This window comes from Pseudomonas sp. RIT411, from assembly GCF_003057735.2.
In the GTDB taxonomy this organism is placed as follows: domain Bacteria; phylum Pseudomonadota; class Gammaproteobacteria; order Pseudomonadales; family Pseudomonadaceae; genus Chryseomonas; species Chryseomonas oryzihabitans.
On record NZ_QBIZ02000031.1, the window covers coordinates 1 to 40581 of the forward strand.

The 40581-nt window shown below is 67.9% G+C and carries 30 protein-coding genes and 1 pseudogene; 14 read left to right on the plus strand and 17 right to left on the minus strand.

What is annotated here, in order from left to right; genetic code table 11:
• Window positions 1-76: 76 nt before the first annotated feature.
• The 6 genes and pseudogenes from rlmF to DBY63_RS25070 all read left to right on the plus strand — a co-directional run.
• Window positions 77-931 (plus strand): annotated as a pseudogene (gene rlmF, locus DBY63_RS24120) (23S rRNA (adenine(1618)-N(6))-methyltransferase RlmF); the annotation flags it as partial.
• Between the two features lie 480 nt (window positions 932-1411).
• A complete protein-coding gene (mqo, locus tag DBY63_RS24125) occupies window positions 1412-3049 on the plus strand; it encodes a malate dehydrogenase (quinone) (protein ID WP_007163050.1) in 1638 nt (545 codons plus the stop codon).
• Between the two features lie 269 nt (window positions 3050-3318).
• Window positions 3319-5958 (plus strand): glucosidase, encoded by a 2640-nt coding sequence (locus tag DBY63_RS24130; protein WP_074584969.1) that lies wholly within the window; start codon window positions 3319-3321, stop codon window positions 5956-5958.
• 120 nt (window positions 5959-6078) lie between these two features.
• A complete protein-coding gene (locus DBY63_RS24135; RefSeq protein WP_042138532.1) occupies window positions 6079-7494 on the plus strand; it encodes a diguanylate cyclase in 1416 nt (471 codons plus the stop codon).
• A gap of 710 nt (window positions 7495-8204) precedes the next feature.
• Entirely contained in the window at window positions 8205-10016 is a 1812-nt protein-coding gene (locus tag DBY63_RS24140; protein WP_027601313.1) for an ABC transporter ATP-binding protein, read from the plus strand.
• Between the two features lie 65 nt (window positions 10017-10081).
• Window positions 10082-10234 (plus strand): hypothetical protein, encoded by a 153-nt coding sequence (locus DBY63_RS25070; protein WP_007162537.1) that lies wholly within the window; start codon window positions 10082-10084, stop codon window positions 10232-10234.
• Window positions 10235-10567: 333 nt separating this feature from the next.
• Here DBY63_RS25070 and treA read toward each other — a convergent pair whose 3' ends face one another.
• The 3 genes from treA to DBY63_RS24155 all read right to left on the minus strand — a co-directional run bounded on the left by treA (window position 10568) and on the right by DBY63_RS24155 (window position 17775).
• Window positions 10568-12211: an alpha,alpha-trehalase TreA gene (gene treA / locus DBY63_RS24145; protein WP_108583007.1), complete on the minus strand. Its 1644-nt coding sequence runs from the start codon at window positions 12209-12211 to the stop codon at window positions 10568-10570.
• A 99-nt stretch (window positions 12212-12310) separates the two neighbouring features.
• Window positions 12311-14224 carry an ATP-binding protein gene (locus DBY63_RS24150; RefSeq protein WP_027601314.1) on the minus strand — a complete coding sequence of 638 codons (1914 nt, stop codon included), beginning with the start codon at window positions 14222-14224 and terminating at the stop codon, window positions 12311-12313.
• Between the two features lie 125 nt (window positions 14225-14349).
• Window positions 14350-17775, minus strand: coding sequence for an AAA family ATPase (locus DBY63_RS24155; protein WP_108583008.1), 3426 nt, complete (start codon window positions 17773-17775; stop codon window positions 14350-14352).
• 172 nt (window positions 17776-17947) lie between these two features.
• Here DBY63_RS24155 and DBY63_RS24935 point away from each other — a divergent pair, with 172 nt between their 5' ends.
• A complete protein-coding gene (locus DBY63_RS24935) occupies window positions 17948-18085 on the plus strand; it encodes a hypothetical protein (RefSeq protein WP_155951402.1) in 138 nt (45 codons plus the stop codon).
• Between the two features lie 43 nt (window positions 18086-18128).
• Here the strand turns inward: DBY63_RS24935 and DBY63_RS24160 are convergent, their stop codons facing one another.
• The 9 genes from DBY63_RS24160 to DBY63_RS24200 all read right to left on the minus strand — a co-directional run bounded on the left by DBY63_RS24160 (window position 18129) and on the right by DBY63_RS24200 (window position 28285).
• Entirely contained in the window at window positions 18129-19304 is a 1176-nt protein-coding gene (locus tag DBY63_RS24160; protein WP_027599041.1) for a zinc-dependent alcohol dehydrogenase, read from the minus strand.
• Window positions 19304-20143 (minus strand): SRPBCC family protein, encoded by an 840-nt coding sequence (locus DBY63_RS24165; protein WP_108583009.1) that lies wholly within the window; start codon window positions 20141-20143, stop codon window positions 19304-19306. Before DBY63_RS24165 ends, DBY63_RS24160 begins: the two co-directional genes overlap by 1 nt.
• 100 nt (window positions 20144-20243) lie before the next feature.
• The gene (gene sbcD / locus DBY63_RS24170) at window positions 20244-21449 is read right to left on the minus strand and encodes an exonuclease subunit SbcD (RefSeq protein WP_108583018.1); all 1206 of its coding nucleotides are present in this window, start codon (window positions 21447-21449) and stop codon (window positions 20244-20246) included.
• A gap of 194 nt (window positions 21450-21643) precedes the next feature.
• Window positions 21644-22726, minus strand: coding sequence for a sn-glycerol-3-phosphate import ATP-binding protein UgpC (locus DBY63_RS24175; RefSeq protein WP_108583010.1), 1083 nt, complete (start codon window positions 22724-22726; stop codon window positions 21644-21646).
• A gap of 2 nt (window positions 22727-22728) precedes the next feature.
• Complete coding sequence (gene ugpE, locus DBY63_RS24180) at window positions 22729-23574, minus strand: sn-glycerol-3-phosphate ABC transporter permease UgpE (RefSeq protein WP_007162547.1); 846 nt, start codon at window positions 23572-23574, stop codon at window positions 22729-22731.
• Window positions 23571-24458 (minus strand): sn-glycerol-3-phosphate ABC transporter permease UgpA, encoded by an 888-nt coding sequence (ugpA, locus tag DBY63_RS24185; RefSeq protein WP_108583011.1) that lies wholly within the window; start codon window positions 24456-24458, stop codon window positions 23571-23573. The genes ugpE and ugpA overlap by 4 nt, the downstream gene beginning before the upstream one ends.
• Window positions 24459-24533: 75 nt before the next feature.
• Window positions 24534-25850, minus strand: a complete 1317-nt coding sequence (ugpB, locus tag DBY63_RS24190; RefSeq protein ID WP_108583012.1) for a sn-glycerol-3-phosphate ABC transporter substrate-binding protein UgpB — start codon at window positions 25848-25850, stop codon at window positions 24534-24536.
• A 217-nt stretch (window positions 25851-26067) separates the two neighbouring features.
• Entirely contained in the window at window positions 26068-27258 is a 1191-nt protein-coding gene (locus tag DBY63_RS24195) for an MFS transporter (RefSeq protein WP_077171763.1), read from the minus strand.
• Window positions 27259-27424: 166 nt separating this feature from the next.
• Complete coding sequence (locus DBY63_RS24200) at window positions 27425-28285, minus strand: LysR family transcriptional regulator (protein ID WP_007162551.1); 861 nt, start codon at window positions 28283-28285, stop codon at window positions 27425-27427.
• Between the two features lie 97 nt (window positions 28286-28382).
• Here DBY63_RS24200 and DBY63_RS24205 point away from each other — a divergent pair, with 97 nt between their 5' ends.
• Complete coding sequence (locus DBY63_RS24205) at window positions 28383-29282, plus strand: DMT family transporter (RefSeq protein WP_007162552.1); 900 nt, start codon at window positions 28383-28385, stop codon at window positions 29280-29282.
• Between the two features lie 69 nt (window positions 29283-29351).
• Here the strand turns inward: DBY63_RS24205 and DBY63_RS25075 are convergent, their stop codons facing one another.
• A complete protein-coding gene (locus DBY63_RS25075) occupies window positions 29352-29507 on the minus strand; it encodes a hypothetical protein (RefSeq protein WP_177411496.1) in 156 nt (51 codons plus the stop codon).
• Between the two features lie 173 nt (window positions 29508-29680).
• On the minus strand, window positions 29681-30694 hold the full coding sequence (locus DBY63_RS24210; RefSeq protein WP_027601325.1) for a GlxA family transcriptional regulator: 1014 nt from the start codon (window positions 30692-30694) through the stop codon (window positions 29681-29683).
• 248 nt (window positions 30695-30942) lie between these two features.
• On the opposite strand from DBY63_RS24210, the gene DBY63_RS24215 reads away from it, so the two are divergent.
• The 4 genes from DBY63_RS24215 to DBY63_RS24230 all read left to right on the plus strand — a co-directional run bounded on the left by DBY63_RS24215 (window position 30943) and on the right by DBY63_RS24230 (window position 35206).
• A complete protein-coding gene (locus DBY63_RS24215) occupies window positions 30943-32397 on the plus strand; it encodes an amino acid permease (protein ID WP_108583013.1) in 1455 nt (484 codons plus the stop codon).
• 88 nt (window positions 32398-32485) lie between these two features.
• Window positions 32486-33361, plus strand: coding sequence for a GntR family transcriptional regulator (locus DBY63_RS24220; protein ID WP_108583014.1), 876 nt, complete (start codon window positions 32486-32488; stop codon window positions 33359-33361).
• Between the two features lie 78 nt (window positions 33362-33439).
• Window positions 33440-34447, plus strand: a complete 1008-nt coding sequence (yejK, locus tag DBY63_RS24225) for a nucleoid-associated protein YejK (protein ID WP_027601327.1) — start codon at window positions 33440-33442, stop codon at window positions 34445-34447.
• A gap of 321 nt (window positions 34448-34768) precedes the next feature.
• Window positions 34769-35206, plus strand: a complete 438-nt coding sequence (locus DBY63_RS24230; protein WP_007162558.1) for a hypothetical protein — start codon at window positions 34769-34771, stop codon at window positions 35204-35206.
• Between the two features lie 117 nt (window positions 35207-35323).
• On the opposite strand, the gene DBY63_RS24235 is transcribed toward DBY63_RS24230, so the two are convergent.
• A complete protein-coding gene (locus DBY63_RS24235) occupies window positions 35324-36148 on the minus strand; it encodes a hypothetical protein (RefSeq protein WP_256594532.1) in 825 nt (274 codons plus the stop codon).
• A gap of 199 nt (window positions 36149-36347) precedes the next feature.
• Complete coding sequence (locus DBY63_RS24240; protein WP_108583016.1) at window positions 36348-36863, minus strand: dihydrofolate reductase; 516 nt, start codon at window positions 36861-36863, stop codon at window positions 36348-36350.
• A gap of 81 nt (window positions 36864-36944) precedes the next feature.
• Between DBY63_RS24240 and DBY63_RS24245 the strand changes: the two genes are divergently transcribed.
• Together DBY63_RS24245 and DBY63_RS24250 are read left to right on the plus strand one after the other, a co-directional pair.
• Window positions 36945-38333, plus strand: a complete 1389-nt coding sequence (locus tag DBY63_RS24245) for a DUF2868 domain-containing protein (RefSeq protein WP_007162561.1) — start codon at window positions 36945-36947, stop codon at window positions 38331-38333.
• Complete coding sequence (locus tag DBY63_RS24250) at window positions 38330-39706, plus strand: GTPase/DUF3482 domain-containing protein (RefSeq protein ID WP_007162562.1); 1377 nt, start codon at window positions 38330-38332, stop codon at window positions 39704-39706. The genes DBY63_RS24245 and DBY63_RS24250 overlap by 4 nt, the downstream gene beginning before the upstream one ends.
• On the opposite strand, the gene DBY63_RS24255 is transcribed toward DBY63_RS24250, so the two are convergent.
• On the minus strand, window positions 39703-40581 hold an 879-nt coding region (locus DBY63_RS24255), incomplete at its 5' end, for a proline iminopeptidase-family hydrolase (protein WP_112298126.1). The two genes, DBY63_RS24250 and DBY63_RS24255, sit on opposite strands and share 4 nt — an antisense overlap.

Sequence of the window (40581 nt, forward strand, 5' to 3'; positions counted from 1 at the left end):
AACCAGCCGCGGGCTCGCGCCGCGTCCTCCGCGTCCCACTCCCCCCCCCCACCCCCCCCACCCCCCCCCGGCCAGCTACGACTTTCCCGCCCTGATGCGCGCGAACCCAGCGCTCAGGCCCTTCGTGGCACCGACGCCGCGGGGCAATCTGTCCATCGATTTCACCGACCCCCAGGCGGTCCGGGCGCTCAACCGGGCCCTGCTGGCGTTGCATCACGGCGTGCGCGACTGGGACATTCCCGCCGATTTTCTCTGCCCACCGATTCCCGGTCGGGCGGATTACCTGCACCACCTGGCCGACCTGCTGGCCGAGGGCAATGGCGGCCGGATTCCCCGGGGCGAGTCGACGCGCTTGCTGGACGTGGGTACGGGCGCCAATGGCGTCTATCCGCTGATCGGCTTCAAGGAGTATGGCTGGCACTTCGTTGGCAGCGACATCGCTCCGGCGGCGCTGGATGCCTTCGGACGCACCCTGGCGGCCAATCCGGATTGCGCCGCCGCCATCGAGTTGCGTCTGCAGCCGGAGCCTCAGGCGATCTTTGCCGGCATCCTGCAACCCGGCGAGCGCTATGCCGCCACCCTGTGCAATCCGCCCTTCCACGCCAGCCCCGACGATGCCGTCCGCGGCAGCCAGCGCAAGTGGAAGAATCTGGGCAAGACCACCGGCAAGCAGGTACCCCTGCTCAATTTCGGCGGCCAGGCGGCCGAACTCTGGTGTCCCGGCGGCGAGGCGGCCTTCATCGACCGGATGATCCGCGAGAGCCGTGCCTGCGCACGCCAAGTCGGCTGGTTCACCTGCCTGGTATCCAAGGCCAGCAACCTGCCGCCGTTGCAGGCGGCGTTGCGCCGCGAGCAGGCCGGCGAGGTCCGCGTCGTCGCCATGGCCCAGGGCCAGAAGCAGAGCCGCTTTCTCGCCTGGCGCTTCGCCTGACCGACCGCCCCGCGCTTGAACGACGACCCTTCGGCGGCTTTCTGACCGGTTTCGTCGGTGCTGCCGGCTGCCTGCGCGGCCGCGCCTGGAGCCGCTCCGGTGCGCTCGACGACCCATCTGACGGGACTTTGACCGGCGTCACACGAGATTAGACCAAAGGCTAATAGGCAAAGCCAATGAATTGCAGGCTAGGCAGCCCTACCCCTTCCCATTAAAATGTCCGGCAACAAAAACGCCACGCGCATGCAGCCGCGCCCGAGACCTCGTCTCCGGCCAGCCGCTGCCAAGGCCGTGCATCGCGTTTTTGCTCCGACTCCTCCGGTGACTCATGAGAGAGGGGCGGTGGAGGGACAAGAACCTGCCCTTGCGTGTTTCCGGCTGCATTCTGCCTCGCCCACTGCACATCCACCCATGTGCCATGGTGCCGCACCGCACCGAAACTCGATAAGCAGACCCAGCTTCTATCGAACGAGAGACCACATGCTGAAGAAAATGACTGGCGCGCTGCTCGGCGTCGCCATCGCCTCCGCCCTGGGCACCGCACAGGCCGAAGACACCAAGAAGGTCGACGTCCTGCTGATCGGCGGCGGCATCATGAGCTCCACCCTGGGCATCTGGCTGAACGAGCTGGAGCCGAACTGGACCATGGAAATGGTCGAGCGCCTGGACAAGGTCGCCGACGAGAGCTCCAACGGCTGGAACAACGCCGGTACCGGCCACTCCGCCCTGGCCGAGCTGAACTACACCCCGGAAGACAAGGACGGCAAGGTCACCATTTCCAAGGCCATCGAGATCAACGAAGCCTTCCAGATCTCCCGTCAATTCTGGTCCTGGCAGGTCAAGAACGGCGTCCTCAAGGACCCGAAGAGCTTCATCAACAGCACCCCGCACATGAGCTTCGTCTGGGGTGACGAGAACATCGCCTTCCTGAAGAAGCGCTACGAGGCGCTCAAGGCCAGCCCGCTGTTCTCCGGCATGCAGTACTCCGAGGATCCCGCGCAGATCAAGCAGTGGGTTCCGCTGATGATGGAAGGCCGCGATCCCAAGCAGAAGATCGCCGCCACCTGGAGTCCGCTGGGCACCGACGTCAACTTCGGCGAGATCACCCGCCAGTTCGCCGCCAACCTGCAGTCCAAGCCGAACTTCAAGCTGAATCTGTCCAGCGAAGTCGAGAACATCACCCGCAATGCCGATGGCAGCTGGCGCGTGGAGTACAAGAACCTCAAGGACGGCAAGAAGACCGAGACCGACGCCAAGTTCGTCTTCATCGGTGCCGGCGGCGGTGCCCTGCACCTGCTGCAGAAGTCGGGCATCCCCGAAGCCAACGACTACGCCGGCTTCCCGGTGGGCGGCTCCTTCCTGGTCACCGACAATCCCGAGATCGCCCAGCAGCACCTGGCCAAGGCCTACGGCAAGGCTTCGGTGGGCGCACCGCCGATGTCGGTTCCGCACCTGGACACCCGCATGCTCGATGGCAAGCGCGTGATCCTGTTCGGGCCCTTCGCCACCTTCTCCACCAAGTTCCTCAAGCAGGGTTCCTACCTGGACCTGCTGACCAGCACCAACACCCACAACGCCTGGCCGATGGTCCGCGTGGGCGTGGCCGAGTACCCGCTGGTGGAATACCTCGCCGGTCAGCTGATGCTGTCGGATGACGACCGCATGGCCGCCCTGCGCGAGTACTTCCCCAACGCCAAGAAGGAAGACTGGCGCCTGTGGCAGGCCGGTCAGCGCGTGCAGATCATCAAGCGCGACGCCGACAAGGGTGGCGTGCTGAAGCTGGGCACCGAGATCGTCGCCGCCAAGGACGGCAGCATCGCCGGCCTGCTGGGCGCCTCCCCGGGTGCCTCGACCGCCGCCCCCATCATGCTGAGCGTGCTGGAGAAGGTGTTCAAGGACAAGGTCGCGACCCCGGAGTGGCAAGCCAAGCTGCACCAGATCGTGCCCAGCTACGGCACCAAGCTGAACAGCGACCCCGCGCGCGTGCAGCAGGAGTGGAACTACACCGCCGAAGTCCTGCAACTGGCCACCCCGCCGGTCGCCACCGGCACCGAGAACGCCAAGGCCACCGCCAGCGCTCCACGTGTCGAAAAGGCCGCCAACGACATGGCACTGTAAGTCGCTGCCAGGCCCGCTGCGTACGCAGCGGGCTCACCGCGAAGACCAAAGGCCCCACCCGGATCCGGCGTGGGGCTTTTTTTCGCCCGCGTCCGGCCCGGGCTAGAGCCCTTGCCGCGGCCGGAGCCCTGTGACGAAAACCGCAACGGCGTGAATTTTTTCCTGCCAGACAGGCACTAAAACTGCAGCGATACGCCGAGGCCGCTCTTTGCACGCCACAATGGTGATCTATCCTCGAGCCTTAACCGTTACCTGAATCTGGAGACACGATGACGGCACATCCCGCCCCGGGCATCCTGCATACCCGAGAAGGCCAGCGCCTGGCTGATACCGACGCCGCCGCCTGGCGACAGTGGGGACCCTACCTGAGCGAGCGCCAGTGGGCCACGGTCCGTGAAGACTACAGCGCCGACGGCGACGCCTGGCGCTACTTTCCCCACGACCATGCGCGCAGCCGCGCCTATCGCTGGGGCGAAGACGGCCTGGCCGGTTTCTGCGACAAGGCCCAGCAATGGTGCCTGGGCATCGCCCTCTGGAACGAGCGCGACCCCTTCCTCAAGGAACGGCTGTTCGGCCTGACCAACGCCGAGGGCAACCATGGCGAGGACGTCAAGGAGCTGTACTTCTACCTGGACGGGGTGCCGAGCCACGCCTACCAGAAGATGCTCTACAAGTACCCCCACGCCGCCTTTCCCTATGCCCAGCTCACCGAGGAAAACGCCCGGCGCGGGCTGAACGATCGCGAATTCGAGATCCTCGACACCGGCGTCTTCGCCGAGGACCGCTATTTCGACGTCACCGTCGAATACGCCAAGCACACCCCCGACGACATCCTCATGCGGGTCACCGTGGAAAATCGCGGGACCGAGCGCGCCAGCCTGCGGGTGCTGCCGCAGATCTGGTCGCGCAACACCTGGGCCTGGACCGGTACCCCGCCGCGCTCCATGCTCAGCCTGGAAGGCGACCAGGTTCGCGCCAGCTATTTCGACCGGCCCGACCTGGTGGTCAGCGCCTGGGGCCCACGCGAGGCCGAGTGGCTGTTCTGCAACAACGAAACCAACCTGCCCCGCCTGACCGGTGAAGCTGCCGAGGGCCCCTTCAAGGACGGCATCAACGACTACGTGGTGCGCGGCGCCCGCGAGGCGATCCGCCGCGACTTCGGCAGCAAGGCGGCCGCCCATTTCGCCGTGGAACTGGAGGGTGGCGCCAAGACCGTGGTCTACCTGCGTCTGGCGCCCACCAATGCGCTGTCGGTGGATGCCGATGCGATCTTTGCCGAGCGCATCGCCGAAGCCGATGCCTTCTATGCCGCCCTGCAGGAAAAGATCGCCGATCCCGATGCCCGCCTGGTGCAGCGCCAGGCCCTGGCCGGCCTGCTCTGGTCCAAGCAGCTCTACTATTTCGAGGTCAATCGCTGGCTCGATGGCGATCCGGCCCAGCCGACGCCGCCGGCGCAGCGCCAGCGCATCCGCAACGGCCACTGGCGGCACCTGCTCAATTTCGACATCGTCTCCATGCCGGACAAATGGGAGTACCCCTGGTACGCCTCCTGGGACCTGGCCTTCCAGGCGGTGGCCTATGCCCTGATCGATCCCGGCTTCGCCAAGCAGCAGTTGCTGCTGCTGGTGAAGGACAGATTCATGCACCCCAATGGCCAGCTGCCGGCCTACGAGTGGAATTTCGAGGACGCCAATCCGCCGGTGCATGCCTGGGCCACCTGGCACGTCTACCTGCAGGAAAAGTCCCTGACCGGGGTGGGCGACCGGGTCTTTCTCGAGCGTGTCTTCCACAAGCTCCTGCTGAATTTCTCCTGGTGGATCAACCGCAAGGACACCGAGGGTCGCAACATCTTCCAGGGCGGCTTTCTCGGCCTGGACAACATCGCCCTCTTCGATCGCTCGGCACCGCTGCCGGAGGGCTATCACCTGGACCAGGCCGACGGCACCGCCTGGATGGCCGCCTATGCCCTGGACCTGATGCGCATCGCCCTGGAGCTGGCCAAGGAAAATCCGGTGTACGTCGATCTGGGGGTCAAGTTCTTCGAGCACTTCCTGCACATCGCCGGCGCCATCAACCACAGCGACGACCGCGAAGACGGCCTCTGGGACGAACAGGACGAATTCTTCTATGACGTCCTGCACAAGGCGGATGGCAGCGCCGAGCCGCTGCGCCTGAGGTCCATCGTCGGCCTCATCCCGCTGTTCGCGGTGCAGGTGCTGGAACAGCGCGAGCACGAGGGCCTTCCCGGCCTCGGCGGACGGCTGCGCGGCTTCCTGCGCCAGCGTCCGGATCTCGCCCGGCTGGTCTCGCGCTGGACCGAGCCCGGCCAGGGCAACCGATTCCTGCTCTCGCTGCTGCGCGGCCATCGCACCAAGCTGCTGCTCAAGCGCATGCTGGATGACAACGAATTCCTTTCCGAATACGGCATCCGCTCGCTGTCCAAGGCCCACGAACAGCAACCCTTCGAGATGCGCCAGGCCGACGGCAACCTGCTCAGCGCCCGCTACCAGCCGGCGGAATCGGATTCGCGCCTGTACGGCGGCAATTCCAACTGGCGCGGACCGCTGTGGATGCCGATCAACTACATGCTCATCGAGTCGCTGCACGAATTCCACCGCTACTACGCCGACAGCTTCTCGGTGGAATATCCCAGCGGTTCGGGCTACCTGGCCAATCTGGAAGAGGTCGCCGACGGCCTCAGCCAGCGCCTGACCCGGCTGTTCCTCAAGGACGCCGATGGCAAGCGCCCGAGCATGGTCGACTATCCGCAATTGCAGAACGATCCACGCAGTCGCGACCTGGTGCTGTTCCACGAGTATTTCCACGGTGAAAACGGCCGCGGACTCGGGGCTTCCCACCAGACCGGCTGGAGCGCCCTGGTGGCACTGCTGCTGCAACCCCGGCGCTAGCCGAGCACGCCGGGGTGCCGGTACCGACCGGCACCCCGGCGGACTGTGGCAAGGCTGCAGTTTTCCTCGGCCACCCCGGGTACTATGCTCTAGCCAGACATCCCGCCTTCGCGAGCCCGCATGACTGCCCCCGATGACGCCCAGCGTCTCCACGCCCTGAGCGAGTTGCAGATTCTCGATAGCGGCGTCGAAGCCGCCTACCAGGACATCGTCGTCCTGGCCTGCCAGCTGACCCGGGCGCCGGTGGCCTTCATCACCCTCGCCGATCGACACCGTCTCTGGTTCAAGGCCTGTCAGGGCCTGACGCTAGCCGAGGTGCCGGTCGACGCCTCCCTCTGCCACCTGGCGATCCGTACCCCGCGTGAACCCTTCCTGGTGGAAGACCTGCAAGGCGACCCACGCGTCGCCCATCTCCGGTCCGCTCCCGGGCTGGAAGGGATGCGTGCCTACCTGGGCATCCCCCTGCTCGACCGGCACGGGGTCGCCCTGGGCACCCTCTGCGTGATGGACGACCGGGTTCGGCGTTTCGAGACGGCTCAGGTCGACAACCTGCAACGGCTGGCCCGACAGGTCATCATCCTGCTGCAACAGCGCGAGACCCTGCGCCAGCTGGAAGAGCTGGACATCAACTTTTCCGCCTTCATGAACAACGGGCCCTTCATCGCCTACATCAAGGACCGCGACTGGCGCTACCGCTATGTCAACGAGCCGTTTCTGCAGCAGCTGGAATTGACCCGCGACGAGGTCATCGGCCAGGACGACTTCACCATCTGGCCAGAGGCGGCGCCCCGTTTTCGCCAGGTCGACGAGCAGGTGATGAACGAACTCAAGCCGAGCCGCCTCGTCGAGCGCATGACCGCCCTCGATGGCCGCCGCCTCTTCTGGCAGTCCTACAAGTTTCCCCTGGTCACCCGCCAGGGCATCGCCCTGGCGGGCCTGTCGGTGGACGTCACCGAGCACATCGAGCAACAGCACATGCTGGAGGCCTCGCAGCGCCAGTTGCTGGGCATGATGCAGGCCGCCGAGCAGCGCAGCGTCACCGATGCCCTGACCGGCCTGTTCAATCGACGCGCCTTCGACCTGCGCCTGGCGGAGCACCTGCTGCGCGCCGAGGAGCAGCGCACGCCGCTGTCCATGCTGTTGATCGACGTGGATCACTTCAAGGCCTACAACGACGCCTATGGTCACCAGGCGGGTGATAGCGCCTTGCAGGCCGTCGGCCAGCTGCTGCTGCAGAGCTGTCGCGACAACGACGCCTGCTTTCGCTACGGCGGCGAGGAATTCGCCATCCTGCTGCCGGGTGCCGATCTCACCGCGGCCCACCTGGTGGCCGAGCGCTGCCGCGCCGCCGTCGCCAACCACGCCTGGTCACGACGTCCCATCACCCTGAGCGTCGGCCTGGCCACCCACAGGGCCGGGATGGATGCCTACACCCTCACCGAAGGCGCCGACCGGGCGCTCTATGCAGCCAAGGGCGCCGGCCGCAACCGCATCGCCGCGGAACCCGGACCCGAAGCCCCTGCCAATCCGGAATGACGCCCAAAACAAAAAACCCGCCGAAGCGGGTTCTTTGTTGCGACCATCCCAACATCCTGTCAGGCGCCATCCTGGCCTGGTCTTCGTCCGTGACCTCAGAGCTGCGCATCCTGCGCGGCTGATGGGTGTAGATTACGCAGCCCCCGCAGGTGGCAACATGGCCAGGTGACACCACTGCGTGTAAGCCTTTTGCCATACCCCGCCCGGTCCGCCCGCCAATCCTGAATCACGCCCAACAAAAAACCCGCCGAAGCGGGTTCTTTGTTGCGACCATCCCAACGTCCTGTCAGGCGCCATCCTGGCCTGGTCTTCGTCCGTGACCTCAGGGCTGCGCATCCTGCGCGGCTGATGGGTGTAGATTACGCAGCACCCGCAGGTGGCAACATGGCCAGGTGACACCAGTGCGTGTAAGCCTTTTGCCATACCCCGCCCGGTCCGCCCGCCAACCCTGAATCGCGCCCAACAAAAAACCCGCCGAAGCGGGTTCTTTGTTGCGACCATCCCAACATCCTGGCAGGCGCCATCCTGGCCTGGTCTTCGTCCGTGACCTCAGGGCTGCGCATCCTGCGCGGCTGATGGGTGTAGATTACGCAGCCCCCGCAGGTGGCGACATGGCCAGGTGACACCAGTCGATGTAAGCCTTTTGCCATAGCCTGGGGAACATGGCGACCGCCGCCTCGACTAATGCTGACCCCCGCCGAAGATCCGCCATGGCCCTCTCGACCTCCTTCGCTATCGTGCAACAGCAGATGCGCCGCGCTGCCGGCCTGGTCTGGAGTACCTCTCCCGCGCTGATGATCGGCCTGATCCTGGCGACCCTCGTCGCCGGCCTGCTGCCGGCGCTGGCCGCCTGGCTGGGGCAGCGCATCGTCGATGCCGTGGTGGCGGCCATGCGGCTGCATGCCGACCAGGGCCAGGCACCGCTGTGGCCGGTACTGAAGTTCGTGCTGGCCGAAGCCGGGGTACTGGCGGCCCTGGCGGGCGCCCAGCGGCTGCTGTCGGTGCAGCAATCGCTGCTGCGGGTACGCCTTGGGCAGACCGTGAATCTGCTGATCCTGGAAAAGGCCCAGACCCTGTCGCTGGCACAATTCGAGGACGCCGACTTCTACGACAAGCTGGTGCGGGCCCGGCGCGAGGCCTCCATCCGGCCCCTGGCGCTGGTGACCAAGTCCCTGACCCTGTTGCAGAACCTCATTTCCCTGATCAGCTTCGCCGTGTTGCTGGTGCATTTCTCGCCCTGGGCGCTGCTGTTGCTGGTGGTGGGCGCCCTACCGGTGTTCCTGGCTGAGGCGCGCTTTTCCGGCGATGCCTTTCGCCTGTTCAGCCGGCGTGCGCCCGAGACCCGCCGCCAGACCTATCTGGAGACGCTGCTTTCCCACGAGGCCTACATCAAGGAGGTCAAGCTGTTCGGCCTGGCGCCGCTGCTGCTGGAGCGCTATCGCACCACCTTCGCCAAGCTCTACGCCGAGGACCGCCGCCTGACGCTGAGACGTGACGGCTGGGGTTTCGTCTTTGGCCTGCTGGGCACCCTCGCCTTCTATGCCGCCTATGCCTGGGTGGTGCTCGATACCGTGCGCGGCCGCCTGAGCCTGGGCCAGATGACCCTCTATCTCACCCTGTTCCGCCAGGGCCAGGCCGCGGTCAGCGCCAGCCTGACCGCCCTGGGCGGCCTCTACGAGGACAGCCTCTACCTGAGCAATCTCTATGACTACCTGGGCCAGCCGACCAGCGCCGAAGGCGGCAGCCTCACCGCCGGCAGCCAGCCTGGCGACGGCCTGAGATTCGAAGGGGTCGGCTTCACCTATCCGGGTGCGGCCGCGCCAACGCTCAAGGACATCGGCTTTCACCTGGCGCCGGGCCAGAGCCTAGCGCTGGTGGGGGCCAACGGTTCGGGCAAGACCACCCTGATCAAGTTGCTGACCCGCCTGCACAGCCCGACGCAAGGCCGTATCCTGCTCGATGGCAGCGATCTGCAGGAGTGGCAGCCGGCGGCCCTGCACAGGCGCATCGGCGTCATCTTCCAGGACTTCATCCGCTACCAGCTCACCGCCGGTGAAAACCTGGGCGTCGGCGACACCCAGGCCTTCAATGACGAGGCGCGCTGGCGCAAGGCGGCCGAGCAGGGGCTGGCCGACGAGGTCATCGCCGGTCTGCGCGAGGGCTACGAGACTCAGCTCGGACGCTGGTTCATGGGCGGCCAGGAACTGTCCGGCGGGCAGTGGCAGAAGATCGCCCTGTCGCGCGCCTACATGCGCGAGGACGCCGACATCCTGGTGCTGGACGAACCCACCGCCGCGCTGGACGCCGCGGCCGAGGCGGTGATCTTCGAGCGCTTTCGCGCCCAGGCGCAGCAACGCATGACCCTGCTGATCTCCCATCGCTTCTCCAGCGTGCGCAACGCCGACCAGATCCTGGTGCTGGAAGATGGGGAGATCCGCGAGCGGGGCGATCACGAGGGGTTGCTGGCCAGCGGTGGTCGCTATGCCCAGCTGTTCGATCTGCAGGCCAGAGGCTATCGCTGATCGCCGGTGGCGAACTTCGCGCCAGGGGCTCTGCCCAACGTTTGACAACCACTCGCGGAGGCCGCATGAACGATCAGATCAAGGAAAACCCCGACGACCTGGACATCGATCCGGACATCGCGCCCGATCCCGAGGAGCCCGTGGGCGAAGATCCGGATGACAAGCCGGTAGAGGAGCGCCTGCCGCAGAAGAATCCGCGCAATCCGGAGTACAGCTGATGAACGCCATCCTGCCGCTGCCCGAGGATGAAGACCCGGAAGGGCTGCATCCGGCGGAGTTGCCGGCCGACGAGGACGATGCGCCGCCGGTGGATCCGCTGTGAAATCTAGCGTCAGTATTCGGATGGATCTGGCGTAGGGTTTGCCCTCACCCCGGCCCTCTCCCGGAGGGAGAGGGGAAAGAGCCGACCGTAGGTTGGGTTGAGCGCAGCGAAGCCCAATGGGTGAGTCATCACTTCCAGATTGTTGGGCTTCGACGATGGAGCTGTCTCAGCCCAACCTACGGATTTCACGCCATGAAAAAGGTCCGCCGTAGCGGACCTTTTTTTGGCCCTATTTCGCGCCGGGTTGCGGTTTGTAGAGTTCGAGCAGCTTGAGCGTGACGCCATTGGTCCAGCCGAAGCCGTCCTGCAACTCGTATTCACCGCCGCCACCGCCCTGGCCGCCGGTGAGGTCGTATTTCTCCACCAGCTTCTGCTCCCGGGCGTAGAGGTTCTGCACCTGGGTCAGGAAGCGGGTGCCGATGTCGGCAGCCAGCTTGTCCTGCTGGTAGCGGCGCAGGCCGTCCACGGCCACCCACTGCAGCGGTGCCCAGCCATTGGGTTCGTCCCACTGCTGGCCGGTCTTGACCGTGGTGGTGGCGATGCCGCCCGGACGCAGCAGCTGGTTGGCCACGGTCGCCGCGGTCTGGTCGGCACTGCTCTGGCTGGCGGCGCCCACGAACAGCGGGAACAGGGTGGCGGCGGAGAGCTTGTCGGTGCGGCGCTTGGCCTGCCAGTCGAAGTCGGTGTAGTAACCGGCGGGATTCCACAGGTAGCGGTCGATGGCCTGCTGACGGGTCTTGGCCTTCTGGCTGTAGGCCTGGACGCAACTGGCCTCGCCGGTCTTATCGCAGGCCTTGGCGATGGTCTGCTCCAGGTGATAGAGCAGGCTGTTGAGGTCTACCGGCGCGATGGCGGTGGTGCGGATGGTCGCCAGGGTCTTGCCGTCGCCCAGCCAGCGCGAGGAGAAGTCCCAACCGCTCTCGGCGCCGGCGCGCAGGTCACGATAGACCTCGCCGGCCGGTCGGCCCTTGGCCTGGGCGGCGGTGGCCAGGTCTTCCATGTAGGACTCCTGACGCGGGGTGTCGCGGGCATCCCAGTAGCGATTGAGCAGGGTGCCATCGGCGAGTCTGACCACATGGGCATTGGCCTGGCCCGGTTGCAGGCCTTCGGCGCCGGCCATCCAGTAGGCGTATTCCTTCTGCAGCTGCGGCAGGTAGCGACGATAGGCGGAGTCGCCTTCCAGGCTGGCCTGCAGGTCGACCATGTAGGCGAAGAACGGCGGTTGCGAGCGACTCAGGTAGTAGCTGCGGTTGCCGTTGGGGATGTGACCGTAGACGTCGATCTCATGGGCGAAGTTGTCCACCATGTCGCGGACCAGGTCGGTGCGCCCGTCCTTGGCCAGCCCCAGCATGGTGAAGTAGGAATCCCAGTAGTAGACCTCACGGAAGCGGCCACCCGGCACCACATAGGGCTTGGGCAGCGGCAGCAGGCTGCTGTAGGCCGGCACCTCTTCGTAATGGCGGGTCAGCACCGGCCAGAGGTCCTTGACGTGGGTGGGCAGGTCGGCCCCCGCCTTGGGCGGGGCGGCCTTGATCGGATCGGATTCTTCGAAGTTGGCGCTGACGAAGGCCTTGAGGTCGAAGCCCGGCTTGTCGCGCTGGGCCAGGTAGTCCTGGCGGATGTCGGCTGGATTGCGCTTGGGCAGGGCATCGACGAAGTGCTTCTGGTCGCTGAACAGCTTGCCCTGCTGTACCGCGGTGAACAGCTCGGGATAGGCCTGGTCCGGCGGCACGGCGCGGGCGTTGCTGGCATCGCGCCAACTCCAGGTCGGGGTTTCCGGCTTGCTGCCCTCATGGGCGCAGGCGGCGAGAAAGGCGATGGACAGGGACAGGACGAGCATCCGCGCGGGTGGCGCAGGTGGCAGGCGTTTCATGAAGCGCTCCTTTTCTTGTCGACACGACAGCAGCCGCAACGGAGGTTGCGACTCGAAAGGATCGACCCTGGCGCGCCGCGACAGTTCGCCGCGACCGGCTCAGCCGCCCGGACGCAGACGCCTCACGCAGCGCGCCAGCTCTTCCAGGCCGAAGGGTTTGCCGATAAGTTCGACGCCCTCTTCCGCCAGCTCCGGCAGGGACGCCGGATCCGCCTGGCCGGACAGATAGAGCACCGGCAGTCCGGGCGTGGTGGCTCGCGCCTGCTCGGCCAGTTGCCGGCCGTCCAGCCCGGCGAGACCGAGACTGGTCACCAGCAGGTCGATGCGCAGGGTGCCGGAGGCGATGAGCGCGACAGCGGTGGCGCTGTCGGCCACCGCCAACGGCGTGTAGCCCAGTTCCGCCAACACCTCGCCGATGATGACGCGGACTTCGCGCTCTTCTTCGACGATCAGCGCGCAGTCGCCGGAGACTTCCGGCAGCACCGGGCCCTCGGCGTCGTTGGGTGCGCTTTCCGGCGCCGGCCGGGCCAGCAGCCGCGGCAGATAGAGGCTGATGCAGGTGCCCTCGCCCACCACCGAGTGGATCTCCACCTGGCCACCGGACTGGCGGACGAAACCGTAGATCATCGACAGCCCGAGTCCGGTGCCGCGCCCGCTGGGTTTGGTGGTGAAGAAGGGTTCGCAGGCGCGCTTGAGGGTATCGGCGTCCATGCCGGTGCCGGTATCGCAGACCTGGATGCGGACGAAATCGCCGTCCACCGTCTCGATCGGCAGACCGATGCTCAGGGGTCCGCTGACATTGTCCACCCGGATGCTCAGGTTGCCGCCCTCGGGCATGGCGTCGCGGGCGTTGATGGCCAGGTTGAGGATGGCGTTTTCCAGCTGGTGCGGATCGCAGTGCAGCAGCCAGAGGTCGGTGTCGAGCTGGACGTCCTTGCGGATCTTCTTGCCCAGGCTGTGGCGCAGCAATTCGTGCATGCCCTGCACCAGCTGGCCGGCATCCACCGGGCGGGGTTCGAGCACCTGGCGGCGGGCGAAGGCCAGCAGCCGCTGGGTCAGGGCCGCGGCGTTCTCCGCCGAGCGGGTGGCGGTGTCCAGGTAGCGTTCCAGCTCCTGGATACGGCCCTGTTGCACCCGGCGGCGCATCAGGTCGAGGGAGCCGACGATGCCGGTCAGCAGGTTGTTGAAGTCGTGGGCGATGCCGCCGGTGAGTTGGCCGATGGCTTCCATCTTCTGCGCCTGGCGCAACTCTTCTTCCAGGGCCACCAGTTCCTGGCTGCGCACCTCGATGCGCTCTTCGAGGTTGCGATTGAGTTCGTCCAGCGCCTCGCGGGTATGGACGGCTTCGCTGACGTCGCGGGAAATGGAGAGGAATTTCAGCGGGCTGCCGTCATCGCCGAGGATCGGCGTGACCACCACGTCCCACCAGCGCCGGGTGCCCTTGGCGGTGGGCGCGAGTCCGGTGAAGCGGCCGATGCCACCCTGCCGCGCCGCCTCGATGGCGGCGGTCACCTCATGGCGCTGCTCCTCGGGCCAGAGTTCGGCCCAGAGGCGGCCCTGGAAGGGAATGAAGTCGTCGATCTCCATGACCATGAGACCGCCCGGATTCATGTACTCCAGGCGCCCTTCCAGATCGATCAGCTTGATGCAGTCGACGCTGCAGACCATGACGCTGCGCTTGAAGGCCTCGCCCTGCCAGAGTTCGGCTTCATGGCGACGCTGCGCGGTGACGTCCAGCAGTACGCCGCCGGCCTCGCGCCGCTGGAACTGCAGGCAGCGCAGCTGGCCATCGGCGCCCTGGCGCCAGGCCTCCCAGACCTGCCCCGGGGCGGGCAGCAGGCCCTCGGGTGGCGCGCTGCGGCTCTGCAGATCGCTCAGCAACTCGGCGGGCGCGAGCCCCCGGGCCAGTACCTCGGCGTCCCGTTCCAGCATGGCCGCGCAGGCAGCATCCGCGCGCCATCTGGCGCGGCTGGGATCGTATTCGAACAGGCCGACGGCAAGGAACTGGGACATGGTGGTTAGTGGCCGGTAGGAGAAGGAGATGTCATAACGCCAGCAGACGAGGCGAACCCGTCTACGTTAACAGTTTCGACGTTTCGCTTCGCGCTGGGCTTCGACCACTGCACCGGAAAAATTACTCACTCGGTAGCGTTTTTCTCCACCGCATAGCGCCGCTCCAGGCCGCTATGGCCAAGGCCGACGCCCTTGCGCACCTTGAGCTGCACCGGGATGCGCTCCTTGAGGGCCTCCACGTGGCTGATGATGCCGATGGTCTTGCCACTTGCATTGAGCTGGTCGAGGGCATCCAGGGCGACCTCCAGGGTCTCGCCATCCAGGGTGCCGAAGCCTTCGTCGAGAAACAGCGAATCGATGCCGGTGCGCTGGCTGACCAGATCCGACAGGGCCAGCGCCAGGGCCAGGCTCACCAGGAAGCTCTCGCCGCCGGAAAGGGTGCGGATGTCGCGCAGGGCATCGGCCTGCCAGGTGTCGAGGATCTGCAACTCCAGTTCGGCGGCCTGACGCCGGAAGAGTCGATAGCGACCGTGCAGGCGCATCAGCTGACCATTGGCCAGGTGCACCAGGTGATCCAGGGTCAGGCCCTGGGCGAACTTGCGGAACTTGGCGCCATCCGCCGAGCCGATCAGGCCGTTGAGATGCTGCCAGAGATCGTGATCGCGCTCCTGGGCGGCGATCTCGCCGAGCAGCGCCTGCAGGCCGTCCCGCCGCCGTTCGTCTTCGCGCAGGGCGGCATTGACCTCGCCCTGGCGCTGACCCAGGGCGCGCAATTCGGCGCCGGCGGCGGCCAGTTCGGCATCCAGCTCGGCGGCGCTGCGCTCGGTGAGCGGCTCTGCAGCCAGGGCGGCGTACCGCTCCCGCGCGGCCCCTGCCAGGGCGCGGGCTTCGGTCAGGGCGGTCTCGAGGCGGGTGCGCTCCGCGGTCAGGACGGAGTGCTCGTCGTCGTCCAGTTGCGCGGCGCGCCAGGCCGCGGCATCGGCGAAGGCACTGGCGGCCAGGGCGGCCTGCCAGCGCTCGCCGGCTTCGCGGGCCAGTTGCACCTCACCCGCCAGCCGCTCGTGCAGCGCCTGGTGCGTGCCCTGCAGCGCCGCACCCTGCTCGCGGCAGTCTTCCCAGGTCGCGGTCGCCTCGGCGAGCACGGCCGTAGCGGCCTCCGGCGCTACCGGGGCGGGGGTGACCTCGCCGGCGCGCTGGCGCCAGGTCGCGACCAGCGGGGCCAGGATGGCCAGGCGCTGGGCGAGCTCCTTGTGCAGCTGCTGCAAGGCCTGAGCGCGCTGGCTGTCGGCCTGCCAGAGCCGCCACTCCTGGTCGCGCTGGGCCAGCCATTCGCCGGCACGACCGGGGACCTCATGGCCCCAGCCAGCCAGTTCCTCGCCCAGCTGCAGCTCGGCCCTGGCCTGTTGTACCTGGGCCTGACGCAGCTCCTCGGCACCTTCGGCCAGCGCCAGGCGCGCCCGCTCCCAGGCGGCCTCGGCCAGCGCCAGGCGCTGTTCGGCATCGGCCTGCTGACGCGCCAGGCGCTGGGCTTCGTTGCGCCCCTCCTCGCCCTGCTGACGCAGGCCATCGAGGGTGGCGAGCACCTGCTGGATGCGCGCCAGTTCCTGATCCTGCCGGCGGCGCAATTCGGCGATGGCACCGGGCGCCTCGGGATCGGCGCCCAGGGCCGTGCAACGCTGGCGCCAGAGCTCGCCCAACTGGTCCAGCTGCTGACTGGCCTCGGTCTGCTGCTCGTTGGCCTGATCGAGTTGCGCCTTGAGCGCCGCCAGGGCTTCGCTGAGGTCCTTGCCTTCCTGGGTCAGGCGCTCCAGCTCGGCCTTGGCGTCCTGCAGGGCGGTCTGGGTGGCGGAGACGTCCAAGGCGGCATAGTCGGCCACCGCGGGGTGTTCGCGGGAGCCGCACAGCGGACAGGGTTCGTCGGGCTGCAACTCGGCGCGCTGGGCTTCCAGGCTGCGGATGACCCTTTCCTGTTCGAGCAGCTTTTCGCGCTCGCGCACCTGCTGGGCGACTTCACGATAGCGTCCACGCAGGGCCTCCAGGCGCACCTGATGCTCGCCATGCTGGCGCTGGCGCTCACCCTGGCTGCGCGCCAGGCGCTCCAGCTGGGCCTGCAGCTGACGCCGACGCTCGACCAGTTGGTCCAGCTGGTCCACCTCGTTGACCCGTCCCAGCGCCGCCTGCCAGAGGGCGCGCCAGGCCTTTTCGTCGCGGCCGTCCAGTGCGGCCTGCCAGCGTTCGTTCTGGGCCTGCTCCGCCGACTGGGCCTGGGCGGCCTGCGCCTGCGCACGGGTCAGCGCCCCCTGCTGGGCCTCGCGTTCCTCGGCCAGCAGCTGCAGCTGACGGGTCTGTTCCTCCTGGCGGCGCGTCAGGCGCGCCAGGGCCTCGGCTCTTTCGTCGCGCAGGGCCAGCTGGCTGCGCCAGTCGCCCAGGCGCTCGCCGAGTTCGGCATGGCGGGTCCGCTCGGCCAGACTCTGCTCCAGGCGCTGTTGCTCATCCAGCGCCTGCGCCTGCTCCGCCTCGGCCTGGCGCAGCTGTTCGCCACTGGCGCCCAGGGCCTGGGCCAGGGCGGCGTCGCGGCGGCTGGCCAGGGTCTGGATCCGCTGGTCGAGCTGGGCCAGTTCGTCCCGGCTGCGCTGTTCACGCGCCGCGGCCTCACGCCAGGCCTGTTCGATGGGCAGCAGCCGCGCCGCCGGCTCGGCCGCGGCCAGCCGTTGGCGCTGCGGCTCGGCGGCGTCCCAGGCCTGCTGCGCCGCAGCCAGCCGGGTGGCGGCCTGCTGCTCGCCCGCCGTCGCCTGCTCCAGGGCGCTCAGCCACTGGCGCTGGACCTGCAAGGTCTTGAGGTCCGCGCCCAGGCGTTCTTCGCGCTGCGCCAGGCCGGTGCCTTCGGCGGCCAGTGCCTGGCGGCTTTCGTCATCCAGCACCTCGACCCCGGCGACGCGTTGGCGCAGGCCCTCCAGCACGCCCTTGGCCTCGCGCGCGCGTTCGAACACCCGCTGGGAGATCTGCCCGTACACCGCGGTCCCGGTCAGCTCTTCCAGCAATTCGGCGCGCTGGCTGGCGCTGGCTTCCAGGAAGGCGGCGAAGCCCCCCTGGGCCAAGAGCATGGAACGGGTGAAGCGCTCGAAGTCGAGGCCGGTGAGTTCTTCGGTGAGTCTGAGCTTGTCGCCGGTCTTTTCGGCGAGGATGCTGCCGTCGAGCCTGGCCAGTTCCACCTTGGGCGGCTGCAGGGCGCCATCGGCGCGGTCGCGGGCGCGTCTCTGGCTCCAGAAGGCTCGATAGCGCTCGCCACGCACGGCGAATTCCACCTCGGCGAGGCAGTCGCCGGTGTGACGGGTCATGAGTTCGTTGCTCTCTCCGCCCACCTTGCTCATGCGCGGCGTGCGGTGATAGAGCGCCAGGCAGATGGCGTCCAGCAAGGTGGTCTTGCCCGCCCCGGTCGGCCCGGTGATGGCGAACAGGCCGCTACTGGCGAAGGGTTCGGCGGTGAAGTCGATCTTCCACTCACCCTTGAGGGAATTGAGGTTCTTCAGGCGCAGGGTGAGGATCTTCATCGGGCTTTTCCAGGACGACTCGGCGAACCGCCGATTCTGGCATTGTTGGGCGCGCTCGCCCATGCCAACCGACCACTCGACCTGTGGTCGTGCCCACCGCTGAACTTGCCCCCGCCTCCGCTCTCAACTGCAAGGTATCGCTCTGCAACCACGTATCCCGGGAGGATTCGTCGTGCGCTCGCCCCTGTCTCCCTTAGATTTTCTCGGCATGCCCCTGCTGGTCGGCCTGGGCACCCTGGCGCTGGTCAGCTGCAGTGGCGGCCACAAGGTCGCCGCGCTGTGGCAGCCGCTGGCGACCTGGCTGGTCTAGGTGCTGGAAAGCCCGGTGAGCCCTTAGATCACCGGGCGACCCCTCACGGCATGAATACCGCCCTCATGCAGTTCTTGTCCTTGGACTTGAACAGCTCGTAGCCATAGGGCGACTCTTCCAGGCTCATCGGATGGGTGAGCAGATAGGACGGATCCAGTTCGCCCTTCTGGATGTGTTCGAACAGCCGCTCCACATAGCGCTGGCCCGGCTGCTGGCCCGATCTCAGGGTCAGGGCCTTGTTGACGATGGCGCCCATGGGGAATTTGTCGATCACCCCGCCGTAGACCCCGATCACCGAGACCGTGCCACCCTTGCGACAGGCGCGGATGGCCTGGCGCAGCGCCGAACCGCGCTCGGTGTGCAGGCGCAGCAGCTGCTTGGTCTTGTCGTAGGCGTAGTCGACCTGGGTGCCATGGGCCTCCATGCCGACGCAGTCGATGCAGCGATCCGGACCTCGGCCACCGGTTAGCTCCAGCAGCGCCTCATGGATGTTGGTGGTCTCGTAGTCGAGGACGATGGCGCCGGCTTTCTCGGCCGCCAGTTGCAGGCGATCGCTGAAGCGGTCGATGGCGATGACCCGTTCGGCGCCCAGCAGGTAGGCGCTGCGAATGGCCATCTGCCCGACCCCGCCACAGCCCCAGACCGCCACGGTGTCGCCGGGCTGGATGTCGGCGATGTCGGCGGCGTAGTAGCCGGTGGGCACGGCATCGGAAACGAACACCGCCTGGGCGTCGCTGACCCCGTCGGGCACCTTGAACAGATTGACGTCGGCATAGGGCACCCGCACATAGGTGGCATGGCTGCCGGCATAGCCACCGAAGGCGTGGCTGTAGCCGAAGATGCCGGTGCAGGGCTGCCCATAGGCCAATTCGGTCAGCTCGGGCTTGGGATTGCTGTTGTCGCAGCAGTTGTAGTCTTCGCGCTGGCAGTGCTCGCAGTCACCGCAGCCGAGGATGGAGACCGTCACCACCCGGTCGCCGATGGCCAGGCCCTGATTGCGCAGGCCGCTGCCCAGTTCGACGATCTCGGCGAGGAATTCGTGGCCGATGATGTCGCCCGGCTTCATCGCCGGGACGTAGCCGCCCAGCAGATGCAGGTCCGAGCCGCATACCGAGGACATGATGACGCGCACGATGGCGTCACGCGGGTTGAGGATCTCCGGATCCGGGACGGTTTCCACCTGCAGACGGTTGGGGGCTTGCCAGGTCAGGGCGCGCATCATTCGGTCCTCGCTTGGGTGCCCAGGCCGGCGTCGAGGTCGGCCTGGGGTTCGTCGGCCGGACGGCTCACCGGCGGATGGGGGGGCGCCAAGGGTCGACCGCTGCGGGTGACCTCGGGGGTGGCGATCTCGCCGGTCTCCAGTTGCTGCTTGAGGCGCCGCAGACCCAGGTTGACCGCCTTGCCGGTGAAGCGGCTGATGCCTTCGGTGACCGCATGGCCGAGCAGGCCGGCCGGGGCTTCGCAGGCCAGTACCGCCTGAACCAGGGTGCCGCGGCCCTGGGGCGCGTCGCTGAAGGTCAGACTGGCCTTGTGCGCCATGACCGTGCCGGGCACGGTGCTCCACAGCAGGAATTCGTTTTCGCGGCGCTCGCTCTGCTCCAGGGTCCAGCTCAGGGTGCGCCCCAGGGGGCCGGAGGCATGCCAGTGGCTGTCGCCATCGGCGCCCAGTTCGATGCGGTCGACGAAGGGCAGCAGCTCGCGCAGGTGCTGCAGGTCGGTGCAATAGGCGAACACCTCTTCACGCGGCTTGGCGATGGTGACGCTGCGCTGGATGGCGGTGGGATTGCGCCAGCCCCAGCGCTCGGCCAGGGCCTGCTCGAAGGGCGAAGGCTGCAAGGCGGCCTTGAGTTCGCACCGCTGCCGGACCCCGCGGCTGAGCGCCATGGCCCCCAGAGCCAGCTTCACGCAGCCGGTCAGGCCACCGCGGCGCAGACCGCCAAGGATCAGCAGGCCGCCGCCCAGCAGGGACACCAGGCGTTCGGTGCCCTGGACGTTGGGCACCTGGTTGTCGGAGCGCTCGTGGCGCGTGGCAGCGAGGGGTTGCGATAGGTCGTGCATGGGGTCTCCTCCGGTATGGGCTACATAGAGAGGGTGACCCCGGGCAAACGGGCCTTGTTCCGGACGAAAAAGCTGGTCCGATAGAAGCGTTTCGCTGCGATCAGGCCGGCAACTCGCCGAGAACCTCGCGGTAAAGGCCTTCCAGACGACTGCGCAGCTCGTCATCCAGGGTCTCGGCGGCCAGGCGCTGGCTGAAGACGTCCAGCGGACTGAGCTCCTCCAGGGTCTCGCGCGGATTGCCCTGCAGGGTAGGCGCTACCAGGCTGCGCGCACGCCTTACCCGCAACACTTCCAGGGGCAGGTCGGCCACCAGTGCCGAGATGCGCGGCTGCAGATCGGCCAGGTAGTCGTCTCCGGCCACCACCACCTCGGCCCACACCGGGCACGCGGGACTGCCATCGGCGGCCGCCTCGATCAGAGCCGCGCCCAGGGTGTCGAGGCAGCCCTGCACCACGGCCAGGGGCTGGAAACAGGGCACCGCCAGGGGCGTGACCCGCTCCAGGGCACTGCCGAACTCCACCAGCAGGACTTCCTTGTCCCGCTGCTCGTCGAAACTCAGGCACAGCGGCGAGCCGCTGTAGCGCACCTGCTCCAGGCCACCGACCCGCTGGGGTCGGTGGATATGGCCGAGGGCGATGTAGTCCGCCGGCGGAAAGGCGCTGGTGGGAAAGGCGTCGAGACTGCCGACATAGATCTCCCGCACCGACTCGCTGGCGCTGGCGCCCACAGTGGTCAGGTGGCCGGTGGCGATGATCGGCAGCGTCGCGCCCAATTCCGCGCGGCGCGCCTCGGCCAGGGCGTAGAGCTCGGCGTAGTGGCCCTGGATGGCCTGCTGCAGCGCCTGGCGCTTGTCATCGGCGCTCTGCCCGGCCTGGCTCTGCAGCACGTCACGCGGCCGCACGAAGGGAATGCCGCAGAGCAGCGCGCCGAGCTCGCCGTCGCGGCGACGCAATTCCAGCAGCTGATCGGCCGGCGTCGCGCTGACGCAGGGGATCACCCGGGTGTCCAGGCAGGCGAGCAATTCGCGGGACTCGGCCAGCACCGCGGCGGAATCATGGTTGCCGCCGAGCACCACCAGGCTGGCGCCGGTAGCGCGCAGGGCGACGATGAAGCCGTTGTACAGCTCGCGGGCGTAGCTCGGCGGCGTGGCGGTGTCGAAGATGTCTCCCGCCACCAGCACCACGTCCACCTCCTGCTCCGCCACCTGGTCGACCAGCCAGGCGAGAAAGGCGCGATGCTCGGCCTCGCGGGTGCGCCCGAGGAAATGCTGCCCCAGGTGCCAGTCGGAGGTGTGCAGCAGGCGCAGGCCGCTGGCGGGCGAAGCCTTGCGGGCGCGCCTGGGCTTGGGTTTTTCCTCGGGGGCGGCGGGCAGATCGAACAGCGGGAGGTTTTCCATGGGTATCGGCGGTCAGCGCGGCAAAGAGCGCAGTATCCTCTCCGGGGCGCCGGAGGGAAACCGCCCCACGCCCTGACCGGACCGGCGTGCCCAGTGCCTGAAGCCTAGTACCGCGGCTCTAGACGCTGACCGGAGGCGGCATCGAACAGGTGCAGGTGCTCCTGCGGCGCGCGCAGCTGCAGGACGTGGCCCGGCGCCGGCCGCTGCTGATGCGGCAGGCGCACCACCAGCCCCTGCTCGCCCCAGCGCCCATGGGCCAGGTTGTCGGCACCGAGGATCTCCAGGGTGCGGACCACCAGCGGCAGCCCCTGCTCGGGGCCGCTGCAGGGTTGCAGGTGCTCGGGCCGGATGCCCAGGCAGACCGGGCGTCCGGCCAGGTGGCGATAGCCCGGCCCGAGGGGCAGCCGCAGACCGCCCGGCACGTCGCAGTGACTGCCCGCGGCGTCGACCTGGCCGTCCAGCAGATTCATTGCCGGACTGCCGATGAAGCTGGCGACGAAGCGCGTCGCCGGGCGTTCGTAGACCTCCACCGGGGTGCCGAGCTGTTCGACCACCCCTGCCTGCATCACCACCACCCGCTGGGCCAGGGTCATGGCCTCCACCTGGTCGTGGGTCACATAGAGGCTGGTGGTCTCGAGTCGCTGGTGCAGCTGCTGCAACTCCAGGCGCATCTGCACCCGCAGCTTGGCGTCCAGGTTGGAGAGCGGCTCGTCGAACAAAAACACCGCCGGATCGCGCACCAGGGCGCGGCCCATGGCCACCCGTTGGCGCTGGCCGCCAGACAGCTCTCGCGGCCGCCGTTCGAGCAGACCGTCCATTTCCAGGATGCGCGCCGCCTCCTTGACCCGGGTGGCGATCTCGGCGCGGCCGAGACCGGCGATCTTGAGGCCCCAGGCCAGATTCTCGGCCACGCTCATGTGCGGATAGAGGGCATAGTTCTGGAACACCATGGCGATGCCGCGCGCCTTGGGTTCCAGCGCGGTGACGTCCCGCCCGCCGATGTGGATGCTACCGGCGCTGACCCGCTCCAGCCCGGCCACCAGCCGCAGCAGGGTGGACTTGCCACAGCCCGAAGGGCCCACCAGCACGATGAATTCGCCATCCGCCACCTGAAGATCAAGCGGCTGGATGACCTGGGTCTTGCCGTTCCAGCTCTTGGAGACGGCTCTGAGTTCGAGGTTTGCCATGGTTATTTTTCGCTATCCACCAGACCGCGCACGAAGGCGCGTTGCATGACCAGCACCACCGCCACCGGTGGGATCAGGGTGAGCAGCATGGCCGCCATCACCTGGTTCCACTGCGGCGCCCGCTCGCCGAGCGAGAGCATGCCGCGAATGCCGGCCACGGCGGTGCCGAGATCGGGGTTGCTGACGATCAGCAGCGGCCAGAGGTACTGGTTCCAGCCGTAGATGAAGGTGATGACGAACAGCGCCGCCAGGTTGGTCCGCGACAGCGGCAGGACGATGTCGCGAAAGAAGCGCATCGGCGAGGCGCCATCGATGCGCGCCGCTTCCAGCAACTCGTCGGGCAGCGTCAGGAAGAACTGGCGGAACAGGAAGGTGGCGGTCGCCGAGGCCATCAGCGGCAGGGTCAGGCCGGCGTAGCTGTCCATCATTCCCAAATGGCCGATGGTGTCCACGGTGGGAAAGATGCGCACCTCCACCGGCAGCATCAGGGTGATGAAGATCAGCCAGAAGGCCAGGGTGCGCAGTGGAAAGCGAAACCAGACGATGGCGAAGGCCGAGAGGATGGACACCGACAGCTTGCCCAGGGTGATGCCCAGCGCCATCAGGAAGCTGTTGAGCAGCAGCCGCCAGAAGGGCGCGGTGCTGTTGCCCACGCCCTGGGTCCAGATCAGGCTGAGGTTGTCCCAGAGATGGCGCCCCGGGATCAGGCTCATGGGCGTGGCGAACACCGCCCGGTCATCGAGGGTGGCGGCCACGAAGGCCACATAGAGTGGAAAGAGGATGACGCCGATGCCCAGCACCAGCATCAGGTGGCACAGCAGCGTCAGTCCGCGGCGATTCTCGATCATTGATAGCGTACCCGGCGTTCGACATAGCGGAACTGCACCACCGTGAGCACGATGACCAGCAGCATCAGCACCACCGACTGGGCAGCAGAGGCGGAGAGGTCGAGCCCGGTGTAGCCCTCGCGGTAGATCTTGTAGATCAGCGTGGTGGTGGCCTGCACCGGACCGCCGCCGGTGGCGGCGTCGATCACCGGAAAGGTGTCGAAGAAGGCGTAGACCAGGTTGACCACCAGCAGGAAGAAGCTGACCGGCGCGATCAGCGGCAGCGACAGCTGCAGGAAGCGGCGCAGCGGCCCGGCGCCGTCGATGGCGGCTGCCTCCAGCAGCGAGCGCGGGATGGCTTGCAGCGCCGCGAAGAAGAACAGGAAGTTGTAGCTGATCTGCTTCCACACCGAGGCGAGCACCACCAGGAACATCGCCTGGCCGGCGTTCTGGGCGTGGTTCCAGTGATAGCCGTAGCGCTCCAGCAGCAGGGTGAGCAGACCGAGACCGGGGTTGAACAGAAAGATCCACAGCACCGCGGCGATGGCCGGCGCCACCGCATAGGGCAGCAGCAGCAGGGTCTGGTAGACCCGACTGCCGCGCACCACCAGGTCGACCAGCGCCGCCAGCACCAGGGACACCAGCAGGCCGCAGCCGGTCACCAGGGCGCTGAAGGTCAGGGTGGTCCAGAAGGAGGCCAGATACAGCGGGTCCTGGAATAGCTGACGGAAGTTGTCGAGGCCGACGAACTGGCTGGACAGGCCGAAGGGATCGACGCTCTGCAGCGAACACCAGAGCGTCTTGCCGGCGGGCCAGAGAAAGAACACGGCGGTGATCGCCAGCTGGGGTGCCAGCAGCGCATAGGGCAGCCAGCCGGTGGGAAAGACCTGACGGGATGTGGACATGGGCGCACGCATCGTCGCGAAAAGAGGAGCGGCGCCGGCAGTCATCGGCCGGCGCCGCCAGGGCGGATCCCAGGCTTACTGGGTGGATTTCTCGAAGCGGCGCAACAGCACGTTGCCGCGCTGCACAGCGGCATCCAGCGCCTGCTGCGGGGCCTGCTTGCCGGTCCAGACGCTTTCCAGCTCTTCGTCGATCACCGCGCGGATCTGCGGCATGTTGCCCAGGCGCAGGCCCTTGGTGAAGGCCAGCGGCGGCTTGTTCAGCATCTGCCGGGTGGCGATGTCGGCCCCCGGATTCTTGGTATAGAAGCCCTGCTCGCGGGTCAGGTCGTAGGCCGCCTTGGTGATCGGCAGGTAGCCGGTCAGCTGATGCCATTCGGCGGCGATCGCCGGCTGCGCCAGGAAGGCGAGGAATTCGGCCACGCCGCGCTTCACCGCCGCATCCTGGCCCTTGAACACCCAGAGGCTGGCGCCGCCGATGATGGCGTTCTGGGGAGCGCTCTTGAGGTCGCCGTCATAGGGCATCATGGCCACACCGAAGTCGAATTTGGCGTAGTGGCGGATGTTGGCCAGCGAGCCGGACGAGGTGGTCAGCATGGCGCAGTCGCCGTTGTAGAACTTCTCCGTGGGTTCGTCCTTGCGGCCGACGTAGGTGAAGTCGCCGCGCTTGCCCATCGCCTGCAACAGGGCGATGTGCCTGACCTGCGGCGCCTGGTTGAACTCCAGCACGGCATCGCTGCCCAGGTAGCCGTTGTCCTGGCTGGCGAAGGGCAGGCCGTTCCAGGCGCTGAAGTTTTCCAGCTGGACCCAGCTCTGCCAGCCGCTGGTATAGCCGCACTTCAGGCCAGCGGCGCGCAGCTTGGCGCTGTCGTCGGCGAGCTCCTTCCAAGTCTTGGGTGGCGCTTCCGGATCGAGGCCGGCCTGCTTGAAGGCCGCCTTGTTGTAGTAGAGCACCGGGGTGGAGCTGTTGAACGGCATGGACAGCAGTTGACCGGTCTTGGCGTCGCTGTAGTAGCTGGCGACGGTGGGTACGAAGCCCGCTTCATCCAGCTTCACACCCGCATCCTTGAACACCTGGTAGACCGGCTCGATGGCGTTGGACGCCATCATGGTCGCGGTGCCCACTTCGTAGACCTGCAGGATGGCCGGCGGCTTGCCGGTCCGGAAGGCGGCGATGCCGGCCGCCAGATTCTGCTCGTAGTTGCCCTTGTACACCGGCTGCACCTGGAATTCCGGGTGCGCCTGGTTGAAGCGCTGGGCCAGGGAGTCGACCTCCTTGCCAAGCTCCGCATCCATCGAATGCCAGAAGGGAATGGGCGTCGCCGCCCACACCGGGCCACCACTCAGCAGCCCGAGTACCACACCCAACGTCATACCACGAAGCGAAGCCTGCATGTCCGTACCGCCCTTGTCGAATGTCCAGGAATCGAAAGCGCGAAAACGCGCCTCCCGTGTTCGGAAGGCAACATGCCAGGGAAAGATGACAGTCAGGCTACAGTGAAGGCGGTACACGCAATCCCGCCGAAAGGTGCGCCGTAGAGCCATTCAGCGACGGAACCCGGGCGCGCGCGGTGGCAGCCCGACGCGACCAGGTCGCCCCAACTGCCAGGTACTAGCAACGACCCGCTGGCGATGACGCCAGCGCCAGTCGCTGCACCAGGCTGGGCACCAGGCTCAGCACGCCCAGCAGCGCCATGCCCAGACCGACCCACAGGGGTGCACGCAGGCCCTGACCGGCATCGATGGCCGCGCCGCCGGCCCAGGCGCCCACCGCCAGGCCCGCGGTGATCACCGAGGTGTGCAGGGTGTTGACCAACGGACCCGGGGTGGCCGCGGCCATGACCCGGGCGACCATGGCCGGGTTGAGCGCCACCCCGGTCAGGCCGATCAGCGCCAGGGCCAGCAGGCTGGCGGCGGCGCTGTCGGCGCAGCTGACGAAGAGGGCGAAGCCCAGCGCCAGCACCGCCAGACCGACGCCCTGCACCTTGAGGGTGTAGCGATCGGCCAGGCGCCCCACCAGCAGATTGCCCAGCACGTTGGCGAGGCCATATCCCATCAGCAACCAGGGAATGGTGGTGGCCGCGAAACCCGTCACCTGGATGAGGATGGGCGAGAAGTAGCTGAAGCCGGCAAAGGTCGCGCCGATGATCAGGCCGCTGGTGAGGTAGGCCGCCCAGAGTCTGCCACTGACCAGGGTCCGCAGCTCCCCGCCCAACTGCCCGGCCGCGCGCGCCGGCGCCCGCGGCACGCAGAGGCCGACCAGCAGGGTGCAGCAGGCCGCCAGCAGGGCGACCGCCCAGAAGCTGGCGCGCCAGCCGGCCAGTTGCTCGATCAGTACCGTACCCGGCACCCCGAACACCGGCGCCAGCATGAGTCCGGACAGGATCAGCGAGGCCGCCCGGCCGCGGCGATCCGGCGTAACCAGGTTGGCGCCCAGGGTCAGACAGAGGCCGATGCTGGCGGAGCTGGCGATGCCCATGAGCACCCTCCCCGCCGCCATCACCGGATAGCTGACCGCCAGCGCGGCCACCACGGCGCCGACCAGATAGAGCGCCAGCAGCCACAGCAGCGCCGACTTTTCCGCCAGGCGCAGGGCCAGCAGCAACAGGGTCAGCGGCGGGCCGCCCAGGGCCATGCCCAGTGCATACCAGGAGATCAGATAGCCGATCTGGCCGAGGGAGACACCGAGATCGGCGGCCAGCGCCGGCATCATGCCGGCCACCATGAATTCGGCGGTGGTCAGCGCGAAGATGGTCAGGGCCAGCAGATAGATGAGACGGGGGATGGCGGGTGAGGCAGTCATGACAGGCGAAACATTCCAGAACAGCGGACAGGAGCGGCGGTAGCGGACCGGACGTGCGGACAGGGGGCGCGCATGCCGGAGGTGGGAGCGCAGGCCCAGGGGTCGAGCGGCAAGGCGGCCACCTTAGTGGCTGGGCCAGGGCCCGGTCAAACGCCACGCCGCCGGGCTAGATGCGGAAATCCTCGGCGATCAGCCCGGCCAGAGAGGCGCAGGCGGGGCTACGCTCGCCCGGTGGCGAGGCCAGTCGCAACTCGTGCACCGGCAACGCGGGAAAGCCTTCTTCCGGCGTCAGTTCGCGCATCGGCGGGGTCATGCGTGCCCGGTCGGTGATGGCCACCGCCTGCCCCAGTTCGACCGCCGCTTCCAGCGCCGAAGAGGCGGCGCTGGTCACCACCGCATGCCAGCGCCGGCCCTGGCGGATCAGCAGGTCGATGCCCAGTTCGCGATAGCTGCAGCCCTCGCCGTGTAGCGCCAGGGGCACGCTGGCGTCCGCGCTCAGCTGCAGCCCGGGACCGGCGACCCACACCGGCTGGGTATGGCCGAATCTCTGGCCGTCCGCCCGGTCGGTGCGGGGCGGTCCCACCAGCAGCGCCAGGTCCAGCAGGCCCTGGCCGAGCCAGCGCCGCAATTGGCTGCTGTTGCCGGTGAGCACCTCCAGGACGATTCCGGGATGCTCGCCCTGCAAGCGCGGCAAGACGGCCTTGAGCAGGCGCGCGGCATAGTCCTCGGCCACGCCCAGGCGCACCTCCCCCACCACCGGCTGGCCGGTGAGACCGGCGAGGATGCGGTCATGGGTCTGCAACAGGTCGGCGGTCTCCAGCAGCACGCGGCGTCCGAGCGGGGTCAGGGTCACGGCCTGGTTGTCGCGCTCGAACAGCCGGCCGCCGGTCTGCTCTTCCAGCCGGCGGATCTGGCTGCTCACCGCCGAGGGGCTGCGATTGAGCTGCAGCGAGGCGGCGCGAAACTGTCCCAGCCGCACGATGGTGTGGAAGGTACGCAGGACATCGATATCGAGGGGAGCGGGCATGATGCGTTTTTATCGAACCATAGCTACCGATAATGTCGTTTGAGTGTATTACCACCCTGGGCCAGGCTCAAGGCATCCCGTCAGCTGGAGTCCGCTCATGCCTGCCATCCTGTCTTCCCCCCTGCTGCGCCAACTCGCCCTGGTGCTCTGCTGGAGCGCCGGTTTCGTCGGCTATCGCTACGCCGCGGACCAGGCCCCTACCCTGCTGGTGACCTGCTGGCGCCTGCTGCTGGCCGCCCTCCTGCTGCTGCCCTTCGCCTGGGCCGAGGTGCGGCGCTTGCCGTTGAAGATCATCGGTCAGCAGGCGGGCATCGGCGTGCTGGCCTTTGCCGGCGCGGTAGGACCGGCGGCCAAGGCCATCGAACTGGGCGTCTCACCCGGGCTGGCGGCGCTGCTGTCGGATCTGTCGCCGCTGCTGGTGGCGCTGGGCTGCTGCCTGCTGCCGGGCCAGCGAACCAACGGCCGCCAGTGGCTCGGCCTGGGCCTGGGCCTGACGGGCGTCCTGCTGGCCACCGGCGCGGGACTGGGACTGGGCGTGGCCCCCGCCTGGGCCTATGCCCTGCCCCTGGGCAGTGCCCTGGCCCTGGCGCTGGCGACCCTGGTGCAGAGTCGCCTGCCGCCGAGTCGACTGGCGCTGCGGACGCAGCTCTTCATCCAGCTCGCGGCCAGCAGTCTGGTGATGCTGGGGGTGGCCGGGGTGGAAGGCCCGCTGACGCCACCGCTGACCCTCGGCTTCGCCCTGGCGGTGCTCTGGCTGCTGATCCCGACCCTGCTCGGCTTCGGCCTCTACTGGCTGTGCCTGCGTCAGGGCAGCCCGCAGGCGGTGAGTGGCGCGCTCTACCTGAGTCCGCCGGTGGCACTGCTCTGGGCCTGGGCCTGCTTCGACGAACCCCTGGCGCCGGGCATGCTGCTCGGCCTGCTGTTCGCCCTGGCGGGATTGCTGTGCCTGAATGCGGCGGAGCGGACCCGGCAACCGGAGCCGGCGCTGGGCGGGTGACTCTCTGGGGTGCGATGCCGACGGTCGTCAGCATCGGCGAAGGCCTCGCGTGGCGAGGCCGGCGGGCGGTCAGGCCTTGTCGTCGACCTGCTCGTCGTGGTCCTTGAGCGCGGGTTTCTTGCCCGGTTGCGGCGCGTGCTCGGCATCGGGTGCGATGTCCTCGCCCTGATGCTTCTTTTCCTGCTGCACTTTCTTGTCGTGGGCGACGTTACGTGGATCGGTCATGGCATTTCCTCGCTCGATAGGACAGTCAGCCCCCTTCGCCGCAGCACGCAGGCCGAGATGCCCGGGGTGAAGTTTCGAGCGAGACGGCGCGGAGCCGTTCCGGTACGCCGACGAAACGCTCTGAGGCGGGCCCTTCCGGCCGCTCCGCGCGCGTGCTGCGGGCCTGCTGCAGTCTAGTACTTGAGCCGCCGCTCCTTGGATGGCGGATAGCCGAAGTAGGCCGAATACCTCTTGCTGAAGTGGGTGACCGAGGTGAAGCCGCAGGCGACCGCCACCTCCAGCACCGACAGGGTGGAATGCTGCAGCAGCCGGCGCCCCTCGGTGATGCGCAGCTCCAGGTAGTAGCGCATGGGCGCGGTATCGAGCTGCTCGCGAAACAGTCGCTCGACCTGGCGCCGCGAGCGGCCGGCATAGTCGCACAGCTGCTCGATGGTGAGGGGCTCCTCGATGTTGGCCTCCATCAGGGTCACCACCTCGCGCAGCGGCGGGGTCATCTGCACCTTGAGCGTCGGATTGACCTGGCGAAAGCGCGATTCCTCGAAGGCCAGGATGTTGACCAGGCCATCGGCCAGGGCGCTCCCGCACTGGGCGCCGATCCATTCGAGAAAGAGGTGGAAGGCACCACTGGGACTGGCCGCGGTGAGCCGATCGCGATCCAGCACATGGCTTTCCGCCGAGGTCTTGCACCCGCGCACCCGTTCGCTGAAGGCGCTGCGCTGTTCGGGATGGATGGCGCAGCGATAGCCGTCCAGCAGCCCGGCCTGGCCCAGTTGCCAGGCGCCGTTCCACAGGCCGCAGAGGGTCACCTGCTGCCGCGCCACGCGCAGCAGCAGCGCCTTGAGCCGTGGATCCAGTTCCAGCGGCGTCCGCAGGCCGCCGCAGACCACCAACAGGTCGAAGCGGGCGCCCTCCGCCGCGCGGTAGTCGCCGTCCGGGCGGATGACGATGCCGAGGTCACTGAGCACCTCGGCGCCGGTCGGGCTGTAGGTGCGGGTGGCGAAGGTGCCGGCGGCCAGCAGGTTGGCGGTGACCAGGGTATCCAGCGCCTGGGTAAAGGACGGCAGGGAAAAGTGATCGAGCAGGATGAAGCCGACCAGCCGGGAAAATTCCGGCCGCGGTCGCATCGACTGCAATTGCAGGTAGTTCTTGCCCTGGATACCGCTGCCAAAGGTTCTGGAATCGATCACGCTGCGCTGCCTGCTGGGACCCTGGGTCATGCTAGCCGAAGCGCGGCCCGGCGATGATCGGACTGCGACAGCGGCGCACCGACGACCGCCATCCCACCTGACGCCCTTAGCCTGCTAAGCTTCGCCGCTTTTTTGCCACCTGCCCGTGCAGGTCGCCGCAGCCGGTGGGTGCACCGCCCTGCGCCCCATGACCGTGAATGGCCGCCAGAGCCAACGTCCGGCCCCTTCAACTGCCAGCTGGAAACCCCATGTCCACCGCCTCTCCGAGTCTGCAGCGCCGGCTCAAGCCCCGTCACCTCAACATGATCGCCATCGGCGGCTCCATCGGCACCGGCCTGTTCGTCGCCTCCGGCGCCACCGTGGCCACCGCCGGTCCGGGCGGCGCCCTGGCGGCCTATGCGCTGATCGGCCTGATGGTCTATTTCCTCATGACCAGTCTCGGCGAGATGGCCGCCTACCAGCCGGTGTCGGGTTCCTTCTCCATCTATGGCAGTCGTTTCGTCGAAGACGGCTTCGGCTTCGCCCTTGGCTGGAACTACTGGTACAACTGGGCGGTGACCATCGCCGCCGAGCTGGTGGCGGCGCAGCTGGTGATGGGCTTCTGGTTTCCCGAGGTGCCGGGGCTGCTCTGGAGCGCGCTGTTTCTCGGCCTGATGTTCCTGCTCAATGCGGTATCGGTGCGCGGCTTCGGCGAGAGCGAATTCTGGTTCGCGCTGATCAAGGTAACCACCGTGGTGGTCTTCATCGGCCTGGGCCTGGCCGCCATCCTCGGCATCTTCAGCGGCATCGAGCCGCCGGGGCTGACCGTCTTCACCCAGGGCGAGGCGCCATTCGTCGGCGGTCTGCAGGCCATGGTCGGGGTAGCCATGATCGCCGGCTTCTCCTTCCAGGGCACCGAGCTGATCGGCATCGCCGCCGGCGAGTCGGAAAATCCGCGCAAGAACGTGCCCATCGCCATCCGCCAGGTGTTCTGGCGCATCCTGATGTTCTATGTGCTGGCGATCTTCGTCATCGGCATGCTGATCCCCTACACCGATCCGCGACTCCTGCAGAACGACGCCACCGACGTCTCCGTCTCGCCGTTCACCCTGCTGTTCGAGCGCGCCGGCCTGGCCTTCGCCGCCAGCCTGATGAACGCGGTGATCCTTTCGGCGGTGCTCTCCGCCGGCACCTCGGGCATGTATGCCTCGACGCGGATGCTGCACAGCCTGGCCGAACAGGGCAAGGCGCCGCGCCTGTTCGCCCGCGTCGCGCGCAATGGCGTGCCGCGCAACGCCCTGCTCGCCACCACCGCAGTGGGCGCCCTGTGCTTCTTCACCTCCCTGGTGGGCGACAAGGCGCTCTATGGCTGGCTGCTCAACACCTCGGGCATGTGCGGCTTCATCGCTTGGCTGGGCATCGCCGTGTCCCACTATCGCTTCCGCCAGGGCTACCTGGCCCAGGGTCGCCGCCTGGAAGACCTGCCCTATCGCGCCAAGCTGTTTCCCTTCGGACCGCTGCTGGCCTTCGCCCTCTGCCTGGTGATCACCCTGGGGCAGAACTATGCCGCCCTGTTCGGACCGAACGGCGTGGACTGGCTGGGCCTGGCCGCCACCTACATCAGCCTGCCGCTGTTTCTCGCCGTCTGGCTCGGCTATCGCCTCAAGCACCGCAGCCGCCTGGTGAAGCTCAAGGACATGGACGTCAGCCCGAGCGGCGACTGAACGACCCCGCGAAACCCGCCGCGCCGGCTGCGCCCGGCGGGTCCCGTGCTAGCATCCTGGCCTTTACGGTCGATTCGCCAGCGCTGCCATGGGCACCCTCGCCTCCCAACTGATTCCCGACATCCTCACCTACATCGCCTCGCACCAGCTGGCGGTGGGCACCCGACTGCCCGAGCGCGCCCTGGCCGAACGCCTGCGGGTGTCGCGTTCGCCAGTGCGCAGCGCCCTGCAGCAGATGGCCGACCGGAGCCTGTTAGCGCGGCATCCCGAGGGCGGCTTCGCCGTGGCCGCCGCGGCCCTGAACGCCACGCCCCAGGCGCGCGAGGAGGTCTCCGCCAGCGAGCGGCTGTACCTGACCATCGCCCGCGATCGCATCGAAGGCGAGTTGCCGCTCAAGGTCACGGAAAACGAGCTGATCCGCCGCTACCAGGTCACCCGCGGGCAACTGGCCGACATCTTGAGGCGCATCGTCCAGGAAGGCTGGGCCGAGCGCCTGCCAGGCTACGGCTGGAGTTTCGTCGAAGGCCTCACCTCGCCCGATGCCTATGCCCAGAGCTACCGCTTTCGCCTGCTGCTGGAACCGGCCGGCATCCGTGAAGCCGACTTCACCCTGGATGCCGAGGCCTTGCGGCGCTGCCGCGACGAGCAGGCGCTGCTGGCCGCGGGCCGGGTGTTCGAGGCTTCGCCGGCGGAGATCTTCGACGCCAACACCCGCCTGCACGAGACCATCGCCCGCTGTTCCGGCAATGCCTTCATCCTCGATGCGCTGCGCCGGCTCAATCGCCTGCGCCGGCTGATCGAATACCAGAAGTCGGTGGATCGCGAGCAGGCCCAGCGCCGCTGCCAGGAGCACCTGCAACTGATCGATCTGCTGCTGGAGGACCGCCGTGAAGAGGCCGCGGTCTTCATGACCCGGCACCTGAGCAATGCGCTGCAGGAAAAGCAGACGGCGCCGGCGCGCTGAGCCTGCGGCGCCAGGGGCCTGCCCGTCAGGACGCGGGAGCGTTAGACTGGTCGACTTTTCCCGTTACCCGAGTCCGCCATGCCGATCCGTCACGCCATCGTCCATCTGATCGACAAGAAGCCCGACGGCCAGCCCGCGACCCTGCACGCGCGGGACGCCGAACTGGCCGACTCCCAGGCCATCGAGAATCTGCTGGCCGATCTCAACGACAGCTACAACGCCAAGCCCAACAAGGCCTGGGGCCTGTTCCACGAGGAATCCGGCGCCTATCCCTTCAGTGGCTGGCTGCATGCCTATCTGGAAGGCGAACAGGATTTCGTCGCCTTCAGTCGCCAGGCGGTGGAACACCTCAAGGGCCTGATGGAGAGCAGCAACCTCTCCACTGGCGGCCATGTGCTGTTCGCCCAGTACCAGCAGGGCATGACCGACTACCTGAGCATCGCCCTGCTGCACCACAGCGAGGGGGTGACCGTCACCGAAAAGCTGGAAGTGGCGCCGGCCAAGCACCTGGACCTGGGCCAGCTGCACCTGGCGGCGCGCATCAACCTGTCCGAGTGGCGCAACAATAAGCAGTCGCGCCAGTACATCTCCTTTATCCGTGGCAAGGGCGGCAAGAAGGTCTCGGACTACTTCCGTGACTTCATCGGTTGCCAGGAAGGCGTCGACGCCAAGGGCGAGACCCGCACCCTGCTCAAGGCCTTCAGCGACTATGTGGAAAGCGAAGACCTGCCCGAGGAAGCCGCCAAGGAAAAGACCGACACCCTGGTGGACTACGCCAGCAGCCAGGCCAAGCGCGGTGAGCCCATGGCCCTGGATGCCCTCTCCGAGTTGATGGACGACGAGGCGCCACGCGCCTTCTACGACTACATCCGCAACAAGGATTACGGCCTGGCGCCGGAGATCCCGGCGGACAAGCGCACCCTTAACCAATTCCGCCGCTTCACCGGCCGCGCCGAGGGACTGTCGATCAGCTTCGAGGCGCACCTGCTGGGCTCGCGCATCGAATACGACGAAGGCCAGGATCTGCTGATCATTCGCGAGGTGCCGACCCAGCTGAAGGACCAGCTCAAGCGGCGCAAGGACTAGGTTCTGTACGAAAAATGCCTGCGCTCGGTGATGCTTCGTTGAAAAAGGCCTGGATCGCCAGTCCGATCGGAATGCTCATTTACCGCTCGTAAACTCGAGCGCGAGTCCGATCCGCTTCCTCAGCCTTTTTCGCGGGGCCGCCTAGGCCTCGCCTGACCTTCGCTCGGCGCTTTTTGGTACAGAACCTAGCGACCGCCTGGCCCCTGGACACCCGGGGTTGCAAACGCGGTCACCGATCGGGCGCCCCCGGCTGGACAGCGGCCGGCCAAAGGGGGCACAAGATGTCCCTTCTTTTCCCTCTCTGCCGAAAAAGTCGAAATCATGAGCCAGTACCCCTTCGAACGCCGCATCGTCATCACCCTGCAATCGAACAACGAACTGACGCTCGACGCCGCCCTCGACCAGGCCGTGTCGCGCATCAAGCAGGGCGAGATCCACGGTGGCGACGAAGGCCTGGCCACTGCCTACAGCTTCCATGTGGACACCGTGGCCGAAGGCCCCTCCGGTCCGGTGGACCTGGGCGAGTACCTGGGCCGCCCGGCCACCAAGGCCGAGCAGAGCGTGGTGGACGCCGGCGTGGTGCCGCGCTTCCGCCTCGGCCAGAGCGTGGCCGTGCAGGTCGGCAATGGCGAACCCAAGCCCAGCAGCATCCAGGAAGTGCGCCTCTTTCCCCAGGTGGAAGGTCCCTGCTGGCTGTACCTGGTGGAAGAGCGCGTTCATCGCGACTACCTGCCGGCCAAGAAGCTGCGGGCGATCTGAGCGACGCCACGATGTTGGGCTTCGCTGGCGCTCAGCCCAACCTACCGCCCCGGAGGGTGGACTGAGACAGCTTCATCGTCGAAGCCCAACAGGCAGACCTGAGCCCAACAACCCTACTCAACCGAACGCGGCGATCTGGCGATAGAGCGACAGCGCCGGCGCGGCTGTCGTGCCGGTCATCTGGGTGAGGATACTGCCATCCAGCGCGGTGCTCGCGCCGGCGCCCTGCCCGTTCGCCGGCTGCGTCGTCCATTGGGGTGCGCCATCCGCCCCGGTGCTGACGCCAAAGGTCGGTGCCGATAGCTGGGCGGTTTCCTGAGCGGCAGCGGTCGCCATGCCGCCGGGGCTCAGGCTATCGATGAGCTGACTGCTCAACTGATTGGGTTGCCAATCCGGCATGCCGGGATTCAGCGTACCGAGGATGCCGGCGTCTTCCGTGGCGGCGGGTGCCCAGTTCCAGGACGCGGCACCCTGATTCTGCGGGGAGAGCCCGGAGAAGGCCACGTTGGCCGCATCGGTGCCACGTTGCGCGCCCTCGAAATAGGCGAGCTGACGTTCAGCCGAGGTGAAGGTGCCGGAATCGTCGCTGGCGATACGCGCCAGGCTGTTGCTGTCCAGGTTGGCGAAGGGATCCTGCGTGGAGGCATCGGCATAGCGACTGTCGTCATGGTAATAGCTCACCAGCAGGTGATTGGCCGCCTGCTTCGCCAACTGGATACGGTCGGGACTGGCCCCCTCGGGCATCTCGCCGAGCACGGCGGCGTCGGTGCCCTGGCTGCGGATCTGCTGCTGGAGGATCTGCATGAAGCCGTCGAGATCGGCATTGCCGCTCGATTGCCCCGGCAGCAGACCGGCGATCAGCTGGGCCGCGGGCGACAGGTCCACGGCGACGGCGCTGCCACTGGACGCAGCACCAGTCTGGCCACTGTCGGCCGCGCGCATAGTCTGGGTGCCCGTTGCGCCTGGACTGGCAGGTTGGGTGCCTGCCGTTGTCGCCTGCATCTGGCTGTCGATCGCCATCACGTCTGCACCCTCCGGCCGCCCGGGCGGCTCGCCTCAGCCTCCTTTATGCCAGGGCCACCTTAGGCTTTGCTTAGCACCGGAAGACATCGGCAAGAGCACGCAGGCGTCACGACCGACCCTAGGCCCGACGCTCCCAGACCTCGCAGGCATAGGCGGGACGGTCTTCTTCGGCGGCATGCTGCTGCCGCGAGACGAGTTCCCAGTCGGCCTCGTTCCAGGCGGGAAAGAACACGTCCCCGTCCGGCGCCAGGGCGACGCGGGTCAGGTAGAGCCGCTGGGCCAGCGGCAGGGCGTCGGCGAACAGCTGGGCGCCGCCGATCAGCATGATCTCGCTAGCCTCGCGTTCCCGGCCCCAGGCCTCGGCACGCTCCACGGCAGCGGCCAGCGACGTCCGCACCTCGGCACCTTCGGCCACCAGATCAGTCTGACGGGAGACCACCAGATTCAGCCGACCTGGCAGCGGGCGGCCCAGGGAGTCCCAGGTCTTGCGACCCATGACCAGCGGTTTGCCGAGGGTCACGGCCTTGAAATATTTGAGCTCCGCCGGCAGGTGCCAGGGGAGACGATTGTCGATGCCGATGACGCCGTTGTCGGCCACGGCGACGATCAGGCTCAGGGGGAGAGAGGTTTTCATGGTGACAGAGCATAACAGAGGCGTTAACAGCCAGGGCGCCAGGGACTATGCTCGGCGTTTTTGCCGCAAGGGCGCCGACGCGTGACCGCAACCCCCTCTCCCGCCTTCGAGGATCTCTGGCTCACCGAAGCCCTGCGCCTGACCGAAGAAGACAGCGGCCCGCTGGAAGACGCCGAGGCCAATCGCCAGGCACGCGCGGCCGGCGGTCCCTTCGAGGCGCGACTGGTGACGCGCGCCCGTCTGCTCGGTCAGCGCGACGGTCTGCTGGCGGCACGGCGTCGCTGGCGCCAGGGCGCGCTGCTGGCCGCCTGGCTGCTGGGCATCGTGGCGCTGTTCTGCGGCGCGGGTCTCGCCGCCGGGGCGCTGGGCGACGGTAGTCGTCCGGTCAATGTGTTCTGGGCGCTGGGCAGTCTGCTCGGCCTCAACCTCCTCAGCCTGCTGGTCTGGGCCCTTGGCCTGCTGGGGGGTGGCCGGCAGTTGGCCTCGCCGCTGGCACGCCTCTGGCTGTGGCTCTCCGGCCGCCTGGCGCGGGATGCCCGCGCCCTGCACCTGGGTCCGGCGCTGGTCGGGCTGCTCGGTCGCGCCCGCCTGCTGCCCTGGGCGCTGGGCGGTCTGGTCCACGGCCTCTGGCTGCTGATCCTCGGCAGTGCCCTGGCGACCCTGCTGGCGCTGCTTTCCGGACGCAGCTATCTATTCGTCTGGGAGACCACCCTGCTCGGCAGCGACACCTTCGTGCTGCTGACCCAGGCGCTCGGCGCCCTGCCCCAGCTACTGGGCTTTCCGCTGCCCGACCCGGCCAGCATCGCCGCCAGTGGCGATGCCGCCAGCCCTCTGGCCGCGGCACGCCAGGCCTGGGCCGGCTGGCTGCTCGGCGTGGTGCTGGTCTATGGCCTGCTGCCCCGGCTGCTGCTCACCCTGCTCTGCCTGTGGCGCTGGCGACGCGGTCGCCAGCGGCTGCGGCTGGACGTCGAGCGCCCCGGCTATCTGCACCTGCGCGAACGCCTGTTGCCCACCAGCGAACGCCTCGGGGTGAACGACGCCGCCCCCGCGCAGCTGCCCCAGCAGGATGCCGGGGGCCTGGCCCGGACCGGCGACGAGGCGCTGCTGGTGGGCATCGAACTCACCGACCATACCTGGCCGCCGCCGCTGCCCGAGGGCGTGCGTGACGCCGGCGTGCTCGACGACGGCCAGGGCCGGCGCCATCTGCTCGAACAGCTGACCCGCTATCCGGCCCGGCGCCTGCTGATCGCCTGCGATCCCCGCCGCTCGCCGGATCGCGGTACCCTGACCCTGCTGGCCGAATTGTCGCGCTGCGCCACGGCCACCCGCGTCTGGCTGTTGCCCGCGCCCCTGGGCGGCAAGCTCGATCCGGTGCGCCTGGACGACTGGCGCCAGGCGCTGGATGCCCTGCGCCTCGCACACTGCACCGGCGATCTCGAAGAACTGGCCTGGCTGGAGACAAATCCATGAGCGGCCCCCTGCGCCTGGCGCTGGTCGGTCACACCAATGTCGGCAAGACCTCGCTGCTGCGCACCCTGACCCGCGACGTCGACTTCGGCGAGGTCTCCCATCGTCCCAGCACCACCCGCCATGTCGAGGGCGCGCGGCTGTCGGTGGATGGCGAAGCCCTGCTGGAGCTCTACGACACTCCCGGCCTGGAAGACGCCATCGCCCTGCGCGATTACCTCGAGCAACTGGAGCGCCCCGGCGAACGCCTGGACGCCGCCACCCTGCTCGACCGCTTTCTCGACAGCGTGGAAGCCCGCCAGCGATTCGAGCAGGAGGCCAAGGTGATTCGCCAGCTGCGCGCCTCCGATGCCGGTCTCTATGTGATCGACGCCCGTGAGCCGGTGCTGGCCAAGTACCGCGACGAACTGGCGGTGCTGGCCGGTTGCGGTCGTCCGCTGGTGCCGGTGCTCAACTTCGTCGCCGCCGACGGCCACCGCGCCGACGATTGGCGCGCCACCCTGGCCCGCCTCGGCCTGCACGCCCTGGTGCGCTTCGACAGCGTCGCCCCGCCGGCGGACGGCGAGGCGCGCCTCTACGAAAGCCTGGCAACGCTGCTGGAAAGCGGCCGCCCGGCGCTGCAACGACTGATCGCCGATCACGCCGAGCAGGCCCGCCGCCGCCATCAGCAGGGGGTGCGGTTGATCGCCGAACTGCTGGTGGACGCCGCCGCCGCGCGGCGCAGCGTGGCGCCTGGCGAAGCCGAGGTGAATACCGCGACCGCCGAGTTGCGCGACGCCCTGCGCACCCGCGAACAGCGCTGCGTGGAAGACCTGCTGCGGCTGTTCGGCTTTCGCCCGGGCGATGCCCACGCCAGCGACCTGCCGCTGCTCGACGGGCGCTGGGGCGACGATCTCTTCAATCCGGAAACCCTGCGCCTGCTGGGCATCCGCCTGGGCGGCGGCGTGGCGGCTGGCGCCGCGGCCGGGGTCGGCCTGGACCTGCTCGCCGGCGGCCTGACCCTGGGCGCCGCCACGGTGCTGGGCGCCCTGGCCGGCGGCCTGGCGCAGACCGGCGGCCACTATGGTCGGCGGCTGTTCGGCAAGCTGCGCGGCGGACGGGAACTGTCCATCGACGATGCCGTGCTGCGGCTGCTGGCCGTCCGGCAGCGACAATTGCTGGCGGCGCTGGAAACCCGCGGCCATGCCGCCCAGGGCGCCATCGAGGTGGCCGCCCCCGACGAGCAGCGCTGGCGCGAGGGCAAGCTGCCCGCCGCCGTGCAGGTGGCCCGGGCCCATCCGGAATGGTCTGCGCTCAATCCGCGCCCGCGCCTGCAGGCCGACGACCGCCAGACCCGCATCGACGAGATCGCCGCCGCCCTGGATGCGGACGCCTAGCGGCGTTCCAGCTCGGCGAGAAAGACCGCCACCGTGGCCATGCAGGCTTCGCGTTCTTCCACGTGGGGCATGTGGCTGGAATGCTCGAAGATGCGCCAGCGGGCATCCGGGATGAGTCTATCGAAGGGCTCCACGCAGGCCGGGGTGGCCTCGTCGTGACGCCCGGAGATCAGCAGGGTCGGCACCTGGATCCGCTCGAGCCGCTCGATCACGCTCCAGTCCCTGAGACTGCCGATCACATGGAATTCGGTGGGGCCGTTCATGGCGTGATAGACGGTGGGATCGGCGTCGATGGCGGCGAAGGTCCGCGCCACCTCGGCCGGCATGGGCTGCACGCGGCAGACATGACGGGCATAGAAGACCTCACTGGCAGCGCGGTACTCGGGCGAATCGGTGGTGCCGGCGGCCTCGTGGCGCTCCAGGGTGGCCTGCACCTCGGCCGGCAACTCGGTCCGCAGCCCGGCCGCGGCCTCGCGCCAGAGCGCCATGGACGCCGGCGAATTGGCGATGACCAGCCCCCGCAGTCCTTCAGGCTGGCGCACCCCGTGCTCGGCGGCCAGCATCCCGCCCCAGGATTGGCCGAGCAGCACGTACTGGCGGATACCCAGGTGGCGCAGCAGGTTGTCCAGTTCGTCGAGAAACAGCGCCACCGTCCAGAAACCCGGATCGATCCCGCGCAGGTGGGTGGAGCGGCCGTTGCCCAGCTGGTCGTAATGCACCACCGGCCAGCCGCGCTCGGCCAGGTCCTTGAAGCTGTCCACATAGTCATGGGTGCAACCGGGACCGCCATGGGCCACCACCAGCGGCAACCGCCCGCTGGCCAGCTCACCGGTGACCCGGTACCAGGTCTGATGGCCGTGGAAATCGGCGTAGCC

Bases quoted from the DNA above. Each gene is read 5' to 3' on its own strand.
- mqo (WP_007163050.1), top strand. From the start codon at position 1,412: ATGCTGAAGAAAATGACTGGCGCGCTGCTCGGCGTCGCCATCGCCTCC.
- DBY63_RS24140 (WP_027601313.1), top strand. From the start codon at position 8,205: ATGGCCCTCTCGACCTCCTTCGCTATCGTGCAACAGCAGATGCGCCGC.
- DBY63_RS24220 (WP_108583014.1), top strand. From the start codon at position 32,486: ATGGGCACCCTCGCCTCCCAACTGATTCCCGACATCCTCACCTACATC.
- ugpB (WP_108583012.1), bottom strand. From the start codon at position 25,850: ATGCAGGCTTCGCTTCGTGGTATGACGTTGGGTGTGGTACTCGGGCTG.
- DBY63_RS24205 (WP_007162552.1), top strand. From the start codon at position 28,383: ATGCCTGCCATCCTGTCTTCCCCCCTGCTGCGCCAACTCGCCCTGGTG.
- DBY63_RS24160 (WP_027599041.1), bottom strand. From the start codon at position 19,304: ATGCGCGCCCTGACCTGGCAAGCCCCCAACCGTCTGCAGGTGGAAACC.
- DBY63_RS24230 (WP_007162558.1), top strand. From the start codon at position 34,769: ATGAGCCAGTACCCCTTCGAACGCCGCATCGTCATCACCCTGCAATCG.
- DBY63_RS24240 (WP_108583016.1), bottom strand. From the start codon at position 36,863: ATGAAAACCTCTCTCCCCCTGAGCCTGATCGTCGCCGTGGCCGACAAC.
- ugpA (WP_108583011.1), bottom strand. From the start codon at position 24,458: ATGTCCACATCCCGTCAGGTCTTTCCCACCGGCTGGCTGCCCTATGCG.
- DBY63_RS25075 (WP_177411496.1), bottom strand. From the start codon at position 29,507: ATGACCGATCCACGTAACGTCGCCCACGACAAGAAAGTGCAGCAGGAA.
- DBY63_RS24195 (WP_077171763.1), bottom strand. From the start codon at position 27,258: ATGACTGCCTCACCCGCCATCCCCCGTCTCATCTATCTGCTGGCCCTG.
- DBY63_RS24130 (WP_074584969.1), top strand. From the start codon at position 3,319: ATGACGGCACATCCCGCCCCGGGCATCCTGCATACCCGAGAAGGCCAG.
- DBY63_RS24215 (WP_108583013.1), top strand. From the start codon at position 30,943: ATGTCCACCGCCTCTCCGAGTCTGCAGCGCCGGCTCAAGCCCCGTCAC.
- DBY63_RS24155 (WP_108583008.1), bottom strand. From the start codon at position 17,775: ATGAAGATCCTCACCCTGCGCCTGAAGAACCTCAATTCCCTCAAGGGT.
- DBY63_RS24250 (WP_007162562.1), top strand. From the start codon at position 38,330: ATGAGCGGCCCCCTGCGCCTGGCGCTGGTCGGTCACACCAATGTCGGC.
- DBY63_RS25070 (WP_007162537.1), top strand. From the start codon at position 10,082: ATGAACGATCAGATCAAGGAAAACCCCGACGACCTGGACATCGATCCG.
- DBY63_RS24175 (WP_108583010.1), bottom strand. From the start codon at position 22,726: ATGGCAAACCTCGAACTCAGAGCCGTCTCCAAGAGCTGGAACGGCAAG.
- DBY63_RS24235 (WP_256594532.1), bottom strand. From the start codon at position 36,148: ATGCGCGCGGCCGACAGTGGCCAGACTGGTGCTGCGTCCAGTGGCAGC.
- DBY63_RS24150 (WP_027601314.1), bottom strand. From the start codon at position 14,224: ATGTCCCAGTTCCTTGCCGTCGGCCTGTTCGAATACGATCCCAGCCGC.
- ugpE (WP_007162547.1), bottom strand. From the start codon at position 23,574: ATGATCGAGAATCGCCGCGGACTGACGCTGCTGTGCCACCTGATGCTG.
- DBY63_RS24135 (WP_042138532.1), top strand. From the start codon at position 6,079: ATGACTGCCCCCGATGACGCCCAGCGTCTCCACGCCCTGAGCGAGTTG.
- treA (WP_108583007.1), bottom strand. From the start codon at position 12,211: ATGAAACGCCTGCCACCTGCGCCACCCGCGCGGATGCTCGTCCTGTCC.
- DBY63_RS24200 (WP_007162551.1), bottom strand. From the start codon at position 28,285: ATGCCCGCTCCCCTCGATATCGATGTCCTGCGTACCTTCCACACCATC.
- DBY63_RS24165 (WP_108583009.1), bottom strand. From the start codon at position 20,143: ATGCACGACCTATCGCAACCCCTCGCTGCCACGCGCCACGAGCGCTCC.
- yejK (WP_027601327.1), top strand. From the start codon at position 33,440: ATGCCGATCCGTCACGCCATCGTCCATCTGATCGACAAGAAGCCCGAC.